The following is a 49,176-nucleotide window of genomic DNA, read 5'->3' on the forward strand; positions in this document are numbered from 1 at the left end:
CTCCGGGGAACTGGCCTTCGAGCTGGCCGTGCCGGCAGGCTATGGCGAGGCGGTCGCGGACCAGATCATGGAGGCCGGTCGCCCGCATGATATCTGCGCCTATGGCGTCGAGGCGCTGAATGTCCTGCGGCTCGAAAAGGGGCTGCTGACGCATGCCGAATTCGACGGACGCGTGACGCCCGATGATGCCGGCCTCGGCCGCATGCTCTCGATGCAGAAGACCGACTTCATCGGCAAGCGCCTGTCGACTCGCTACGGCCTGACGGCCGCCGACCGTATGCAGCTCGTCGGGTTGAAACCGGTCGATGCCGACAAGGACATGCGCGCCGGCGCCCATCTCCTGAAGGAGGGAACGAAGCCCTCGACACTGAACGATCAGGGCTGGGTGAGTTCGGCCGGCTTCTCGCCGGTCCTTGGGCATGCGATCGCGCTCGCCTTCCTGAGATCCGGGCGCGAGCGATACGGCGAGAAAGTCATCGTCTTCGATAAGCTGCGCGATCAGGAGATCGTCGCGGAAGTCTGCGACCCGGTTTTCGTCGATCCGCAAAATGCAAAGCTGAAGGCCTGAGGAGGCGGTGATGGTTCGAGACTACAACAACCGCCATGCGCTGGAACAGAAACTGCGCTCGGCACCGACGCCCTCAGCCGCCGATCATCTGATGGTCGGTCATTGGCGCACGATGGCGACGGTGCTTGCCCGAACCGGGCAGGCGGAGGCGGTGCGACAGGCGATTGCCTCGGTGCCTGAGCTCTCGCTGCGTTTCTCCGGTCCCGGAGAATGGCTCGTCGTCTCCGAGGTGGAGGCGCCGAGCGGGCTCGTGCGTCGCCTCGGAGAGCTCTGCGACGGGCGTGCCCATGTCGTCGACCAGAGCGACGGGCGCGTCGTCTTCCGCTTGGCCGGCCCGAACGTGCGCAGCATCCTCGCCAAGGGCATTGGCCTCGATCTTCATCCCGCTGCCTTCACGATTGGCGGCAGTGCCAATGCGCTCTGCGGCCACATCCCGGTCAATCTCGCCCGGACGGACGAGGACACGTTTGAGCTGATCGTGCCGCGCAGCTACGCCGAATCGCTCTTCGATGACCTGACGAAGATGGGGCGTGCCTTCGATCTCACCGCCGCCTTCTCGGACTGAAACAGCCCTTTCGAAGGGCCGAAATCAAATGCGGCATGAAATGCCGCAAACGGGTCGCCCGTTCGCCAGCAAACGGCGGAAATGGACAAGCGTCCTTCGCAGCCGTGGCTTTATCGGCGCCGTCTTTCTGACTAGGCTTTGATCATTCGCCACTTGCGCTTCTGCCCGGAAGGCAAGCGGTTGCCGTGCCTGGATCTCTTCCTGACAATTTGGCCATGCCTCCGGCAGGAGCATGGAAAGACGGAGTGTACGCATGAAAAGCCATGCCAAGGTCGTCGTCATCGGCGGTGGTGTCGTCGGTTGTTCGGTGCTTTATCACCTGACGAAATTCGGCTGGACCGATGCCGTGCTGCTCGAACGATCGGAACTCACTTCCGGCTCCACCTGGCACGCGGCCGGCGGCATGCACACGATCAACGGTGACCCGAACGTCGCCAAGCTGCAGAAATATACGGTCGAGCTCTACAAGGAGATCGAGGCGTATTCCGGCCAGGATGTCGGCCTGCACATGACCTCCGGCATGATGCTCGCCGCCACCAAGGAACGTTTCGACTGGATGAAGTCGATCCTTGCCAAGGGCCGCTATATGGGGCTCGAAGCCGAGCTTTTGACGCCCATGGAAGCGCACGACCTGATGCCGCTGCTCGATCCCGACCAATTCGTCGGCGCGGTGTTCGATCCGGTCGAGGGGCATCTCGATCCCTATGGCACGACGCATGCCTATGCCAAATCGGCGAAGAAGAACGGTGCCGAGATCTATCTGCACACCAAGGTCGAGGATCTGGTGCAGCGGGAAGACGGTTCCTGGCGAGTGATCACCAACCGGGGAGAGATCGTTGCCGAGCATGTGGTCAATGCCGCTGGTCTTTGGGCGCGGGAGGTGGGGCGAATGGTGGGCCTCGAGCTGCCTGTGCTCGCCATGGAGCACATGTACCTCATCACCGAGGACATGCCCGAGGTCATCGAATTTAATCGGACGCGCGGCAAGGAACTGATGCACTGCGTCGATTTCGACGGAGAGATTTATCTTCGCCAGGAGCGCAACGGCATGCTGATGGGCACCTACGAGAAGGCCTGCCGCCCGTGGTCGCCGATCTCCACGCCCTGGGACTTCGGCCATGAACTGCTGGCCGAAGACATCGACCGCATCTCGCCGGAACTCGAGGTTGGCTTCCGGCATTTCCCGGCCTTCAACAAGGCCGGGATCAAGAAGATCATCAACGGCCCCTTCACCTTCTCGCCGGACGGCAACCCGCTGGTCGGCCCGGTGCGGGGCCTCAGGAACTTCTGGTCGGCCTGTGCGGTCATGGCCGGCTTCAGCCAGGGCGGCGGTGTCGGCCTGGCGCTTGCCAACTGGATGATTTACGGCGACCCCGGCTTCGACGTCTTTGCCATGGACGTTTCCCGCTACGGCGATTTCGCCACACTTGCCTATACCAATGCCAAGGTGCGCGAAAACTATTCGCGCCGCTTCTCGATCCGCTATCCGAACGAGGAATTGCCGGGCGCGCGGCCGCTGCTGACGACGCCGATCTACGACCGGCTGAAGGCTGCGGGCGCCTTCTTCGGCGCGTCCTACGGGCTCGAAGCGCCGCTGTGGTTTGCACCCGAAGGCGTCAAGGACGCCTTCTCCTGGCGGCGTTCGACCGATTTCGAGACGGTGGGCGCCGAGGCGCGGGCGGTGCGCGAGGGCGTCGGCCTGATGGAGACATCGGGCTTTGCCAAATATGCGATCACCGGCAAGGGCGCCGAAGCCTGGCTCGACCGGCTGCTTGCCTGCCGCATCCCGCAGGCAGGGCGCATGACGCTGGCGCCGATGCTGAAGGATGACGGCAAGCTGATCGGCGACTTCACGCTGGCAAAGCTCGGGGAAGGGGATTTCCTGCTGATCGGCTCGGGCATCGCCGAGGACTACCACATGCGCTGGTTCGAGGCGCATCTGCCCGCGGACGGCTCGGTGACGCTGAAGGCGTTGAAGCTGGAGCTGGCCGGCCTGTCGATCGCCGGGCCGAAGGCGCGCGATGTGCTCGCGAGCCTCACCCATCTCGACGTCTCCGACGCCGTCTTCCCCTTCATGGACATCCGCCGCATGGATCTCGGCATGGCGCCGGCCATCGTCGGCCGCGTCAGCTATACCGGCGATCTCGGCTACGAGATCTGGATGAAGCCCGAGTATCAGCGCTATCTCTTCGAACTCCTGATGGAGAAGGGGGCGGCGTCCGGGATTCGTCTGTTCGGTCTCCGGGCGCTGAACGCGCTGCGCGTCGAGAAATCCTTCGGCAGCTGGGCGCGCGAGTATCGTCCGCTCTATGGCCCGGTCGAGGCCGGGCTTGGCCGTTTCGTTGCGACCGGCAAGAACGCGGATTTCATCGGCAAGGCGGCAGCCGTGAAAGAGAAGGCGGACGGCGGCGCGTTGCGTCTCAGGACCTTCCTGCTCGAGGCCAGGGACGCGGATGTCATCGGCGACGAACCGATCTATCTCGATGGCGTCGTGCGCGGCTGGGTGACATCGGGCGGCTATGCGCATGCAAGCGGCGTTTCGGTTGCCATGGGTTATGTGCCGAAGGAGATTGCCGACCGCAGCGATGGCTGGTCGATCGAACTCTTGGGCGAGATCCTGCCGGCACGTCTTCAGCCGCATCCGCTGTTCGATTCGAACGGTCAGCGCATGCGCGCCTGAGCGTTCGGGCAGGCATGCGGACGAGGGCGGGGCAGGAAGCCTGAGAATACCGAAGGCTTTTACGACTAAAGTTGATGATTTCACGGGCGAAAGCTGCGAAAAATTTGATTCTTCTGGCTGTAAAAGCGTCAAATCGATTTTATCGAGGAAGTTTTTGACGAAGTCGCGTTTTTTAGCTTTCCTTTTCGTTTGAAAGAGGTATGGAATCGAGCAAACACAGCGCTCAACAATGAGCTCAAAAAACAAGAGACCGGACCGTTATGGATCTGGTCCAGGGGAAGATTGATGGAGTATTTCGTCCAGCAGCTCGTCAACGGGCTGACTCTTGGGTCTATTTATGGTATGATCGCAATTGGTTATACCATGGTCTACGGCATCATTGGCATGATCAACTTCGCCCACGGCGATATCTTCATGCTCGGCGGCTTTGCTGCTTTGATTGTCTTTCTGCTTCTCACAACATTCATCGGTGGCGTCCCGGTTGTACTCGCTCTTCTGCTGATGATGGTCGTCGGCATGCTGACGGCGGGGCTCTGGAACTGGACGATCGAGAAGGTGGCCTACCGGCCGCTGCGCGGTTCGTTCCGGCTTGCGCCGCTGATCACGGCGATCGGCATGTCGATCGCGCTGTCGAACTTCATCCAGGTGACGCAGGGTCCGCGCAACAAGCCGATCCCGCCGCTCGTCTCCTCGGTCTATGAGGTCTTCGGCATCACCATTTCGCTGAAGCAGATCATCATCATCGTCATCACGGCGATCCTGCTTTCGATCTTCTGGTATATCGTCAACAAGACGCCGCTCGGCCGCGCCCAGCGTGCGACCGAACAGGACCGCAAGATGGCAGCCCTGCTTGGCGTCGACGTCGACCGCACCATCTCGGTGACCTTCATCATGGGTGCGGCACTCGCTGCCGTCGCCGGCACGATGTACCTGATGTATTACGGCGTCGTCGTCTTCACCGACGGTTTTGTCCCTGGCGTAAAGGCGTTCACCGCGGCCGTTCTCGGCGGCATCGGATCGCTGCCAGGCGCCGTTCTCGGCGGACTGCTGATCGGACTCATCGAGTCCCTCTGGTCGGCCTATTTCACCATCGACTACAAGGACGTCGCGACCTTCTCCATTCTCGCCATCGTCCTGATCTTCAAGCCGTCTGGCATTCTCGGACGACCGGAAGTCGAGAAGGTATAATTCCATGGCAAATATTGCTTCTACGACTGCAAGCGCCGGCACTGACGTGACGGCGCGGGCCCTGCGCGAGGCTGTCTTCGCGGGCCTGATTTCCCTCGGTCTCTTCGTGCTGTTCGTCGGTCTCAAGTCCGACCAGAACATCCGCAACGAACTGATCCTCAATCAACGCTGGGGGCTGCTGGCGATCTTCGTGATCGTTGCCGCTGTCGGTCGGTTCCTGATGGTTGCCTATGTCCAGCCGGCGCTTGCCCGGCGCAAGGCCGCCAAGGCGGAAGCCGAGGACGTGGCGAAGGAGGAGGGCTTCGTCAGCCGCAACTTCTCGAAGCTGGCAATTGCGTTCCTGCTCGTTTATCCGCCGATCATCGTCGCGGTCTTCGGCGTGCAGGGCTCGCTGAAGTGGGTCGACAATTTCGGTATCCAGATCCTGATCTACGTGATGCTGGCATGGGGGCTGAACATCGTCGTCGGTCTTGCGGGCCTGCTGGACCTCGGCTACGTCGCCTTCTATGCGGTCGGCGCCTACTCCTACGCTCTGCTGTCGACCTATTTCGGCCTGTCGTTCTGGATTCTGCTGCCGGTTGCCGGCATCCTTGCCGCCTTCTGGGGCATGATCCTCGGTTTCCCGGTGCTCAGACTGCGCGGTGACTATCTGGCGATCGTGACGCTCGCCTTCGGCGAAATCATACGCCTCGTGCTGATCAACTGGACCGAAGTGACCAAGGGGACGTTCGGTGTTTCCGGCATCGCCAAGGCAACGCTGTTCGGCATCAAGTTCGATGCCTCGAAGGATGGTTTCGCAGCGCTGATGGGCCTGCCGATGTCGTCGGCCTACTACAAGATCTTCCTGTTCTACCTGATCCTGGCTCTCTGCCTGCTGACCGCCTACGTGACCATCCGGCTTCGCCGCATGCCGATCGGCCGCGCTTGGGAAGCGCTGCGCGAAGACGAGATCGCCTGCCGCTCGCTCGGCATCAACACGGTCACCACCAAGCTCACTGCCTTCGCGACAGGCGCGATGTTCGGCGGTATCGCCGGCTCGTTCTTCGCGGTGCGCCAGGGCTTTGTGTCGCCTGAATCCTTCGTCTTCCTGGAATCGGCGGTCATTCTGGCCATCGTCGTTCTCGGTGGCATGGGCTCGCTCACCGGTATCGCAGTCGCCGCGGTGGTGATGATCGGCGGTACCGAAATCCTGCGTGAGCTTTCCTTCCTGAAGATGGTGTTCGGACCGGACTTCACCCCTGAACTCTACCGCATGCTGATCTTTGGCCTGGCCATGGTCGTCGTCATGGTCTGGAAGCCGCGCGGCTTCGTCGGATCACGAGAACCGACCGCCTTCCTGCACGAACGCAAGGCCGTCTCCGGCAGCTTCACCAAGGAAGGGCACGGCTGATGGCCCGCGAGACAACGACAATGACAAAAGACCCCATTCTCAAGGTTGAGCACCTGTCGATGCGCTTCGGCGGTCTCATGGCCATCAACGACTTCTCCTTCGAAGCCTATCGCGGCGACATCACCGCGCTGATCGGCCCGAACGGAGCGGGCAAGACCACGGTGTTCAACTGCATCACCGGCTTCTACAAGCCGACGATGGGCATGATCACGATGAAGCAGAAGGCCGGCAAGGAATACCTGCTGGAGCGTCTGCCGGACTTCGAGATCACCAAACATGCCAAGGTGGCGCGCACATTCCAGAACATCCGGATGTTCTCCGGCCTGACGGTGCTCGAAAACCTGCTCGTTGCGCAGCACAACAAGCTGATGCAGGCGTCGGGTTACACCTTCCTCGGCCTTCTCGGCTTCCCGGCCTACCGCCAGGCGTCGCGCGAGGCGATCGACCTTGCCAAGCATTGGCTTGAAAAGGCGTCGCTGATCGACCGTGCGGACGATCCGGCCGGTGATCTCTCCTACGGCGCGCAGCGTCGTCTCGAGATTGCGCGTGCCATGTGCACGGGCCCTGAGCTTCTTTGCCTGGACGAGCCGGCCGCCGGTCTCAACCCGCGTGAATCGCTGGCGCTCAACGAATTGCTGCGGGGTATCCGCGTCGATACCGGCACGTCGATCCTTTTGATCGAACACGACATGTCCGTGGTCATGGAGATCTCCGATCACGTGGTCGTCCTGGAATATGGACAGAAGATTTCCGACGGCACACCGGATTTCGTGAAGAACGATCCGAAGGTCATTGCGGCCTATCTGGGTGTCGAGGACGAAGAGGTTGAAGCGGTGATCGAACAAATCGAGGAAATCGAAGGCGGGCAGGGGGGCACCAACTGATGACGGCGCCGCTTCTCCAAGTCAAAGCCGTCGAAACCTATTACGGCAATATCCGCGCACTGAGCGGGGTCGATGTCGAAGTTCACCGCGGTGAGATCGTCTGCCTGATCGGCGCCAACGGCGCGGGCAAGTCGACGCTGATGATGACCATCTGCGGCAGCCCGCAGGCGCGCACCGGTTCGGTCTACTTCGAGGGCCAGGACATCACGCGCATGCCGACGCATGAGATCGCACGACTGCGTATCGCCCAGTCGCCTGAGGGACGGCGCATCTTCCCGCGCATGACGGTGTTCGAGAACCTGCAGATGGGCGCGAGCCTCGACAACCTGAAGCACTTCGACCAGGACGTGGAAAAGGTGTTCACCCTTTTCCCGCGCCTGAAGGAGCGCCAGGCGCAGCGCGGCGGCACGCTTTCGGGCGGCGAGCAGCAGATGCTGTCGATCGGCCGTGCGCTGATGGCCCGGCCGAAGCTTCTGCTTCTCGACGAGCCGTCGCTCGGTCTCGCGCCGCTGATCGTCAAGGGCATCTTCGAGGCGATCAAGAAACTCAACAAGGAGGAGGGCCTGACTGTCTTCCTCGTCGAGCAGAACGCCTTCGGCGCGCTCAAGCTTTCGGACCGCGGCTATGTGATGGTCAACGGACGGGTGACGATGAGCGGCAGCGGCAGGGATCTGCTCGCCAATCCGGAAGTGCGCGCGGCCTATCTCGAAGGCGGCCGTCATTGATCGGCCGCACCTGGAGCAAGTGACATGCAGGGAATTCTCTACGAAGAAGCGTCGATCTGGCAGTTTCTTTTCATAAGCTGCGTGCTTGGCGGCTGGACCGCCTGGCGCACGGGCAAGAGCGTGGCCGAAAGCTGGGAAGGCATGCCACGCCTGTTGCTCTATGTGGCGTTGCTGGGACTGGGCATCCGTTTCGTGCACCACGCCCTCTTCGAAGGCACCATGTTCAGCCTGCAATACTATATCGTGGACACGATCGTGCTTTTGTTGTTTGCTACCGCAGGTTTCCGGTACTACCGGACCAAGCAAATGACCAATATCTACTATTGGCTCTATGAGAAGGCTTCGCCTTTCTCCTGGAAAGCCAAATAAAGGGAACAGCGCGCGCCGGTCCGCCGCGGCCGGTGCGAAAGAAACACCGGCGCAACTATGGTGGGCATTGCGCAGGTTGGTAACGAGACCCGCTCGGATAATTGGGAGTAACAAGATGAAAAAGTCTCTTCTGTCGGCGGTCGCGCTGACGGCTATGGTTGCCTTCAGCGGCAGCGCCTGGGCTGATATTCTCGTTGGTGTCGCCGGCCCGCTGACTGGCCCGAACGCCGCCTTCGGCGCACAGCTCCAGAAAGGTGCAGAGCAGGCCGCTGCCGACATCAACGCGGCTGGCGGTATCAATGGGGAACAGATCAAAGTTGTGCTCGGCGACGACGTTTCGGACGCCAAGCAGGGCGTTTCGGTCGCCAACAAGTTCGTCGCTGATGGCGTGAAGTTCGTTGTCGGTCACTTCAACTCGGGCGTGTCCATCCCGGCTTCGGAAGTCTATGCCGAAAACGGCATCCTGCAGATCACGCCGGCCTCCACCAACCCGCAGTTCACCGAGCGCGGTCTCTGGAACACCTTCCGCACCTGCGGCCGTGACGACCAGCAGGGCGCAGTTGCCGGCGCCTTCCTCGCCGCCAACCACAAGGACGCGAAGATCGCCGTCATTCACGACAAGACCCCTTATGGTCAGGGCCTTGCCGACGAAACCAAGAAGTCGATGAACGAAGCCGGCCTCAATGAAGCCCTCTATGAAGGCATCAACACCGGCGACAAGGACTTCTCGGCTCTCATCGCCAAGATGAAGGAAGCCGGCGTCTCGATCGTCTACTACGGCGGTCTGCACACCGAAGCTGGCCTGATCATGCGCCAGATGAAGGACCAGGGCCTCAAGGCAACCCTGATGTCGGGCGACGGTATCGTTTCGAACGAACTGGCCTCGATCGCCGGCGACGCCGTTGACGGCACGCTGATGACCTTTGCTCCGGATCCGCGCAAGAACCCGGCTGCCAAGGAACTCGTCGAGAAGTTCCGTGCCGCCGGCTTCGAACCGGAAGCCTACACGCTCTACGCTTACGCCGCTCTCCAGGTCATCGCTGAAGCCGCGAAGGCTTCCGGCGGCAACGACCCGCAGGCAGTTGCTGAAGCCGTCAAGGCAAAGGGTCCGTTCAAGACCGCGATCGGCGACCTCGGTTATGACGAAAAGGGCGACATCACCCGCCCGGACTACGTCATGTACACCTGGAAGAAGGGCGAAGACGGCAAGTACAGCTACTTCCAGAACGAGTAGTTCTGATTTCGGACCTTGGGTCCGATCTGTTGGGCCCGGCGAGCGATCGCCGGGCTTTTCTTTTGCGGGGCGTTTGCGCGCTGCCTACAGCGCCGCGCGTCTTATCAGACGCGCAAAGGTCGCTGTAACACTTTGATCTGCTACATGTCTTTTCCTTAAATCGAGGACCATTTAAGGAGACATGCAGTCGCTATTTCAGCAAGGTGTCCCTGAGCGACGAGACTTCGGCGCGCAGTCGCTCGATATCGTCGGGGCCGAGCTTTGTCGCTTCGCCAAGGCTGCGGGGCACATCGATCGCCTTCTGGCGCAGCGCCTTTCCCATCTCCGTCAATTGCACCCGTACCTGCCGCTCGTCCGTCTTGTCGCGCACGCGGGCGATGTAGCCGGCCGCTTCCAGGCGCTTCAGCATCGGCGTGAGCGTGCTCGATTCCAGGAAGAGCCGCTCGCCGAGGCTGCCGACCGTCTGGTCGTCCTTCTCCCAGAGAAGCACCATCACCAGATATTGCGGGTAGGTGAGGTCGAGTTCCTCCAGCAACGGCTTGTAGATGCGCGTGAGGGCGTGGTTTGCCGAATAGACCGCGAAGCAGAGGAAACTGTCGAGCCTCAGCATCGCATCGTCGTCGTTGGGATTGGTGTCCGTCATCGCCTTCTCCTGTCACGCCCTAAAATAAATCGTTCGCGATATAATCGCAAGGCATTGACACTTGTGCAGCCGCGGTTTAAATGTTTGTGCACGATCTAATCGCTAACGATACAAATCATATAAATCGCGCACGATTTAATCGCTAGATATTTAAAAGCAACGCGGCATCGCCGCAGGGAAGAAGGAGCGTTTCCATGAGCAAGGCAATCAGCAAGACCGAGGCCCACAGCATCTCTCGCCGCGACGTCCTCTCGGTCGCCCTTGGCGCGGCGGCAACGGCGGCTGCCGTCTCTGCCGTCCATACGCCGGCCAAGGCCGCCGACACATCCGCAGCAAGTAACAACGCGACAAGCGCAGGTTCGCAAGGCGCTGGTATCTCCGGCAGCCGCATCATCACCCGCGATGGCGTCGAGATCTATTACAAGGACTGGGGGCCGAAGGATGGCCCGGTCGTCGTGCTCAGCCACGGCTGGCCGCTGTCGTCGGACAGCTGGGAAGCGCAGGCCTTCCATCTCGCCAATAACGGCTTCCGCGTCGTCACCCATGACCGCCGCGGCCATGGCCGCTCGTCGCAGCCCTGGGACGGCAACGACATGGACCACTATGCCGACGATCTCGCCGATCTGATCAACGCGCTCGATCTGAGGGACATCTTCCTGGCCGGCTTTTCGACCGGCGGCGGCGAGATCAGCCGCTATATCGGTCGCCACGGCACCAGCCGGATCGCCAAGGCCGGTTTGATCTCGGCCGTGCCGCCGCTGATGGTCAAGACCGACAAGAACCCCGGCGGACTGCCGAAGGAGGTGTTCGACGGCCTGCAGGCGGCCAGCCTCAAGGATCGCTCGAAACTCTACCGCGACATCGCGTCCGGCCCGTTCTTCGGCTTCAACCGCCCGGGTGCGGTCGCGTCTCAAGGCATGATCGACAGCTTCTGGCTGCAGGGCATGATGGGCGGTCACAAGAACACCTATGACTCGATCGTCGCCTTCTCGCAGACCGACTTTACCGAGGACCTGAAGAAGTTCGACGTGCCGACCTTGATCATCCATGGCGACGACGACCAGATCGTGCCGATCGATGCGGCGGCGAGAGCCTCGAAGACGCTGGTGCCGCATGCGGAGCTCAAGGTCTATGCCGGTGCGCCGCACGGCATCACCGACACCCACAAGGATCAGCTCAACGCCGACCTGCTCGCCTTCGCCAAGGCGTGACGCGTCTGACGTCATGACAAAAGGAGGCGCCCGCACCGACGCCTCTTTTTTGCTTTTGTGATAGCTGTTTCGCCTGCCGGGATGGCTGTCGCGCCGCGCCGTTTCGTGCACTATCCTTCGGCGATTCTGATCCGGAGGCAGGCATGAACTCGAAACCCCGCATACTCGTCACCCGTCGTTGGCCGGCGGCGGTGGAGCAGGTGCTTGCCGAGCGCTTCGACGTCACCTTGAACGAGCGCGACGTGCCGATGACGGCTGAAGCGCTGGCCGATGCGCTGCGGACCTACGACGCCGTTCTCCCGACCGTTTCCGACCGGCTTCCGGCCGAACTCTTCGCGGGGGGCGGTATCCGGGCGAAGATCCTCGGCAATTACGGCGTCGGCTACAATCACATCGACGTCGCGGCCGCCAGGGCCGGAAACATCGTCGTCACCAATACGCCGGGTGTTTTGACCGACTGCACCGCTGATATCGCCATGACGCTGCTGCTTGCGATCGCGCGTCGGGCAGGCGAGGGCGAGCGGCAGGTGCGCGCCGGTGTATGGAGTGGATGGCGTCCGACCCACATGATCGGCGGCAAGGTCACCGGCAAGACGCTCGGTATCATCGGCTTCGGCCGTATCGGCAAGGCGATGGCCAGGCGCTGTCACTTCGGCTTCGACATGGAGGTCGTCTTCTACAACCGGTCACGCATCGACCCGGCGGAAGCGAGCCGTTACGGCGCCCGCCAGCTCGACACCGTCGAGGATGTGCTGGAGGTCGCGGACTTCGTGTCGCTGCATTGCCCGGGTGGCGGCGAGAACCGGAACCTGATCAACGCCGAGCGCCTGGCCCTGATGAAGAAAGGCGCCTATCTCGTCAACACGGCGCGGGGTGACGTCATCGATGAGCCGGCGCTGATTGACGCGCTCGAAAGCGGCGTCATTCGCGGCGCCGGCCTTGACGTCTTCGAGGCGGAGCCTGACGTGCCGGAACGTCTGCGCACGCTCGAAAACGTCGTGTTGCTCCCGCATTTGGGCAGCGCCACCGAGGAGACGCGCGTCGCCATGGGCATGAAGGTGGTCGACAATGTCACCGCCTTCTTCGATGGTCGCGAACCGCCGGATCGCGTCGCGTAGGAGACTGCCTGTTTTCTGCCCAGCGCCTGCATGGAAATGCAGCAGATTGACGATTTTCTTTGCAAAACAATAACTTGACTTGTCGTGCCGCGATGCGGACGATAGCGCGAAGACAAGGCGGCGGGCCCGGCGGGCGCTGCGCCGGGGATTGAGGGACACCGCGCGGCGGTCGGGTATGAACAAGGCAGCAAGGATCGCCCCGCAGAGGGCCTGGGGGAAGGGACGGCTGGTCGCCAAGGCGGCGCTCGGCCAGAGCCGCATTGCCGAGCTCTATCAGGAAGGTTGTGCCAAGATCAGGCTGCCGAAGACCTTCGACGCGTCCATGGAGGCGGTGCTCATCAATTCCTCCGGTGGCCTCACCGGCGGCGACCGCATGGTCTGGGAAGTGGCGGCAGGGGCCGGAACCGATGTGACCGTGACGACGCAGGCCTGCGAGAAGATCTACAAGGCGAGCGCCGATACGGTCGAAGTGGCGACCCATATCGAGGTTGCCTCCGGCGCGCGCGTCGACTGGCTGCCGCAGGAGACGATCCTGTTCGACCGGGCCGCGCTGTCGCGCTCGCTGGAGGTGGAACTTGCCACCGACGCGACGTTTCTCGCGGTGGAGGCCGTTCTGCTCGGTCGCAAGGCGATGGGCGAGGCGGTGCAAACCGGGCTCTTCCGCGATCGCTGGCGGATCCGTGTCGATGGCAGGCTGCTGCATGCGGAGAGCCTGGCGCTATCAGGAGAAGTCGCCAGCCTTGGCCAGCGCAGAGCGGTGCTTGATGGCGCGGCTGCCTTTGCCACGCTGCTCTACGTCGGTCCGGACTGCGAACTTCATCTGCCACGTCTTCGATCGCTCGTTGAGGGCGAGGCCGGCGTCGGCATCAGCCATTTTCAGGTCGATGGTCGCGACAAGCTGGTGGCCCGTTTCGTCGCGCCGGATGGGTTCGCGCTCAGAAAAATCCTCATCCCCATTATTTCGCACTTGCGCAAGCAGAAGACAGTGCCGAAAGTCTGGGTTCTCTAGGCCATTTCATATTTTTATTGAAACTGTGAAATGATCTAACACATTGAAACTATGTAAATCCTGACGGAAAACCGCTTCGCAGATTTCCAGGGAATTTGCTTCTCGAACAACCGGTGGCGACGCATGAACCTTACCCCGCGCGAAAAGGACAAACTGCTGATTTCCATGGCGGCGATGGTTGCCCGCCGGCGCCTGGAGCGCGGCGTGAAACTCAACCATCCCGAGGCGATCGCGCTGATCACCGACTTCGTCGTGGAAGGTGCGCGCGACGGACGCTCGGTTGCCGAACTGATGGAGGCGGGTGCGCAGGTGCTGACGCGCGATCAGGTGATGGAGGGCATCCCCGAGATGATCCACGACATCCAGGTCGAGGCGACGTTTCCTGACGGCACCAAGCTTGTCACCGTGCACGAGCCGATCCGCTAGGCGGCGAGACGACGATGTGGCTTGCGGGCGTGGCCCCGGGCTTTAACCAAGGAAGCAAGCGTGCGGGCCTCCCAGGCGGCTTGAGGAGAGGATCATGATCCCAGGAGAAATCATCGCGGCTGCCGGAGAGATCGAGCTCAACGCCGGCCTCGAAACGACGACGATCGAGGTTGCCAATACCGGCGATCGCCCGATCCAGGTCGGCAGCCACTACCATTTCGCCGAAACCAATGCGGGACTGCAGTTCGACCGCAACGCCGCCTATGGTCGGAGACTCGACGTTCCGGCCGGCACCGCCGTGCGTTTCGAGCCGGGGCAGACGCGTCAGGTGACGCTGATCCCGCTTTCCGGCAAGCGCGAGGTCTATGGCTTCCGCCAGCAGGTGATGGGCAAGCTATGAGGGGGCTGCCGGGTCTCGGGCTGCTTCTTGTTCTTGCTGCGCCAGCCTTCGCCGAGGATGCGCCGGCTGTTGATTGCGCAAGCGCGACGGCGCAACCGGACCTGAACGCCTGCGCCTATCGCGAATATGAAGCGGCGGACGTGGAATTGAATGCCGTCTACAAGCGGGCGATGACGGCGGCGCAGAATGTCGACAAGGAGCTCGAGGGCGCCGAGATCGGTGCGGTCGAGGCGCTGAAGAAGGCGCAGCGCGGCTGGGTCGCCTATCGCGACGGACAGTGCGAGCTGGCCGGCTTCCAGGCCCGAGGAGGCCAGGCGGAATCGATGCTGGTTTCGGGCTGCCTTGCCGAGCTGACGCAGAAGCGCACGGCCGAGCTTAACGAATTTCTCGAAAATCGAGGGAACTGACCAGTGCAGGGTCGCCGCACCATCATGATCGTGGGCAATGGCGAAGTGCCCGAAGGTTTTGGCGCGACGATCGATGCCGCCGATCTCGTCGTGCGCTTCAACGATTGCCGCTCCGTCGGTTCCGGGGGGCAAAGGACCGATATCGTCGCCGTCTGCAATACCGGGCGCCCGGGGCTTGCCATGCTTGGCGGCGGCCGCTGGAAGACCAATGCCGCCGTGCGCCAGGCGCGGGAGATCTGGTGCGTTCGCTCCGGCGCGAAGTTTGCCGCGATGCGCGCTCGGCTTGCGGAAACGCATCCGGACCTCGACGATTTCTGCGACGATTACACTGTCGGGTTCGAGAGCTTCGCCCGTTCGACCAAGCGCGGCTTTCGCGTCGTTCCCGTCGATGTGCACGACCAGGTGGAGCAGGATCTCGCTGGCTTCTCGCCGGACCCTTACGTCGTTCCGTCGAGCGGGATGATCGTGATTGCCGATATTCTCGCACATCTGGCGACACCCGAGGATGACGTCGTTCTTGCCGGCTTCGGCCACATCGGCTGGCAGTGGCATCCCTTTGCCGCCGAGCGCCGCCATGTCGATGCGCTGGTGGCGAGCGGCCGCCTTCGCCGCCTCCATCCCATTTCTTTTTCGTCCCAAGGAGCCTGAACCATGCCCTACAAGATGTCGCGCGCGGCCTATGCCAACATGTTCGGCCCGACGGTCGGCGACAAGGTGCGGCTTGCGGACACCGAGCTTTTCATCGAGGTGGAGAAGGACTTCACCACCTATGGAGAGGAGGTGAAGTTCGGCGGCGGCAAGGTCATTCGCGACGGCATGGGGCAAAGCCAGCTGACGCGCGCCGAGGGTGCCGTCGACACCGTCATCACCAATGCGCTGATCGTCGATCACTGGGGCATCGTGAAAGCGGATATCGGCCTCAAGGACGGGCGCATCGCCGGCATCGGCAAGGCCGGCAATCCGGACATGCAGCCGGGCGTGACCGTCATCGTCGGTCCCGGTACCGAGGTGATCGCGGGTGAGGGCAAGATCATCACCGCCGGTGGCATGGATAGCCACATCCATTACATCTGCCCACAGCAGATCGAGGAGGCCCTCGTCAGCGGGATCACCTGCATGCTGGGGGGCGGCGCCGGGCCCGGGCATGGCACGCTTGCCACCACCTGTACCTCGGGCCCCTGGCATCTTGCCCGCATGATCGAGGCGGCTGATGGACTGCCAATGAATATCGCCTTTGCCGGCAAGGGCAACGCTTCGCGCCCGGCCGCGCTGGTCGAGATGGTACTGGCTGGTGCCACCTCGCTAAAGCTGCACGAGGACTGGGGCTCGACGCCGGCGGCGATCGATTGCTGCCTTGGCGTTGCCGACGAATACGACGTGCAGGTGATGATCCACACCGACACGCTGAACGAGAGCGGTTTTGTCGAAGATACGATGGCGGCGATCAAGGGCCGCACGATCCATGCCTTTCACACGGAAGGCGCCGGCGGCGGCCACGCACCCGATATCATCGAGATCTGCGGCCAGCCGAATGTCATTCCGTCCTCGACCAACCCGACGCGTCCCTACACGAAGAATACGCTGGCCGAGCATCTCGACATGCTGATGGTCTGCCATCACCTGTCGCCGTCGATCCCCGAGGACATCGCCTTTGCCGAAAGCCGTATCCGCAAGGAGACGATTGCGGCCGAGGATATCCTTCACGACATCGGCGCCTTCTCGATCATCTCGTCTGACAGCCAGGCGATGGGCCGCGTCGGCGAGGTGGCGATCCGCACCTGGCAGACCGCCGACAAGATGAAGCGCCAGCGCGGGTCGCTGCCGCAGGAAACCGGTGACAACGACAATTTCCGGGTGAAGCGCTACATCGCCAAATACACGATCAACCCGGCGATCGCCCACGGTCTCAGCCATGAGATCGGCTCCATCGAGGTCGGCAAGCGCGCCGATCTCGTCATCTGGAATCCGGCCTTCTTCGGCGTGAAGCCGGATTTCGTGCTGCTCGGAGGCTCTATCGCGATTGCACCGATGGGCGACCCGAACGCCTCCATCCCGACGCCGCAGCCGGTGCATTACCGACCGATGTTTGCAGCCTATGGCAAGAACCGCACGAACTCCTCGGTCACCTTCGTGTCGCAGGCTTCGCTCGATGCAGGCCTTGCGGCCAAGCTCGGCGTTGCCAAGCAACTGGTCGCTGTCCGGAACACCCGCGGCGGCATCGGCAAGGCCTCGATGATCCACAACAGCCTGATGCCGCATATCGAGGTCGATCCGGAGACCTATGAAGTGCGCGCTGACGGCGAGCTTCTGACCTGCGAGCCGGCGACGATCGTGCCGATGGCGCAGCGCTACTTCCTGTTCTAAAGCAGAGGCAGAGGATGAAGCGTGGCCTGAAATGGGCTTTCTTCGGCTTGCTGGCGGCCGTGCTTGCCGTCGTTCTCGGAACCCTGCTGCCGCGGCCGCTGCTGCCGGCTTCGGCCTCTGCCGCGGGAGCAGGGGGCACGCGCATCCTTTTGCTTTCCGGCCCGATCCACACGGACATCGCCGTACCCTTGACCGACGAGACGCGAACGCGATTCGGCTTTGTCGAAGCGGCCGGCGTGCCGCTTGCGCATCCGCAAGCAGAATGGCTGATCTTCGGCTGGGGCGGGCGGTCCTTCTATCTGGAAACGCCAACCTGGTCTGAGTTGAAGCCTGGACCCGTCTTCAAGGCGCTGACCCTCGACAGTTCGGTGATGCATGTGGATATCGCCGGGCGCATCGTTGAGCCGCAAGCCTCCGTCGCCGGCTTCGAACTGGATGCCGTCGGCTACGAGCGGCTGCTCGGCTTCATTGCCGAGAGTTTTTCCCGAGAGGCCGGAGCCGTCGTTCCGATCGAGGGTTTTTCCTACAACGGCAACGACCGCTTCTTCGAGGCCAGAGGCAGCTTCAACGCGCTCTTCGGCTGCAACACATGGACGGCGCGGGCGCTGCGCGAAGCGGGCTTGCGGACAGGACTGTGGAACCCCTTGCCGCCGAGCCTTAGTCTATCCCTGCGCATCCACAATTGAGGCTTTTGATTGCCAATCGGCAGCCATGCGAACACCGCATGGCTGCCATGCTCGCATGTGAATCGAGCCCTTTCGTGCTGCGTTGCAACGTAATATCCGATAGAAGGCGACTGATCTTTTTCTCGGTCGCTGGCAAAGCCTCCCATCGCCTTCTGACCGAGAGCCGCACTGAAGGAGATGACGATGCTTGGCAGAAAAGTACCCGCTGTAACGTTCCGCACCCGCGTTCGCGATGAGGCCGTTGGCGGCTCGAACCCGTTCCGCTGGGAGGACGTGTCCTCCGACGCTTACTTCGCCGGCAAGCGCGTCGTGCTGTTTTCGCTGCCGGGCGCTTTCACGCCGACCTGCTCGACCTTCCAACTGCCCGACTTCGAAAAGCTGACGGCCGATTTCCGCGCCGAAGGCATTGACGAGATCTACTGCATCTCGGTCAACGATGCGTTCGTCATGAACGCCTGGGGCAAGTCCCAGAGCCTCGAAAACGTCAAGCTGATCCCGGATGGTTCGGGCGAGTTCACCCGCAAGATGGGCATGCTCGTCGCCAAGGACAATCTCGGCTTCGGCATGCGCTCCTGGCGCTACGCCGCCGTCGTCAACAACGGCGTCGTCGAGCAGTGGTTCGAGGAAGAAGGCTATTCCGACAACTGCGACAGCGATCCCTATGGCGTTTCCTCGCCGCAGAACATTCTGGAGACGCTGAAGTCCCAGAAGCTCGCCGCCTGATGGCAAGGACATATCGTTCCTGATTGGAGAGAGCCCGAAGATCGGATCCGGTCTTCGGGCTTTTTCTTGCGCGGCGCGGCCGCAGCGAGCGCCTGAAAAGCCGTGCTATCGACTGGCGCCAAGGCTTTTTCTTGCTAAAGTAGCCGACAGAAAAGATATCGAGGGTTCAATGGTTTACATTATCGCCTACCTGACCGCGCATAAGGGCAAGGGGGATGAAGTGGTGTCGCTCGCAGCACCTCTGATCGAGGCCACCCGGCGCGAGGCTGGCTGCATCACCTATGACCTCTACCGCAAGCCGGCCGAACCCGATGCGCTGGTGTTTGTCGAGACCTGGAAGGACAAGGCGGCCGTCGACGCGCATTTCGAGGAACCGCATCTGAAGGCCTTCCAGGCGGCCATGGCTGACCTGCTCGTCGAGGCGCGCATCGAGCTCGTGACGCCGGAAAAGGTCGAGGTTCTCTGACGATGCCCTATCGTTCGACAGAGGTTCTCTCGCCGGGACCGGCCGACATGGCGCCGCTTCACAGCGTGGCTTTGACGCACGATGCGCGGCATCTGCGCCGCAAGCTGCTGCATCTCGAAAACGACGATGTGGTGATGCTGGATCTCAAGGAAGCGGTGATGCTCGCCGATGGCGACCTGCTGGTGCTGGAAGGCGGCGGCCATATCCGGATCGTCGCAGCACCGGAGGCGCTCTACGAGATCCGTCCGCGCGACCGCCTGCATCTCATCGAACTTGCCTGGCATCTCGGCAATCGTCACCTGCCGGCGCAGATCGAAGAGAACCGCATCCTGATTACCCGCGATCCCGTCATCCGCCAGATGCTCGAAGGCCTTCGGGCGGGCGTGACTGAGGTAACCGAGCCTTTCCACCCGTTGCGCGGCGCCTACCATTCGGGCGGTCACAACCATGACCACAGCCATCACCACCATGGCTGAGCGGGTCGACACGCAGGCGCTGCTTCGCCTCGTGACATGGATGTCGCCGGCCTTTCCGGTCGGCGCGTTTTCCTATTCCAGTGGGCTCGAACAGGCCGTCCACGACCGCCTGGTCACGGATGCCGGCGAACTCCGCGACTGGCTGGAAACGGTTATCTGTCTGGGATCCGGCTGGAACGATGCCTTGCTTCTTGCCGAGAGCTATCGCGCCGTGAACGATCCTGTTCGGCTGGCGGCAGCCGCAGAGCTTGCCGAAGCCTTGGCGGGAAGCCGCGAGCGGCATATGGAGACGATGCTGCAGGGCCAGGCGTTTCTCGCAGCTGCGCGGTCCTGGCCGCATCCGGTTCTTGTTGGGCTGCCGGAGAGTGTTGTCTATCCGGTCGCCGTTGGCGCCGTCGCAGGCGCCCATGAAACGGGCCTGGAGCCGGCGCTCGCCGCCTATCTGAACGCCTCCGTCTCGAACGCCGTTTCGGTGGCGATCCGCTGCGGCGTCACCGGTCAGCGCGACGGCGTCGGCATTCTCGCGGCGCTCGAGCCGATCATCGCGGCGACGGCCGGCGAGGCCGCCAACGCCTCGCTCGACGATCTCGGCTCGGCCACAATCATCGCGGATGTTTCGGCGCTGAGGCACGAAACCCTCAATTCGCGGCTTTTCCGCTCGTAATCATGGAACTGCGCAGGTCCGGGCGGAAAGCTGCTTCACACTTTCCCTGGAATTGTTTCCACCTTGAAAGGATATCCAGATGGCATCGAAGAACGGTCCCCTTCGCATCGGCATCGGCGGGCCGGTGGGCTCGGGCAAGACGGCGCTGACCGACAAGCTCTGCAAGGCGATGCGGGAGAAATACTCCGTCGCCGTCGTCACGAACGACATCTACACCAAGGAAGATGCCGAGGCGCTGGTGCGCATGCAGGCGCTTCCGTCCGACCGCATCGTCGGGGTGGAGACCGGTGGCTGCCCGCATACGGCGATCCGCGAGGACGCCACGATCAATCTGCAGGCGATTGCCGACCTTAACCGGCGCATTCCCGATCTCGACGTCGTCTTCATCGAATCCGGCGGCGACAATCTCGCGGCGACCTTTTCGCCTGACCTCGCTGACCTGACAATCTATGTCATCTCGGTCTGCCAGGGGGAGGAGATTCCGCGCAAGGGCGGGCCGGGGATCACGAAGTCCGATCTTCTGGTCATCAACAAGAAGGATCTCGCCCCTTACGTCGGGGCCGATCTCGACGTCATGCAGCGGGACGCAACGCGCATGCGCGCGGAAAAGCCTTTCGTCTTCACCGACATGAAGCGCGGCGACGGCATCAACCGGATCGTCGATTTCCTGACGTTGCACGGCGGGCTCTGAGGCAGGCCTCGCCTCGCTTCTGACGCCTGAACTTCGGTCAGAAGCGCTCCAGCGCCTGCCGATCATGGATCTCGATAATGCGCCCCTTGACGGTGACGCCGGAGCGGCGAAGGGCCGAGAAGGCGCGCGACAAAGCCTCCGGCGCGAGGCCGAGCTTGCCCGCCAGCACATTCTTCTGGAAGGGCAAGCGGAAGGAAAAGTTGGTGATCCCGTCTGGGCAATTGCCGAGAATGTAGCTCGCGACCCGTTGCGGTGCGGTGAGCAACCGGTCTTCGGCCAGGCAATCCTCCGCCATCTGTGCGTGCCGGCACAAAAGCTGCATCAGCGCGTCGGCGATCTCGGGCGTCTGCTCGGCAAGCTTGCGCAGCTTGCGGCTGTCGATCCGGGCAAGCATCGTCGTTTCGATTGCTTGCGCATTGGCGGTGGCGCGGTTGCCGAGGAACATGGCACTTTCGCGGAAAAGTTCACTCTTCGGGAAGACGGCGATATCCGCCTCGCGCCCATCCTTGCCCAGCCGGTAAAGACGCACCAGACCGGAGAGGACGAAGAAGACATGGTCCAGCGCTTCGCCTTGGGCAAAGAGCACGTCGTGCTCCTCGTGAGTCGAAACCACGACGTCATCGAGAATGGCGCTCGACGCCGCCGCGGGCAGCTGTTCGAAGAAGCCGGAGCCAAGCAGCACTGCCCTGTCGTTCGAGTTCAATCGCAACGTCTTCATCGTACCCGTCCTGAGTAAATTCTGCGTCAGGGTAGTGAGGCTTTGCGGATCGTGGTTTGACCTCGATCAAATAAGAACAACAAAAAGCCCGCGCTTGCGGGGCGCGGGCTCGCTTTAGAATTGTGGCAGCTCCGGGCGGAGAACCGCTACGGCGACTGGCCTATTCGGCGGCGAGCGCCGGGTGGTTGATGACCTTGCCGCCGGATCGCCCCTTGGTCTGGTCGGTCTCCAGCGTCTTGAGCCGGTCTTCCAGGTCTTCGATCGTCTTGCCCTGTTCTTGCACGAGACCCGTCAGGGCTTCGCGGTCGAGCGGCAGGTTTTCCTCGTCCTTCTGGCCGACGAAGCGTCCGAAGACCCAGGCGAGCAGTCGCGACAGGTCGTCCATGATCAGGAAGAAGGATGGCACGACAACGAGACTGAGCACCGTCGAGACGATGATGCCGCCGATCACGGCGATCGCCATCGGTGCACGGAACGAGCCGCCTTCGCCGACGCCGAGCGCCGACGGCAGCATGCCCGCGGACATGGCGATCGACGTCATGATGATCGGTCGGGCGCGCTTGCGGCCCGCTTCGATCATCGCCAGCGTCCGGTCCATCCCGTGATGCATCATCTCGATACCGAAATCGACCAGCAGAATGGCGTTCTTGGTGACGATGCCCATCAGCATCAGAATGCCGATCAGCACCGGCATCGACAGGGAGTTCTGCGTCAGGATCAGGCCCGCAGCAACGCCGCCCATTGCGAGCGGCAGCGAGAACAGGATGGTGAAGGGCTGGATCACGTCCTTGAAGAGCAGGATCAGCACCACGAGCACCAGCATCAGGCCGAGCAGCATCGCATTGACGAAGCTCTCCTGCATCTCCTCCTCAACCTCGGCGTCGCCGCTCTTGAGGAGCTGAACCGTGGACGGCATCTTGGCCTCGTCCGCAATCTGCAGGAAGCGTGCGGAGGCCGTGTTCAGCGCCACGCCGATCGGCAGGTCGGCACCGAGCGCAACGACGCGGTTGCGGTCGTAACGTTTGATCGAGCTTGGGCCTTCGGAATAGTTGATGTCAGCCACGCTGGAGAGCGGCACCGTCATGCCCGAGGAGGTCTGGATCTTCAGATTGCGGATCGCCGCGATGTCCGTGCGGAAGTCACGGTTGATCTGGACGCGGATCGGGATCAGCCGGCCATCGAGCGCGATCTTGGTCAATGCCGCATCGATATCACCGATGGTGGCGACGCGGATGACCTCCGAAATCTGCGCTGTCGTGATGCCGAGGCGCGACATCTGCTCGTCACGCGGACGGATCTGCAGCTCGGGGCGGGGAAGTGCGCCATCCGGGCTGACATTGGCCAGCAACGGATCGCTGCGCAGTTTTCCTTCCAGAATGCCGACGGCCTTGTCGAGATCGGCCTCGTTGTTGGAGAGCAGATTGAACGACAGTTCCCGCTCGCCACGGTCGTTGAGCTTGATCACCCGGACATCCGGCAGATCGCGCACGCGGGCAAAGATCTCCTTCTCGATCTGCGACTGCGGAATGATGCGGCCCGATGGCGGCAATTTCGGCAAATATTGGCCGACGATCGGCAATCTGCCGAAGACGTCGTTGACGACCTTGTTGAGAAGCGAATGGTCGCGCTTTTCGAGCAGCACCGTCACGGTGGCTCGGCGCAGTTCCAGGTCGCCCTTCGGTGAGGCACCGCCAAGCACGAACACGCTTTCGACGCCGTCCAGGTCCTTGACCCTTTCGTAGATCTGAGCGGTCGTCCGGTCGGTGTCTTCCAGCATCGCGTCTGGCGCCAGCTCTACGGACAGGCTGACACGCGACGCGTCGTCCGGAGGCAGGAACCCGCCAGGCACGAACATGAACAGAGCGACCATGGAGGCCACGGTCACGCCGATCGCGATGAGCACCGTCAGGTAGCGCATGTACCAGCGTTTCGTGGTCGCATGAACCAGACGCGTGTACTTGCGCATCAGGTAGCCGTCTTCGGCATGATGGCCATCGGCCTTCGAAGGCCGCATCAGATAAGCGGCCATGACAGGCGTTATCAGGCGTGCAACGAGCAGCGAGAAGAAGACGGATACTGCGACGGTCAAGCCAAACTGGATGAAGTACTGGCCGACAATCCCCGGCATGAACGACACCGGGATGAAGACCGCGATGATCGTGAAGGTGGTTGCGATAACCGCGAGGCCGATTTCATCGGCCGCTTCGATCGAGGCGCGATAGGGCGATTTGCCCATATGAATATGCCGCTCGATATTCTCGATCTCGACGATTGCATCGTCGACGAGAATGCCGGTTGCGAGCGTCAGTGCGAGGAAGCTGACGAGATTGAGCGAAAAGCCGAGCAGTTCCATGACCCAGAAGGTCGGGATCGCCGACAAGGGCAGGGCGACGGCGCAAATCAGCGTGGCGCGCCAATTGCGCAGGAACAGCATGACGACGATGACGGCAAGCAGCGCGCCTTCCATCAGCGTGTGCAGCGCTGCCTCGTAATTGCCGTAGGTGAAGTAGACGGAATCGTCCACCATCTCGATGGTGACGTCGGGGTTGGAAGCGCGGATCTTTTCGAGCGACTTGGCGACAGTCTCGGCGACGCTGACTTCCGAGGCGCCCTTGGCGCGGAAGACCGCGAAGGTTACGCCGGGGGTGCCATTGAAGCGTGAGAAGGAGCGCGGCTCCTCATAGGTGTCGGTGACGGTGCCGAGTTCGGAAAGGCGAACGAAACGGCCGCTCGGCACCGAGATCATCGTATTGGCGAGCTGATCGACGTTTCGGGCATCGCCGAGGGTGCGGATCGCCTGCTCGCTGCCGCCGACCTGGCCGCGGCCGGAGCCGAGGTCCATGTTCATGCGGCGAAGCTGGCCATTGACGTCGGCGGCGGTGATGCCGAGCGAATTCAGCTTGTCTTCGTTGAGTTCCACGCGGACTTCGCGATCGGCGCCGCCGTAGCGGTCGACGCGCCCGATCCCGCTCTTGCCCTGGATTTCTCGCTTGATGACGTCGTCGACGAACCAGGAAAGCTCTTCCAGCGACATGCCGGGCGCCGAGACCGAGAAGGTCTGGATCGCCTGGCCTTCGACATCGACCTTGGAGACGATAGGTTCTTCGATCGAGGTCGGCAGGTCGCTGCGGATGCGGTCGATCGCGTCCTTGACGTCCTGCACCGCCTGGGTCGTCGGCACTTCCATGCGGAAGATCACGGCCGTGGTCGAGGTACCGTCATTGATCGTCGACTGGATATGATCGACGCCGGTGACGCTGGCGACGGCGTCCTCGATTTCCTTCGTGACCTGCGTTTCAAGCTCTGCCGGCGAGGCGCCGCTTTGCGTCACGTTGATCGAGACGATCGGCACGTCGATGTTGGGGAAACGGGTGATCGGCAACGACACGAAGGACTGGTAGCCCAGCACCATCAGGACGAAGAAGCCGAGGATCGGCGCGATCGGATTGCGTATGGACCAGGCTGAGAAGTTCATGGTCACGGTTCCTGTCAGTTGGTCGCTGGTTCAGCGGACTTGACGGGGTTGATGCGGTCGCCGTCGCGGACATAGGCGCCGGCCCTCGCCACCACGTCCTCGCCGGCCTTCACGCCTTCGAGGACTTCGATGAACTTGCCGTCGGAGATCCCGGTCCTTACCGGCAGGATGCGGATGACGCCGTTCTCGACCTTGCGGACGATCGTGCGGCCGTTCTCATTGGTAACGGCCGTTTGCGGCAGCACCACCGTCTGCTTCTGTTCGGCGGTGATGAGCGCGCTTGCATACATGCCGGCCCGTGCCTTCTCGGTATCGTCGAGGCTGATGAAGACGGTGCCGAGGCGGCTGACGGGGTCGACCGTCGGCGCGATCAGGCGGATCTTGCCCTCGACCTTGGTGTTGCCGCCGGCGAGCGTCACGATGGCCGGCTGGCCGACTGCGAGCTTGATGATATCGGCTTCGGCGACGTCGGCCTTCATCTCGATCGCGCCATCGCGGATCATGGCGAAGAGCGGCTCGCTGTTGCCGGTGGCGATCGCGCCGACCTTGGCGTTCTTGGCGGAGATCACGCCGGCGACCGGCGCCTTGACCTCGGTACGGGCGAGGCGAAGGTCGATGTCGTCGATCTGCGCTTCGGCGACCTTGATGTCGGCCCTGGCGACGGCGACTGCCTGCTCCGCGGAGAGGACACGGGCCTGCATCGCGATCGCGAGTGCCCGGACACGATCGGCCTCGGCCGTCGAAACGGTGCCGTTCTTGGAGAGTTCGGCGGCACGGTCGCTGACGCGCTTGGCCTCGTCCGCGTTCGCCCTGGTTTCGCTGAGCTGTGCGTTCAATTGCGCCAGCCCGGCCTCCGCCTTGGCAAGCGAGGCTTCGAGCTCGCTCTTTTGCAGGCGAAGCGCGTCGTCGTTGAGGACCACGAGCACGCTGCCGGCTTCGACCTTGTCGCCGACATCGACATTGAGCGTGCGGATGGAGAGGCCGTCGACCATGGGGGCGACATAGACCTGCTCGACGGCCTGGATGGTGCCGGTCGCAACCACCCGGTCGCTGATCGACTGGTCGACCGCCGTGGTCACGATGATGGAGGGCAGGCTTGGCGCCGGCGTCGGTTGCGCCGCTTCCTCCGCCCGGGCGAAGGAAAGCGAACCAAGGGCCACCGCAGCGCACACGCTGAGAACAGGCAATACTTTTTGAGCCATCGGCTTCACAGTCCCGGCAATGGAAACAATATCGAGCGGATCACCGCTCCACGCAGGATCCACGGGCAATCAGGCGATTTTATCGCGCCGACATCGCGCCCCGGCGATTGCACGGGGACAGAAGACTGCGCTTCTCCTCACTTCGCGCTCCGCGTGCACGGTATCAGACCGTAGACGCGGGCGGAACTGGGACCGGTTACCGCAGGCAGTGCGCTGGAAAAAGGGCGTCCTCCACCATGCCTGCCTCCAACAAACATCGTCGCCTATGTAATCTCGGCCTTGGACGCTTACAAGAGCGCACGAAGCAATGGTGCCTCAATATTCAGTTCGTTCTGTGGTTATGGTTGCGATCTTGACACGATCTTGACAATGGCAAGCAAAGGTAGCGCCGTTGTTCGCCGGATTACCACCCCCACGCCCGGTACCCGGCAGCAGCTTGGCGGATGCGAACGACCGCTAAGAGAACGGAAGAGGGCCGCACGAACTGAGCCGTGCGACCCTCTTTTTTTGCTTTGTGGGACGCGGCTCCTACTTCAGAGCGGCGTCGGTGATCTCATGTGTAAAGGCGCCGGACGGCTCCTTGGAAATCACGGGATCGGAACCGCCCGAAAGCAGCGACTGCACCGTGCGCTTGTAGTCGGCCTCGTCGAGCGAACCATTGGAACCGGCAGTGAGCTTGGCCACTTCGCCCATCATGCGCTTCTGGTGCTTCTCCGTCTGGGCGCCGGTGGAGTCGTTTTCAAGCACGATGTCGGCTGCTTCGTCCGGATTGGCCTCGGCGTATTTCCACCCCTTCATCGAGGCGCGCACGAACTTGACCATCTTCTCCTTGAAGGCCGCATCCTTGAGCTTGTCCTCAAGCACATAGAGGCCGTCTTCCAGCGTCGCCACGCCCTGGTCCTCATACTTGAAGGTCACCAGGTCGTCCGGCTTGATGCCGGCGTCGATCACCTGCCAGTACTCGTTGTAGGTCATGGTGGAAATGCAGGCGGCCTGCTTCTGGATCAGCGGATCGACGTTGAAGCCCTGCTTGAGAACCGTCACGCCGTTCGGCCCGCCGTCGGTCGGGATCTTCAGGTGCGACATCCAGGAGAGGAACGGATATTCGTTGCCGAAGAACCAGACGCCGAGGGTCTGGCCCTTGAACTTGTCAGGGCTGGTGACACCGGTTTCCTTCAGGCAGGTCAGCATCATGCCGGATTTCTTGAAGGGCTGTGCGATGTTGACCAGGGCGACACCCTTTTCGCGGGTGGCGAGGGCAGAGGGCATCCAGTCGACGATGACATCGGCGCCGCCGCCGGCGATCACCTGCGCCGGCGCAATATCCGGGCCGCCGGGCTTGATGTCGACGTCAAGGCCTTCCTCCTCGTAGAAGCCCTTGTCCTTGGCGACGTAGTAGCCGGCAAACTGCGCCTGCGTGACCCATTTCAGCTGCAGCGTCACCTTTTCGGCCGCTTCAGCCTGGAACGCTGCGAGCGAAAAGACGCCTGCGGCGAGAAGCGATGCAAGTCTTTTGTTCATGTCAGTTCCCTCTTGTTTTTACTTCATTTTATTTAAGTTCTTCAAGCAGGCTCAGGCGCGCCCTCCGCGAATGGAAGGATGCCAGAAGGTGACGGCGCGCTCGATGAGCGCCACCACCCCGTAGAAGGCGGAGCCTGCAACCGCCGCGACGGCGATCTCGGCCCAGACCATGTCGACATTCATGCGTCCCACTTCCGTGGAGATCCGGAACCCCATGCCGACGATGGGGGTCCCGAAGAATTCGGCCACGATGGCGCCGATCAGCGCCAGCGTCGAATTGATCTTCAGCGCAGTGAAGATGAACGGCCAGGCGGCCGGCAGCCGCAGCTTGACCAGCGTCTGCCACCAGGAGGCCGCATAGGTGCGCATCAGGTCGCGCTCCATGTGGCTGGCGGCGGCAAGGCCGGCAACCGTGTTCACCAGCATCGGGAAGAAGGTCATGATGACGACGACGGCGACCTTCGACTGCCAGTCGAAGCCGAACCACATGACCATGATTGGGGCTACGCCGATGACGGGGAGAGCCGAGACGAAGTTGCCGAGCGGCAGCAGGCCCCTCTGCAGGAAGGGCGAGCGGTCGATCAGGATCGCGACGGCGAAGCCGAGGCCGCAGCCGAGCGCATAGCCGGTCAACACCGCCTTCAGGAAGGTCTGGCGGAAATCGGCGCCAAGCGTCGGCAGCGAGTTGATCAGCTTTTGCCAGATCATCGACGGTGCCGGCAGCAGCACGGAGGGGACCTGGAAGCCGCGAACGATGCCTTCCCAGAGAACCAGGATGGTGATGCCGAAGATCACCGGTACGGCGAAGCGCGCGGCGCTGCTTGCGGCCGCGCTCCGGAAGTTCTGGCGCACCAGCCATTCGTTGAAGGCCCAGGCGGCGAGCCAGAAGATGATCGCGGCGGCAAGGACGGGCAGGTTCATGGCTTGGCTCCCATGCGCTTCAGGACGGCAGTGTGGGCAAAGCCGACGATCATGACGAGGACGGCGGCAAGGGCCGCCGCCATGAACAGGGCCGCCCAGATCTGCACCGTCTGGCCGTAGTAGGAGCCGGCGAGCAGCCGGGCCCCGAGTCCGGCGACCGCACCGGTCGGCAGTTCGCCGACGATGGCACCGACCAGCGAGATGGCGACGGCAACCTTCAGCGAAGTGAAGAGATAGGGCATCGACGACGGCCAGCGCAGTTTCCAGAAGGTCTGCGATGGAGAGGCGTTGTAAGTGTGCATCAGGTCGAGCTGGATCGTTTCCGGGCTGCGCAGCCCCTTCACCATGCCGACGACGACCGGGAAGAAGGAGAGATAGGTCGAGATCAGCGCTTTCGGCAAAAGGCCGGAGATGCCGATCGCGTTCAAGACGACAATGATCATCGGCGCAATCGCGAGGATCGGGATCGTCTGGCTGGCGATGACCCAAGGCATCAGCGAGCGGTCCATGGCGCGGTTGTGCACGATACCGACCGCCAGGAGGATGCCGAGTGCCGCGCCGATGCCGAAGCCGAGCAGGGTTGCCGAGAGCGTGATCCAGGCGTGGTAGACGAGGCTGCGCTTGGAGGTGATTGCCTTGTTGAAGGTGGTGTCCCAGATCTCGGCGATCACCTGGTGCGGTGCCGGCAGTACGGGACGTTCCTGCGCCATGGTGTTGCGCACGATCTCATTGAAGCTGATCTCGGTGCCGGCGCGCGCCGCCGTATCGCGCTCGAAGGGCGCATTCAGGAAGACAACCGCGGCATACCATATGGCGATCAGCAAGAGGACGATGGTGCCGACCGGCAGCAGCTTTTCCCTGAAGAAGCTTGGTTCCTGCATCGTCACGCCTTTCCGCTTGCGGGGAACAACATCAGGCCCATGGCGACGATGCCGAGAAGGACACCGGCGGCCTGTGTCAGGCTCATCCGCTCGCCGAAGACCGCAAAGGCAATGACGTTGACGAGCACGAGCTGCACGATCGCCGAAAGCGAGATCGCCAGGCCGAGGCCGCCCTCGCGCATCAGCTTCACCATGATGATATTGCCGATCACGTAGAGCCCGAGGGCAAGGAAAAGCATGCCGAGGTGATTGTTCGAGACATAGGCGCGCGACGCGGTCGCGCCGCCAAGGAAGATCGTTGTTGCCAAGAGCATCCAGAGGCCAAAGGCGAGGTTCATGCCCGCATCTCCCTGGCTTGCCAGCGATAGAGGATATCCGGCAGTTGCTCTTCATTGTCGCCGTCGGTCCGTCGCACCGCCTCGAAACCCTGGTGCTCGTAGAAGCGCCGGGCATCGCGGTTGTGCTCGAACGTCCAGAGACTCAATTCGTCCGGTGAAATCGTCTTGGCGATATCGATCAGCCGGGCGCCAATGCCGGCGCCACGATGTCGTTCGTCGATGTAGAGCGCGGTGACGTAGTTGTCGTTCGAGAGCGAAAGGAAGCCTGCGATATCGCCATCCTCCTCTGCCAGGAGCACGGTGCGTTCGGCAAAGACGGTTTCGGTATAGTAACGCTCGACGTCGTCATGGTCGTGCACCCGGGGCATCCATGGTGTCGCGTCGATCCAGCGGTTGAGGATGCCGGCGCAGGCAGCCATGTCGGTCCGTTCGGCCCGGCGGATCGCGACGCTATTCGTCATAGCTGTGCCCCGCGCGAAGACCCTCGCGGACGCGATGGGCGATTTCCAGGAATTCCGGCGTTTCGCGAATGCCGAGCGGGCGCTCGCGCGGCAGCGGCGATTCGATAACGTCGGTCACCCGGCCTGGGCGCGGGCTCATCACGACGATCTTGGTGGAGAGGTAGACAGCCTCCGGGATCGAATGGGTGACGAAACAGATCGTCTTGTTGGTGCGGGCCCAGAGCTTCAGGAGCTGTTCGTTCAGGTGGTCGCGGACGATCTCGTCGAGTGCGCCGAAGGGCTCGTCCATCAAAAGCAGGTCGGCATCGAAGGCGAGCGCCCGGGCGATCGAGGCGCGCTGCTGCATGCCGCCCGAAAGCTGCCAGGGATACTTCTTGCCGAAGCCGGTGAGGTTGACGAGGTCGAGGGTGCGCTCGATGCGCGCCTTCTTCTCTTCCTTCGAATAGCCCATGATCTCCAGCGGCAGGGCGATGTTGTTCTCGATCGTGCGCCAGGGATAGAGCGCCGGCGCCTGGAAGACATAACCATAGGCGCGCTCTCTGCGTGCCTCCTCCGGCGTCATGCCGTTGACATTGATCTTGCCGGAGGTCGCCTTTTCGAGATCGGCGATCACCCTCAGAAATGTCGTCTTGCCGCAGCCGGACGGGCCGATGAAGGAAACGAAGTCACCCTTGGCGACATCAAGATTGACACCGGTCAGGGCATGGACCGGCCCATCGGCGGTTTCGAAGGTCAGGCAGAGGTCCCGGGCCGAAACCACGGATGCGGTATTGGACGTCATCGGCAAATACTCATTCTGGCTGGTCTGTGTCAGACTGCTATCCGGACCGGCAACATGCAATCGCGGATTTGCGTGCGGCGCCGCTTTTTGCTGGTTTTTCAAGGAATTCTGGAGAACGTTCATGTCTCGATCATCCAATCCGGGCTGTCGCGTGGTTCGTCCCGCCGGCGTCATGTCCGGCCAGCAGGGGCTCAACTATTTCGAGGGCATTGCGGCCGAGACCGTCGGGGCGACGGGGCTCTGTATGCATATCGTCACGATCCCGCCCGGTGCGCGCGCCAAGGCGCATCTGCACGAGAGCCACGAGACGGCGATCTACGTGCTTTCGGGCGAAGCCTGGACCTGGTTTGGGGAGAAGCTTCAGGAGCACGTCGTCGCGCGCGTCGGCGACATGGTCTACATTCCCGCGGGCATGCCGCACCTCCCGGAAAACCGGTCGAGCGAGCCCTGTTCGGCCGTCATCGCCCGCACGGATCCGAAGCAGCGGGAAAGCGTCGTGCTTCTGCCCGAGCTCGATGCGCTCGTGCCCGACTGACGGCTCCCAAGCCGAAGCGCCCCGCCGATGCGGCAGGGCATGTCCGGTGGGACAGAGCGGCGCGAAGAAGTGCAAGCCGCGAAGCATGAGGCCTCAGACGCCCGTGGCTGGAATGCCGCTGCGCTGGACGGCGCGGGGGGCGGTGACTTCCTTCCAGGTCGAAAGCGCCGAGCTGACCGCCGGGAAGGGATCGCGGCGAACGAATTCGCCGTGGCCTTCGCGGGTCTTGATCGTGCTTTCCTCGATAGCGACGACGCCACGGGTCAGCGTAAAGCGTGGCAGGCCTTTCACTTCCTTGCCCTCGAAGACGTTGTAATCGATGGCCGACTGCTGGCTCTTGGCGGAAATCGTCTTGGTGCGCTTCGGATCCCAGACGACGAGGTCGGCATCGGCGCCGACGAGGATCGCGCCCTTCTTCGGGTAGATGTTGAGGATCTTGGCGATGTTGGTCGAGGTCACCGCCACGAACTCGTTCATGGTGATGCGGCCGGTGTTGACGCCATGGGTCCAGAGCATCGGCATGCGGTCTTCGAGGCCACCGGTGCCGTTCGGGATCTTGGTGAAGTCGCCGACGCCGAAGCGCTTCTGCTCGCTCGTAAAGGCGCAATGGTCGGTCGCTACCACCTGCAGCGAACCCGAGGCGAGGCCGGCCCAGAGTGAATCTTGATGCAGCTTGTCGCGGAAGGGCGGCGACATCACGCGGCGGGCTGCATGGTCCCAGTCCTTGTTGAAATATTCGGTTTCATCCAGCGTAAGGTGCTGGATCAGCGGCTCGCCGAAGACGCGCATGCCCTTGGAGCGGGCGCGGCGGATCGCTTCGTGCGCCTGCTCACAGGAGGTGTGCACGATGTAGACCGGGCATCCGGCCATGTCGGCGATCATGATCGCGCGGTTGGTCGCTTCGCCCTCGACTTCGGCCGGACGCGAATAGGCGTGCGCCTCCGGCCCATTGTTGCCATCGGCGAGCAGCTTTGCCTGCAGCTGGGCGACGACGTCGCCGTTTTCGGCGTGCACCAAGGGCAGCGCACCTAGTGCTGCGCAGCGCTGGAAGGACGAGAACATCTCGTCGTCATCCACCATCAGGGCGCCCTTATAGGCCATGAAGTGCTTGAAGGTGTTGATGCCCTTGTCCTTGACGATGGTCTCCATCTCGTTGAAGACCTGCTCGCTCCACCAGGTGATCGCCATGTGGAAGGAATAGTCGCAGTTGGCGCGGGTGGACTTGTTGTCCCACATCGTGAGCGCTTCGAGCAGCGACTGGTTGGGCGAGGGCAGTGCAAAGTCGACCACCATGGTCGTGCCGCCGGCAAGGGCTGCCCGCGTGCCGCTTTCGAAGTCGTCCGAGGAATAGGTGCCCATGAAGGGCATTTCGAGATGGGTATGCGGGTCGATGCCGCCGGGCATGATGTAACAGCCGCTCGCATCGAGCGTTTCGTCGCCCGACAGGTTCGGGCCGATCTCGACGATCTTTCCGCCCTCGATCTTGACGTCCGCCTTGTAGGTCAGGTCGGCCGTGACGATGGTTCCACCCTTGATGACAGTGCTCATGATTGTTCCTCGCGATTGCGCTTCCGGCGGCCAGGCAACCGCCACGAAAAAGGGCGGAACTTTCGTCCCGCCCGCAAACTCATTCGACGATTTCGGCCGTTTCGACCACGGCGTGGAAGAGGACGTCGGCGCCGGCGCTGGCCCACTCCCTGGAGATGTCCTCCGCCTCGTTGTGGCTGAGGCCACCGACGCAGGGGCACATGATCATCGTCGTCGGCGCCACCTTGGCGGCCCAGCAGGCATCATGCCCGGCGCCCGAGATGAGGTTCATGTGGCTGTAGCCGAGATGCTCGGCGGCGTTACGCACGGCGCTGACGAGCTTTGGATCGAAGGTGACCGGCTCGAAATGGCCGATCGCCTCGATGGAACAGCCGACGCCAAGCGCGTCAGTGATCTTCGGTGCCTCGGCCTCGATCTTTGCCCGCATGCGGTCGAGCTTGGCCTTGTCCGGCGAGCGGATGTCGACGGTGAAGACCACCTTGCCCGGCAGCACGTTGCGGGAATTGGGCGAGAAGAACACCTGGCCGACGCCGCCGACGGCGCCCGGCTGGTTTTCCATCGCGACGCCCTGGACCATTTCCAGAATGCGGGCCATGGCAAGGCCGGCGTTAACGCGCATGTTCATCGGGGTCGAGCCCGTATGGGCTTCGCGGCCGGTCAGCGTGAACTCCAGCCACCACAGGCCCTGACAGTGGGTGACGACGCCGATGTCCTTGCCCTCGGCTTCGAGGATCGGGCCCTGCTCGATATGGTACTCGAAATAGGCGTGCATCTTGCGGGCGCCGACTTCCTCGTCGCCGACCCAGCCGATGCGTTTCAGTTCGTCGCCAAAGGTCTTTCCTTCGGGATCCTTGCGGCCATAGGCGAAATCCTGACTGTGCACGCCGGCAAAGACGCCCGATGCGAGCATGGCCGGCGCGAAGCGCGCGCCTTCCTCGTTGGTCCAGTTGGTGACCACGATCGGATGTTTGGTCTTGATGCCGAGGTCGTTCATCGAGCGTACGACCTCGAGGCCCGAGAGCACACCGAGCACGCCGTCATACTTGCCGCCGGTCGGCTGGGTATCGAGATGCGAGCCGATATAGACGGGCAGCGCATCCGGGTCGGTGCCGGGCCTTGTGAAGAACATATTGCCCATGGTGTCGACGCCCATGGTGAGGCCGGCCTTTTCGCACCAGGACTGGAACAGCCGGCGCCCTTCGGCGTCCTCGTCGGTCAGCGTCTGGCGGTTGTTGCCGCCCGCGACACCAGGGCCGATCTTGGCCATTTCCATAAGTGAATCCCACAGGCGGTCGGCATTGACGCGCATGTTCTCGCCAGGTGCAGCCACGGCGGTCTCCTCATCTTTTCAGGGCTTTGCCTTGATCGGCGCGCCCTCATGTTCCCGTGGTCAAATCCAGGCTTGGTTTTTTCTGGTGCCCTTCGATCAGCCGTTGCCTTTGGCGGTGAACTGGCTGATAATTTGACCGGTTGGTAAACATTACAACTTCCGTTGCGGCACTCAAGCCGGAAAAACAAAAAAACGAAGTTGTTGCCCAATAAGATGGCGGGGCCGGAAATTGGGCAGCCGGTTCCTGCGCGACGAGCTGCGCAGGCATGGCCAGGGGGACATATGGTATTACCGAGAGCGGCCAGGACCCAGAGGCGGACCCGCATACAAGGGGAGAAGGAAGAGCGCATTCTCGAGGCCGCGCTCGAAGTCTTCTCCGCCAACGGTTTCCGCGGCTCGACGGTCGATCAGATCGCCGAAGTGGCGGGCATGTCGAAACCCAATTTGCTCTATTATTTCCGCACCAAGGAAGCGATGCACCGGGCGCTGATCGACCGGGTGCTCGACACCTGGCTCGACCCCTTGCGAGAATTCAACGCCGAGGGGAACCCGGTCGCCGAAATCCGCAGCTATATTCGGCGCAAGCTGGAAATGGCCCGTGACTATCCGCGCGAAAGCCGGCTCTTCGCCAACGAGGTGCTGCAGGGCGCGCCGCATATCGAGGACGAGCTCAAGGGGCCCTTGAAGTCGCTGGTCGACGAGAAGGCCGAGGTAATCCGGGCCTGGGCCAAGGCCGGCAAGATCGCCAAATGCGATCCCTATCACCTGATCTTCGCGATCTGGTCCACCACCCAGCACTACGCCGACTTCGACGTGCAGGTCCGCGCCGTGCTCGGCCAGGGAAACGCCGGGGACGGGCGCTTTGAGGATGCGGCACGCTTCCTGGAACGGCTCTTCGTCGACGGACTGCAGGTGAGCGAGCAGCCGGCGGCTTGAGCCGCCTTTCAATCTGGCAGCAGCGCCATCAACAGCAGGCCGCAGGCCGTGGTCAGCGCGCCGGCAAGCACCGGCAGGCTGGTCCAGCCATGACCGAGCAGACCTTCGAGCAGGATGATGAAGCTCGGCGTCAGATAGCCGTAGCCGAGCACTTTCGATGCGGGTAGCCGCATCGAGGCGTATTGCAGGAGCAGGAAGGTGATGGCCGTGGTCACAACGGCCAGATAGAGGACGGCGAGCCAGACGACCGGTGGCAGGCTGGCGAAATCGGCGGTGACGAGACCGGCCGCGCCCGGTACCAGCAGCCAGGGCACGGTGAAGACAGCCACCCAGAAGCCGAAGGCGAATGGACTTTCCTCTCGGCCGAACTTGCGGATCAGCGGCACATAGACCGCGTGGCAGACGACGCCGACGAAGAAGATCAATTCGCCCTGGCCGACGTCGAAGGCAAGGATCGCGCCGACATCGGCGCGAAAGATCACCCAGACGGCGCCAAGGGCAGCGATGATGAGCCCGGCGAGCACGCCCGGGCGCGTATGCTGACCGAGCAACAAAAACGCGAAGCCGGCGCTCAAGAGCGGCATCAGCGTGAAGACCGCGCCTGTTGAAACAGGGCTGGTGAACTCCAGCGCCTTGAACATCGTCAGCATGTAGACGGCGATCAACCCGCCGAGGATCACGAAGCGCCACGCTTGCTTGGGAAAGCGAAAGGGAACGCGCGCATAGCCGAAGGTGAGCAGGCCAAGGACGACGACGGTCAACAGATAGCGCCAGAGCGTCAGCGGCCCGGCGCCCATATGTTGGGTGGCAAGGCCGCCGAAGGAAAAGGAGCCGGCGATCAGGACGGCGAAGGTCATCATCGCCAGATGCGCCTTCAGCTTCTCGGCGCCCTTCGCATGAACCTGGTGCGCGGTTTTCGGGGAGACGTCCTGTTTCATGCGGGCTTCCGGATTGGATCGGCGGCGAGGGCGGGAAGGATCTCCACTACTAGATCATTTCAGCGCTTCATTGAAACCGTGAAAAGATCCAAAGCCTTGAAGGTATGCAACTTCGGGCGTGGAAACTGTTTCACGCTTTCAAGGGGTTGCACTACGCGTTCGACAGTGCCGGTTGCAAGGCTTCGGAGATACCGGCTGCATCCCCGACGATCCAGGTTTCGAGCGTCGCCTGCCGGCCGCGCAGGCCGATGTCCAGCCGCTCGTGCCCTTCGATCACCAGGCCCGCGCGGTTTACGAGCTCGGCCGAGACGGCGAGCTGCACGTCGTGCTCCTTGGCGAGACCCTCCAGGCGGCTCGCCGTGTTGATGGTATCGCCGACGGCCGTCAGCGATGTCGCCTGGCCGTAGCCGATCTCACCGATGATCGCCGGGCCTGCGTGCAGCCCCATGGCGATGCGCAGGGGCTCGTCGAGTTCGCCGCGGAAGGTCTGGTTCAGCGTCTCGATCCCCTTGGATATCCTGACGGCGGCGGCGAGCGACTGCCGGCAGGCCTCGGTGTAGGTGCACTTCAGACCGAAGATCGCAAGCGCGCCGTCGCCGATGAACTTGTCGATGACGCCACCGGAATCCTCGACCGCCTCGCCCACCATTTCGAAGTAACGATTGAGCAGGAACACCGTATCGAAAGGCAACTTGTGTTCGGCAATGCTGGTGAAATCGCGCAGGTCGCAAAAGAGCACGGCGATCCGCCGTTCACGGCCTTCGCCGCCCTCACGCCCGATCTGCTTCTTGATGCCGAGGCTGTCGCTGTCGAGGATTGGCACGACGGTGACGTTGTGGACGGGTCGGAACTGGCAGGCGAGGCGGACATTGTCGGGCGCGCCGATACGGGTCAGCGTCGCAAGCTCGGCATCCTCAGGAGGCGGCTGGTCTTCCAGCCCCTGGATGATGCGCACGCGACAGGTCGAGCATCGGCCGCGGCCGCCGCAGACCGAGACATGCGCGATCCCGGCGGCGCGGCTTGCTTCCAGCACGCTGAAGCCGAGATTGACGGTGGCGACCCGGCCGTCGGGATAGCGCACGCGAATGCGTCCGCCCTTCGGCATCGCCCGCAACAGGAACGTGCCGGCGATCAGGCCGGCGAAGCCGAAATAGAGGCCGAGACGGATATCCTCGAGAAGCGTGAGATCGGCGGCCGGCTTGCTGTAGGCCCGGTCGCCGTAGCCGCCATGTTCGGCGTAACCGTCCTCGATCGAGCGGGCGCCGCTGACGAAGCCGAGCAGCGCGAAGATCGGCACGAGGATCGCGACCGTGTAGAGCAGGATTTCGTAGCGCGGGAACCAGGCGCGGCCGCGCATCCAGAACCAGGCGCCGAGGCAGCCGTGGCCCCAGACGAGCAGCAGGGCGAGCGATTGTCTCGTGGCATTTACGGAGTTCGACCAGAGCATGCGGAGCATGTCCGGATAATCCGCGTCGACCCCGGTGAGAAGTGGCTCGACCCGGGCGGCGGTCACGTGGCCAATCAGCAGGAAGGGCAGGCTGAGGCCGAAGACGATCTTCAGCGCCTCGCGCGCCGGCATTCTGAGCGTTTGCCGGCGGTAGATGCTTTCGAGCGCCATGGCGAAATGCAGCAGCAGAGCGCCGTAGAGCAACACGGTGCCGGGCAGGCTATGCCAGATGAGATTGAAGCCCTTGCGGGCGGCTTCCATCGCTTCGATGGAGATCAGGCCGAGCGAGTGGTTGAAGAAATGGGCCAGGACGAACGTACCGAGTATAGCCCCGGAAACGAGGTGGATCCGCTTGCGTCGGTTGGCCGAAATGATCGTCAAGCAAAAGGTCCAGCTCTGCCGGAGCGTCGCCCGGCTGCAGTGTCAAAACCGTCGGAGATCGCGTTTCGGTCCTGATCGAACGTGCGACGCCCTCCGTATGAGTTCTTCCTTATTATCCAGATCACGCGAGCCGACAACTTACCATTTTTACACAATCTGTTTCGTTTTCGTGTCCTGTTCGTTATCGGCGGGGAGCGCTATTGAGCGTGGTTCGGCTGCGGGCTCGATCGCGTTGTCCCGCCCTTCGAACGCCCGACCGCCGCCACTTCATTCCATCATCGCCGGCAAGCGCGCGGCAAGCGTATCGATGAGCAGGCGCAGCTTCGACGGCATGTACTGGGTTTTCGGCCAGACGACATAGGTGCCGTAGGATAGTGCCGGCACATCGGCGAGGATCCGCACCAACGAAGCCGAGGCGATGCGGTCGCCAACGAGCCAGCATGGCAGCCAGGCGATGCCGAAGCCGTCGACCGCCGCGTCGGCGATTGACGTCAGGTCGTCGAGCCGCAGCCGCGCCGGTGGCGTGACGGTCCGCACCTGTCCGGCCTTGGCCGGAAAGGACCAGGCGAGCGGCTGGCCGCTGCGGCGATAGAGGATCGCCTGATGGGACATCAGGTCGTCGATCGTTTCCGGCGTGCCGTTTGCTTCGAGATAGGCGGGCGAGGCGCAGACGATCATGCGCTGGTCGGCGATCTTGCGCGTCATCAGGTCCGGTTCGCTGCGCAGCGGACCGGTACGGATGGCAAGGTCGAAGCCGTCCTCGACGAGATCGACGTTGCGATCGCTGAAATTGAGATCGAATTCCAGGCGCGGGTGCAAGCGCAGCAGTTCCGACAAGAGCGGCATGACGCATTGGCGGCCGAAATGCACCGGCATCGAGAGGCGTAGCCTCCCCTCTATCTCCTGCTTTCCCGATTCCAGCAGGGCCTCGCCGGCGCGGATTTCGGCGAGTGCCCGCTGGCAGTTTTCGTAGAAGAGCTGGCCCTCGTCGGTCAGGCTCTGGGTGCGGGTGGTGCGATGAAAGAGGCGAACGCCCAGCCGCTGCTCCAGCTTGGCAATGGTCTTGCCCACCGCGGAGCGCGACAGGTTGAGCCTTTCGGCGGCCGCCGAAAAACCACCGGCATCAGCCGCTTCCACGAATACCGAGACACCGTTGAGATAGCTCACGCTTGTATCCTTCAGGGAACCAATGTGGCGAAATCATATCGCAACTGGAGAGATAATTTCAACGCTATGGTTTCTTCATCAGATCCAACCGATGAAAGGGAAGACCATGGCAAGGCTGATGAAGGAATGGACGATCGATCGGTTTGGCGCCGCCAACCTAAAGCTCACCGAGCGGCGCGTTCCGGAGGCCGGCCCGGGCGAGGTGCTTGTGCGCACGACCGCCCTGTCGCTCAATTTCCGCGACAAGCTGGTCTTGGAAAATGGGATGGGCATGCCGCTTTCCTTTCCCTTCGTGCCGGGTTCCGACATGGCGGGCGTGGTCGAAGCGGTCGGCCGCGGGGTGACCCGTTTTCAGCCGGGCGACCGGGTCATTTCCGTCTTCGATCCCACCTGGATCGACGGCCAGAAGCCGGGTACGGGCCGTCAACCCACGTTCTTCGCGCTCGGTGGTCTCAATCCGGGTGTCGCTTCGGAGTATGTCGCCTTTCCGGAGGACTGGTTCGTGAAGGCACCTGAGAGCCTCGACGATGGTGAGGCGAGCACGTTGCCCTGCGCCGGGGTGACGGCCTGGTTTGCGTTGGTCGAGAAGGGGCACCCGAAGCCTGGCGACCGGGTCGTCGTTCAAGGGACCGGCGGCGTTTCGCTGTTTGGGTTGCAGATCGCCAAGGCGCACGGCGCCGAAGTGATCGTGACGTCAAGCGGTCAGGACAAGCTCGAACGGGTGCGCGCCCTTGGCGCCGATCACGGTATCAACCGCCTGTCGGAAGATTGGGCGGAGCGGGTTCTCGAGATCACCGGCGATCACGGCGCCGACCACATCCTGGAACTCGCCGGCGGCGCCAATCTCGGCAAATCGCTACAGGCGGTGGCCGTGCAGGGGCGGATCTCGGTCATCGGCGTGCTCGAAGGCGGCGAGGTCTCCGCTCCGGCACCGTTCGTCCTGTTGAAGTCGCCGGTTATCCAGGGCATCGGCGTCGGCCATCGCCGGGCGCTGGAAGACCTCGTCGGCGCCATCGACCGGACCGGGATCAAGCCGGTCATCGATGCCCGTTACCGGTTCTCGGAGCTGCGTGAGGCGCTGGCGCATCTCGACCGCGGTCCGTTCGGCAAGGTGGTTGTCGAGTTCTAGGATCGAAAAACAACGCCGCCGGATTGATGGTCCGGCGGCGTTTTCATTGGTTCCGGCGATCGCGGAGCGCGCTGTGCTCCGGTCTCGCTTACTCCGCGGCCTGGCGGGCCATCGGGTTGTTCGGATGCGTCGTCCAGTTGGCATAGTTCGGATCGACCGGCTTGCCGGTGCGCTGGTCGAGCGTGCCGGCCGGCAGTTCTTCCATGGTGATGCAGTTTTCGACGGGACAGACGTTGACGCAGAGATTGCAGCCAACGCACTCGTCTTCCATCACCTCGAAGTGGCGCACGCCGTTGACGAACTGGGTGATCGCCTGGTGCGAGGTGTCCTCGCAGGCGATGTGACAGCGACCGCACTTGATGCAGGCATCCTGGTCGATCTTGGCCTTGGCGATGTAGTTGAGGTTCAGGTACTGCCAGTCGGTGACATTCGGCACCGCGCGCCCGGTGATGTCGTCGAGATTGCGGTGGCCCTTGGCGTCCATCCAGTCGGAAAGACCTGAAATCATCTCCTGGACGATCTTGAAGCCGTAGGTCATCGCCGCGGTGCAGACCTGGACGTTGCCGGCGCCAAGCGCCAGGAACTCGGCCGCGTCGCGCCAGGTGGTGATGCCGCCTATGCCGGAGATCGGCAGGCCGTAGGTTTCCGGATCGCGGGCGATCTCGGCGACCATGTTCAGCGCAATCGGTTTCACCGCCGGGCCGCAATAGCCGCCATGGGTGCCCTTGCCGCCGACTGCCGGGTTGGGGGCGAAGTTGTCGAGATCGACGGACACGATCGAGTTGATCGTGTTGATCAGCGACACGGCGTCGGTGCCGCCGGCCTTGGCGGCGCGGGCGGGCTTGCGGATGTCGGTGATATTCGGCGTCAACTTGGTGATAACGGGCATGCGCGTGTACTGCTTGCACCAGCGCACGACCATCTCGATGTATTCCGGCACCTGGCCGACTGCAGCACCCATGCCACGTTCGGACATGCCGTGCGGACAGCCGAAGTTGAGTTCGATGCCGTCGGCGCCGGTTTCCTCGACGAGCGGCAGGATCGCCTTCCACGCCTCTTCCTCGCAGGGCACCATGATCGAAGCGATCAGGGCGCGATCCGGCCAGTTCATCTTCACCTGCTTCATTTCGCGCAGGTTCACATAGAGGTCGCGGTCGGTGATGAGCTCGATATTGTTGAGACCGAGCAGCCGGCGGTCAGCACCCCAGATCGCGCCGTAACGCGGTCCGTTGACGTTGACGACCGGCGGGCCTTCCTCACCCAGCGTCTTCCAGACGACGCCGCCCCAGCCCGCCTTGAAGGCGCGCTCGACGTTGTAGGCCTTGTCCGTCGGCGGGGCGGATGCCAGCCAGAACGGGTTCGGGGATTTGATGCCGACGAAATTATTGCGAAGATCAGCCATTGGTTCCTCCTCCCGATCTTAAGCCACGGCAGTCGCGCGCGGCGCGGCCGCGGCGAAGACCCGGTTGATCGATTCAGCCGCGTCGCGGCCCATGGCGACGGCCGAGACGGTGAGGTCTTCGCCGCCGAGCACGCAGTCGCCACCGGCCCAGACGTTGTCGATCGACGTACGCCCTTCGGCGTCCGCAACGATCCGGCCGCCTTCGAGCTGCAGTGCGCCGAGGCCGGCGCCGAGGAAGCTCTGGCCGATCGCCTTGAAGATCTGGTCGGCGGCAATGATACCGGTTTCCCCGGTTGCCGTCAGCTTTCCTTCTTCGAGCGTGGTGTATTCGAGCTCGATGCCGGCGACCTTGCCGTCCTTCTCGGCAATGCGCTTCGGCTGCAGCCAGTGGCGGATGGTGACGCCCTTGGATGCGGCCAGATCCTGCTCGAACTCGGAGGCGTTCATGTGTTCCTTGCCTCGGCGATAGCAGATCGTCACCTCTTCGGCGCCGAGCAGCTTTGCCTGCACCGCCGCGTCGATTGCCGTCATGCCGCCGCCGAGAACGACGACGCGACGACCGACCGGGATATCGGCCTTAGTTTTCGACTGGCGAAGGGCTGCGATGAAGTCGACGGCGTCATCGACGCCCGCGGCATTTTCGCCTTCGAGGCGGAGCGCATTGACGCCGGCCAGGCCGAGGCCGAGGAAGACGGCGTCATATTGTTCCGAAAGGTCGGCAAGGGTGAAATCGCGGCCGAGAGCCTGGCCGTTCCTGACTTCGATGCCGCCGATCGACAGCACGTAGTCGACTTCTTTCTGGGCAAAGTCGTCGACCGACTTGTAGGCGGCGATGCCGTATTCGTTGAGGCCACCGGATTTCGGGCGGGCGTCGTAGACCACCACGTCGTGGCCCTTGACGGCCAGGCGGTGGGCGGCTGCAAGGCCGGCCGGGCCGGCGCCGACGACGGCAACCTTGCGGCCGGAAGTCTCCGCGCGGGTATAGAACTGCTTGTTCTCGCGCATCGCCACGTCGGTCGCGTAGCGCTGCAGGCGGCCGATCTCGACCGGGCGCTCCTCGGCGGTGTTGCGAACGCAGGCCTGTTCGCAGAGCGTTTCGGTGGGACAGACGCGGGCGCACATGCCGCCCAGGATGTTCTGATCGAAAATCGTCTTTGCCGATCCGATCGGGTTGCCCGTCGATATCTGCCGAATGAACAGCGGGATATCGATGGAGGTGGGACAGGCCGCCATGCACGGCGCGTCATGACAGAAGTAACAGCGGTCGGAAGCGACGAGGGCCTCGTGCTTGTCGAGCGGCGGATGCAGGTCGGCGAAGTTGCTCTCGTACTCCCCGAGCGGCAGGCGGCCGCCGAGGATCCCAGATTGTGTCGTTCCCATTTTTGGCTCCCAATGTTTTCTCAGGATGATGGAACGGTAACACGCTTTATTTTTTTATCAAACGGTAAAAGTTTTGCGTGGTGGCGACCGAAAAGCCTTGCGATCCGGGGCTTTGCAGAAGACCTGCCAAGCCCTTGTTCTTGACCGATGTTTGACAGGGCGAGGCAATAGTGGCAGCAGATCAGAGCGGGGTGAGGAAAAGTGTGCGCGGTTTTCCGTCCGCACCCCGCTCTGCTTATGAGGATCGATCACGATACTTTTGGATCGACAGGATCCAAAAGTATCGTGATCGGGGGGAATGGAGAACAGGCATGGCACGCAGGGGCGAGGCGAACAACAGGCTTGACGATGCTGCCCGGGCGGGCTGGCTATACTATGTCGCCGGCCGCACACAGGACGAAATCGCCACCGTCATGGGAATCTCGCGCCAGTCGGCGCAGCGGCTGGTTTCTCTCGCCATGTCCGAGCGGCTGATCAAGGTCCGGCTCGACCATCCGATTGCAGCGTGCCTGGAGGCCGCGGCAGGTCTTCGCGACAGATACGGGCTGAAACATGTGGAGGTGGTGCCGAGCGATCCGGGCTCGACCTCGACGACGGTCGGCATCGCCGAGGCTGGCGCCGCCGAGATCGAGCGCTGGCTAAAGTCGCCCGAGCCGCAAGTGCTGGCGATCGGCACCGGCCGCACGCTGAAGGCGGCGGTCGACCAGTTGCCGACGATGGAATGTCCGCAGCACCGTATCGTGTCGCTCACCGGAAATATCGGCCTCGACGGCTCGGCCGCCTATTACAACGTTATCTTCAGCATGGCCGATGCGGTGAAGGCCCGGCATTTTCCGATGCCGCTGCCGGTGCTTGCCGCCTCTGCCGAGGAGCGCGAGGTGCTGCACAGCCAGAGCCTGGTGCAGGTGGCGCTGAAGCTCGGTGCCGAAGCCAACGTCGCCTTCGTCGGTGTCGGCGAACTCGGGCCCGACGCGCCGCTCTGCCAGGACGGGTTCCTGGCGCAGGACGAAATGGCCGACCTGACCAGAGCCGGGGCCGCCGGTGAGATCTGCGGCTGGATGTTCGATCACGACGGCGCGCTGCTATCAGGCAGCTTCAACGAACGGGTCGCATCGGTGCCTCTTCCTTCGCGGGACAAGGCGTCGGTGATTGGTCTCGCCAAGGGGCGGCGCAAATACGAAGCGCTGAGGGCGGCGGTAAAGGGTGGTATCATCAACGGCCTCATCACCGATGAGGCGACTGCGAGCCATCTGCTCAACGCATGATCGTTATACGAAACGTTTGAAAAGGCCGGCCGATGTGCCGGCCTTTCGCACGTGCGTAAAGAAAAAATCAGCAATTAAAACAATCTTCTAATGTTCCTGTGTGCGGCGCAGCAACGATTGCGCATTGACATTTTGTCACAGGAAGTGAGTAATTGCTCATGAGCAAGGCAAATGCTCAATTTCTTCTGGGAGGAAGTCGATGAACTTGAGAACTTTCCTGCTGGGCACGTGCTCGGCAGTCGCACTGTCGGGTCTGGCCCAAGCAGAAACCCTGACGATTGCGACCGTGAACAATGGCGACATGATCCGGATGCAGAAGCTGACGGAGGACTTCACGTCCAAGAATCCGGACATTCAGCTTGAGTGGGTAACACTTGAGGAAAACGTGCTGCGCCAGCGCGTGACGACCGACATCGCCACCAAGGGCGGCCAGTACGACATCATGACGATCGGCACCTATGAAGTGCCGATCTGGGCAAAGCAGGGCTGGCTCTTGCCGCTCGACAATCTCGGCGCCGACTACGATGTCGACGACCTGCTGCCGGCGATCCGCTCCGGTCTCACCATCGACGGCAAGCTTTATGCAGCGCCCTTCTATGGCGAGAGCTCGATGGTGATGTACCGCAAGGATCTGTTCGAGAAGGCGGGGCTCACCATGCCCGACGCACCGACCTGGGACTTCATCGCCGACGCAGCGCGCAAGATCACCGACAAGAACGCCGAAATCTACGGCATATGCCTGCGCGGCAAGGCCGGTTGGGGCGAGAACATGGCCTTCCTGACGGCGACCGCGAACGCCTTTGGCGCGCGCTGGTTCGACGAGAACTGGAAGCCGCAGTTCGACCAGCCGGAATGGAAGAACGCGCTCGACTTCTACGTCAAGCTGATGAACGACGCCGGACCGCCCGGCGCATCCTCGAACGGCTTCAACGAAAACCTGTCGCTGTTCCAGACCGGCAAGTGCGGGATGTGGATCGATGCGACCGTGGCCGCTTCCTTCGTCACCAACCCGAAGGAATCGACCGTTGCCGACAAGGTCGGCTTCGCGCTGGCGCCGGACACCGGCCTTGGCAAGCGCGGCAACTGGCTCTGGGCCTGGAACCTCGCGATCCCCGCCGGCTCGCAGAAGGTCGCCTCGGCCGAGAAGTTCATCTCCTGGGCAACGGGCAAGGACTATCTGAAGCTGGTGGCCGACAAGGAAGGCTGGGCGAACGTTCCTCCGGGTACGCGCACCTCGCTCTATGCCAACCCCGAGTACCAGAAGGCAGCACCGTTTGCGAAGATGACGCTCGACTCGATCAATGCGGCCGACCCGAAGAACCCGGCGGTCAAGCCGGTTCCTTATGTCGGCGTGCAGTTCGTGGCGATCCCGGAATTCCAGGGTCTTGGCACTGCGGTCGGTCAGCAGTTCTCGGCAGCGCTCGCAGGTCAGATGAGCGTCGACGATGCGCTTGCCAGCGCCCAGCAACTCACCGAGCGTGAGATGACCAAGGCTGGCTACATCAAATGAGGCTCCCAAGGGCCCGGGGTGCTGGCCGCAAATGGCCGGCGCCCCGGTAATTCTCCTCCGGGCCGCTCTCCTGGAGGACGTTCCGCGGCGCGCGCGGTGACCCCGTGCGCGCCCGGTCCGAGCTTTCGAACACGCGTTGAATTCCATCATTTGGGGGACGCCATGGCGACCTTGCACACACGCTCCGCCGCGCGGCTGATGATCGCGCCTTCGGTGCTTCTGCTTCTGGCCTGGATGATCGTTCCCCTGGCCATGACGATCTACTTCTCGTTCCTGCGCTACAATCTTCTGATGCCGGGAATGGAAGAGTTCGCCGGTTTCTCGAACTACAGCTACTTCCTGACCGATCCCGCCTTCTTCCAGGCGATCTTCAACACGCTGGCGATCGTGCTCGGCGTGCTGTTCATCACCGTCGTCGGCGGCATCGCACTGGCGCTGCTGCTCGACCAGCCGATGTTCGGGCAGGGGATCGTGCGCATCCTTGTCATCGCACCCTTCCTGATCATGCCGACCGTGGCAGCACTCGTCTGGAAGAACATGTTCATGAACCCGGTCAACGGGCTCTTTGCCTGGATCGCCAAGCTCTTCGGGCTGCAGCCCTTCGACTTCCTCGCCAATGCGCCCCTGATGTCGGTGATCCTGATCGTCGCCTGGCAATGGCTGCCTTTTGCGACGCTGATCCTTTTGACGGCGCTGCAGTCGCTCGACGAGGAGCAGAAGGAAGCAGCCCAGATGGACGGCGCCGGCGCCTGGAGCCGCTTCATCTATCTGGTGCTGCCGCATCTTTCCCGCGCGATCACCGTCGTCATCCTTATCCAGACGATCTTCCTGCTCTCGGTCTTTGCCGAAATCCTGGTCACCACCAATGGCGGCCCGGGCACGCAGAGCACCAACCTGACCTTCCTCGTCTATGCGCAGGCTCTGCTGCAGTTCGACGTGGGCGGTGCTTCGGCCGGCGGGATCATCGCGGTCATCCTCGCCAATATCGTCGCATTCTTCCTGATGCGCATGATCGGCAAGACGCTGGAGGCTTGAGAACCATGGCACGCAACGTCTCCACCCAAAGAAAGATCGTCGTCACCGTCGTCGCCTGGACGATCGGCATTCTGATCTTCTTCCCGATCCTCTGGACGTTCCTGACGAGCTTCAAGACCGAGGCCGAGGCGATCGCTTCGCCGCCGTCCTTGTTCTTCTTCGACTGGACGACGGAGAACTATCACGAGGTGCAGAGCCGATCGAACTACTTCCTGCACTTCATGAACTCGGTCGTCGTCTCCTTCGGCTCGACGCTGATCGGGCTCATCATCGCCATCCCGTCCGCCTGGGCGATGGCGTTCTCGCCGACCAAACGCACCAAGGACGTGCTGATGTGGATGCTCTCCACCAAGATGATGCCGTCGGTCGGCGTGCTGGTGCCGATGTATCTGCTGTTCCGCAACACCGGCCTGCTCGACACCCGCACCGGCCTCGTGATCGTGCTGACGCTGATCAACCTGCCGATCATCATCTGGATGCTCTACACCTACTTCAAGGAGATCCCCGGCGAGATCCTGGAGGCGGCGCGCATGGACGGCGCCTCGCTCTCCAAGGAGATCATCTATGTGCTGACGCCGATGGCGATCCCCGGCATCGCCTCGACGCTGCTCTTGAACATCATCCTCGCCTGGAACGAGGCGTTCTGGACGCTCAACCTCAGCGCCGCAAAAGCGGCACCGCTGACGGCTTTCATCGCCTCCTATTCGAGCCCCGAAGGCCTGTTCTACGCCAAGCTCTCGGCCGCCTCGACCATGGCGATCGCCCCCATCCTCATACTCGGCTGGTTCTCGCAGAAGCAGCTCGTGCGCGGCCTCACCTTCGGCGCGGTCAAATAAGGGATACGACAATGGGAAGCATTACACTCAGCAAGGTTTCGAAGGTCTTCGGCGCCCATGCCGTCATCCCCTCGATCGACCTCGACATCAACAATGGGGAGTTCGTCGTCTTCGTCGGACCGTCCGGCTGCGGAAAGTCGACGCTGCTCCGGCTGATCGCGGGGCTTGAGGATGTCAGCGACGGCGAGATCGTCATCGACGGCAAGAACGCCACCGAACTGCCGCCGGCGCAGCGCGGCCTGTCGATGGTGTTCCAGTCCTACGCGCTCTACCCGCATATGAGCGTGCGCTCGAACATCGGCTTTCCGTTGAAGATGGCGAACGAGGACAAGGCGGTCATCGACAAGAAAGTGGCGGATGCAGCACGCGTGCTGAACCTGACCGACTATCTCGACCGCAAGCCGCGTCAGCTCTCCGGTGGCCAGCGCCAGCGCGTCGCCATCGGCCGCGCGATCGTTCGGCAGCCGAAGGCGTTCCTGTTCGACGAGCCGCTCTCCAACCTCGACGCGGCGCTGCGCGTCAACATGCGGCTGGAGATCAGCCAACTGCATCAGGACCTGAAGACGACGATGGTCTACGTCACCCACGACCAGGTGGAGGCCATGACCATGGCCGACAAGATCGTGGTGCTCAATCGCGGCCGTATCGAGCAGGTCGGCTCGCCGCTCGATCTCTATCACAAGCCGGACAATCTCTTCGTCGCCGGTTTCATCGGTTCACCGCGCATGAATTTCGTTTCCGGTGCGCCGGCCGCCGCCTACCAGGCGCACACGATGGGCATCCGTCCCGAGCATCTGGTGCTTTCGAAGGAAAACGGCACCTGGGCCGGCACGGTAGGGGTTGCCGAGCACCTTGGCTCGGACACGTTCCTGCACGTCAATGTCGACAATATCGGAACAATGACGGCGCGCGTCAGCGGTGATTTCGCTGTCACCCATGGCGACCGGGTGTTCCTGACGCCCGATCCGCAGCGCGTTCACAGGTTCGACGACAAGGGGCTGGCAGTTCGATGAAAAGGCTTGAAGGAAAGAGCGCGCTGATCACCGGGTCTGCGCGGGGGATCGGTCGTGCTTTCGCAGAAGCCTACATCCGCGAAGGCGCCACGGTCGCGATCGCCGACATCGATATCGAGCGAGCGCGCGAGACGGCATC

The 49,176-nt window shown here is 62.7% G+C and carries 49 protein-coding genes (1 of these 49 running past the window's edge); 32 read left to right on the forward strand and 17 right to left on the reverse strand.

Going from position 1 to position 49,176, the window contains the following annotated elements; genetic code table 11:
* From XB14_RS02210 to XB14_RS02250, 9 genes are all read left to right on the forward strand, one after another.
* On the forward strand, positions 1–568 hold the 3' end of the coding sequence (locus XB14_RS02210) for a sarcosine oxidase subunit alpha family protein (protein ID WP_077959995.1). It extends 2,390 nt beyond the left edge of the window; only the last 568 of its 2,958 coding nucleotides appear in the window; its start codon lies off the left edge, out of view; the stop codon is at positions 566–568.
* Positions 569–578: 10 nt separating this feature from the next.
* Positions 579–1,133 carry a sarcosine oxidase subunit gamma gene (locus XB14_RS02215; protein WP_077959996.1) on the forward strand — a complete coding sequence of 185 codons (555 nt, stop codon included), beginning with the start codon at positions 579–581 and terminating at the stop codon, positions 1,131–1,133.
* 253 nt (positions 1,134–1,386) lie between these two features.
* Complete coding sequence (locus XB14_RS02220; RefSeq protein WP_077959997.1) at positions 1,387–3,813, forward strand: GcvT family protein; 2,427 nt, start codon at positions 1,387–1,389, stop codon at positions 3,811–3,813.
* Between the two features lie 285 nt (positions 3,814–4,098).
* Positions 4,099–5,001: a branched-chain amino acid ABC transporter permease gene (locus XB14_RS02225; protein ID WP_077959998.1), complete on the forward strand. Its 903-nt coding sequence runs from the start codon at positions 4,099–4,101 to the stop codon at positions 4,999–5,001.
* A gap of 4 nt (positions 5,002–5,005) precedes the next feature.
* Positions 5,006–6,391, forward strand: coding sequence for a high-affinity branched-chain amino acid ABC transporter permease LivM (livM, locus tag XB14_RS02230; protein WP_077959999.1), 1,386 nt, complete (start codon positions 5,006–5,008; stop codon positions 6,389–6,391).
* Positions 6,391–7,275, forward strand: coding sequence for an ABC transporter ATP-binding protein (locus XB14_RS02235; protein ID WP_077960000.1), 885 nt, complete (start codon positions 6,391–6,393; stop codon positions 7,273–7,275). The genes livM and XB14_RS02235 overlap by 1 nt, the downstream gene beginning before the upstream one ends.
* A complete protein-coding gene (locus XB14_RS02240; RefSeq protein ID WP_077960001.1) occupies positions 7,275–8,000 on the forward strand; it encodes an ABC transporter ATP-binding protein in 726 nt (241 codons plus the stop codon). The genes XB14_RS02235 and XB14_RS02240 overlap by 1 nt, the downstream gene beginning before the upstream one ends.
* Before the next feature lie 24 nt (positions 8,001–8,024).
* The gene (locus XB14_RS02245) at positions 8,025–8,369 is read left to right on the forward strand and encodes a DUF6867 family protein (RefSeq protein WP_077960002.1); all 345 of its coding nucleotides are present in this window, start codon (positions 8,025–8,027) and stop codon (positions 8,367–8,369) included.
* 115 nt (positions 8,370–8,484) lie between these two features.
* Positions 8,485–9,603, forward strand: coding sequence for a branched-chain amino acid ABC transporter substrate-binding protein (locus XB14_RS02250; protein ID WP_077960003.1), 1,119 nt, complete (start codon positions 8,485–8,487; stop codon positions 9,601–9,603).
* A 190-nt stretch (positions 9,604–9,793) separates the two neighbouring features.
* On the opposite strand, the gene XB14_RS02260 is transcribed toward XB14_RS02250, so the two are convergent.
* Positions 9,794–10,246, reverse strand: coding sequence for a MarR family winged helix-turn-helix transcriptional regulator (locus XB14_RS02260; protein WP_077960004.1), 453 nt, complete (start codon positions 10,244–10,246; stop codon positions 9,794–9,796).
* A gap of 194 nt (positions 10,247–10,440) precedes the next feature.
* Between XB14_RS02260 and XB14_RS02265 the strand changes: the two genes are divergently transcribed.
* The 14 genes from XB14_RS02265 (at position 10,441) to ureG (ending at position 20,887) form a co-directional block, all read left to right on the forward strand.
* On the forward strand, positions 10,441–11,457 hold the full coding sequence (locus XB14_RS02265) for an alpha/beta fold hydrolase (RefSeq protein WP_077960005.1): 1,017 nt from the start codon (positions 10,441–10,443) through the stop codon (positions 11,455–11,457).
* Positions 11,458–11,600: 143 nt separating this feature from the next.
* Positions 11,601–12,575 (forward strand): 2-hydroxyacid dehydrogenase, encoded by a 975-nt coding sequence (locus XB14_RS02270; RefSeq protein WP_077960006.1) that lies wholly within the window; start codon positions 11,601–11,603, stop codon positions 12,573–12,575.
* A gap of 175 nt (positions 12,576–12,750) precedes the next feature.
* Positions 12,751–13,584, forward strand: a complete 834-nt coding sequence (locus XB14_RS02275; RefSeq protein WP_077960007.1) for an urease accessory protein UreD — start codon at positions 12,751–12,753, stop codon at positions 13,582–13,584.
* A gap of 123 nt (positions 13,585–13,707) precedes the next feature.
* Positions 13,708–14,010 (forward strand): urease subunit gamma, encoded by a 303-nt coding sequence (locus XB14_RS02280; protein ID WP_057249031.1) that lies wholly within the window; start codon positions 13,708–13,710, stop codon positions 14,008–14,010.
* Positions 14,011–14,104: 94 nt separating this feature from the next.
* The gene (locus XB14_RS02285) at positions 14,105–14,410 is read left to right on the forward strand and encodes an urease subunit beta (protein ID WP_077960008.1); all 306 of its coding nucleotides are present in this window, start codon (positions 14,105–14,107) and stop codon (positions 14,408–14,410) included.
* Positions 14,407–14,817: a lysozyme inhibitor LprI family protein gene (locus XB14_RS02290; RefSeq protein WP_077960009.1), complete on the forward strand. Its 411-nt coding sequence runs from the start codon at positions 14,407–14,409 to the stop codon at positions 14,815–14,817. Before XB14_RS02285 ends, XB14_RS02290 begins: the two co-directional genes overlap by 4 nt.
* 3 nt (positions 14,818–14,820) lie before the next feature.
* Positions 14,821–15,465, forward strand: a complete 645-nt coding sequence (locus XB14_RS02295; RefSeq protein ID WP_077960010.1) for a Urease operon accessory protein — start codon at positions 14,821–14,823, stop codon at positions 15,463–15,465.
* A 3-nt stretch (positions 15,466–15,468) separates the two neighbouring features.
* The gene (gene ureC, locus XB14_RS02300; RefSeq protein ID WP_077960011.1) at positions 15,469–17,181 is read left to right on the forward strand and encodes an urease subunit alpha; all 1,713 of its coding nucleotides are present in this window, start codon (positions 15,469–15,471) and stop codon (positions 17,179–17,181) included.
* Positions 17,182–17,195: 14 nt separating this feature from the next.
* On the forward strand, positions 17,196–17,867 hold the full coding sequence (locus XB14_RS02305; RefSeq protein WP_077960012.1) for a TIGR02117 family protein: 672 nt from the start codon (positions 17,196–17,198) through the stop codon (positions 17,865–17,867).
* A gap of 183 nt (positions 17,868–18,050) precedes the next feature.
* Complete coding sequence (locus XB14_RS02310; protein ID WP_077960013.1) at positions 18,051–18,590, forward strand: peroxiredoxin; 540 nt, start codon at positions 18,051–18,053, stop codon at positions 18,588–18,590.
* Positions 18,591–18,759: 169 nt separating this feature from the next.
* Positions 18,760–19,056, forward strand: a complete 297-nt coding sequence (locus tag XB14_RS02315) for a putative quinol monooxygenase (protein WP_077960014.1) — start codon at positions 18,760–18,762, stop codon at positions 19,054–19,056.
* Between the two features lie 47 nt (positions 19,057–19,103).
* Positions 19,104–19,532 carry an urease accessory protein UreE gene (gene ureE / locus XB14_RS02320; RefSeq protein WP_419178557.1) on the forward strand — a complete coding sequence of 143 codons (429 nt, stop codon included), beginning with the start codon at positions 19,104–19,106 and terminating at the stop codon, positions 19,530–19,532.
* Positions 19,525–20,196 (forward strand): urease accessory protein UreF, encoded by a 672-nt coding sequence (locus XB14_RS02325; protein ID WP_077960016.1) that lies wholly within the window; start codon positions 19,525–19,527, stop codon positions 20,194–20,196. The genes ureE and XB14_RS02325 overlap by 8 nt, the downstream gene beginning before the upstream one ends.
* Before the next feature lie 79 nt (positions 20,197–20,275).
* On the forward strand, positions 20,276–20,887 hold the full coding sequence (gene ureG, locus XB14_RS02330) for an urease accessory protein UreG (RefSeq protein ID WP_057249040.1): 612 nt from the start codon (positions 20,276–20,278) through the stop codon (positions 20,885–20,887).
* A 37-nt stretch (positions 20,888–20,924) separates the two neighbouring features.
* Here ureG and XB14_RS02335 read toward each other — a convergent pair whose 3' ends face one another.
* From XB14_RS02335 to XB14_RS02375, 9 genes are all read right to left on the reverse strand, one after another.
* Positions 20,925–21,605, reverse strand: a complete 681-nt coding sequence (locus XB14_RS02335) for a Crp/Fnr family transcriptional regulator (RefSeq protein ID WP_077960017.1) — start codon at positions 21,603–21,605, stop codon at positions 20,925–20,927.
* Between the two features lie 160 nt (positions 21,606–21,765).
* Positions 21,766–25,080: an efflux RND transporter permease subunit gene (locus XB14_RS02340; RefSeq protein ID WP_077960018.1), complete on the reverse strand. Its 3,315-nt coding sequence runs from the start codon at positions 25,078–25,080 to the stop codon at positions 21,766–21,768.
* A 14-nt stretch (positions 25,081–25,094) separates the two neighbouring features.
* Complete coding sequence (locus XB14_RS02345) at positions 25,095–26,282, reverse strand: efflux RND transporter periplasmic adaptor subunit (protein WP_077960019.1); 1,188 nt, start codon at positions 26,280–26,282, stop codon at positions 25,095–25,097.
* Between the two features lie 528 nt (positions 26,283–26,810).
* Positions 26,811–27,803, reverse strand: coding sequence for an ABC transporter substrate-binding protein (locus tag XB14_RS02350; protein ID WP_077960020.1), 993 nt, complete (start codon positions 27,801–27,803; stop codon positions 26,811–26,813).
* Positions 27,804–27,854: 51 nt separating this feature from the next.
* The gene (locus XB14_RS02355) at positions 27,855–28,724 is read right to left on the reverse strand and encodes an ABC transporter permease (protein ID WP_077960021.1); all 870 of its coding nucleotides are present in this window, start codon (positions 28,722–28,724) and stop codon (positions 27,855–27,857) included.
* Positions 28,721–29,605, reverse strand: coding sequence for an ABC transporter permease (locus XB14_RS02360; RefSeq protein ID WP_077960022.1), 885 nt, complete (start codon positions 29,603–29,605; stop codon positions 28,721–28,723). Before XB14_RS02360 ends, XB14_RS02355 begins: the two co-directional genes overlap by 4 nt.
* Before the next feature lie 2 nt (positions 29,606–29,607).
* On the reverse strand, positions 29,608–29,943 hold the full coding sequence (locus XB14_RS02365; protein WP_077960023.1) for a hypothetical protein: 336 nt from the start codon (positions 29,941–29,943) through the stop codon (positions 29,608–29,610).
* A complete protein-coding gene (locus XB14_RS02370; protein WP_077960024.1) occupies positions 29,940–30,404 on the reverse strand; it encodes a GNAT family N-acetyltransferase in 465 nt (154 codons plus the stop codon). The genes XB14_RS02365 and XB14_RS02370 overlap by 4 nt, the downstream gene beginning before the upstream one ends.
* Complete coding sequence (locus tag XB14_RS02375; protein ID WP_077960040.1) at positions 30,394–31,185, reverse strand: ABC transporter ATP-binding protein; 792 nt, start codon at positions 31,183–31,185, stop codon at positions 30,394–30,396. The genes XB14_RS02370 and XB14_RS02375 overlap by 11 nt, the downstream gene beginning before the upstream one ends.
* A 121-nt stretch (positions 31,186–31,306) precedes the next feature.
* Here XB14_RS02375 and XB14_RS02380 point away from each other — a divergent pair, with 121 nt between their 5' ends.
* Complete coding sequence (locus XB14_RS02380) at positions 31,307–31,720, forward strand: cupin domain-containing protein (RefSeq protein WP_077960025.1); 414 nt, start codon at positions 31,307–31,309, stop codon at positions 31,718–31,720.
* A 93-nt stretch (positions 31,721–31,813) separates the two neighbouring features.
* On the opposite strand, the gene hydA is transcribed toward XB14_RS02380, so the two are convergent.
* Both hydA and XB14_RS02390 read right to left on the reverse strand, forming a co-directional pair.
* Positions 31,814–33,268 carry a dihydropyrimidinase gene (gene hydA / locus XB14_RS02385; RefSeq protein ID WP_077960026.1) on the reverse strand — a complete coding sequence of 485 codons (1,455 nt, stop codon included), beginning with the start codon at positions 33,266–33,268 and terminating at the stop codon, positions 31,814–31,816.
* A gap of 79 nt (positions 33,269–33,347) precedes the next feature.
* Positions 33,348–34,598, reverse strand: a complete 1,251-nt coding sequence (locus XB14_RS02390) for a Zn-dependent hydrolase (protein WP_089045634.1) — start codon at positions 34,596–34,598, stop codon at positions 33,348–33,350.
* 282 nt (positions 34,599–34,880) lie between these two features.
* Between XB14_RS02390 and XB14_RS02395 the strand changes: the two genes are divergently transcribed.
* Complete coding sequence (locus XB14_RS02395) at positions 34,881–35,534, forward strand: TetR family transcriptional regulator C-terminal domain-containing protein (RefSeq protein WP_034794116.1); 654 nt, start codon at positions 34,881–34,883, stop codon at positions 35,532–35,534.
* Positions 35,535–35,542: 8 nt separating this feature from the next.
* Here XB14_RS02395 and XB14_RS02400 read toward each other — a convergent pair whose 3' ends face one another.
* The 3 genes from XB14_RS02400 to XB14_RS02410 all read right to left on the reverse strand — a co-directional run bounded on the left by XB14_RS02400 (position 35,543) and on the right by XB14_RS02410 (position 39,467).
* Positions 35,543–36,472, reverse strand: coding sequence for a DMT family transporter (locus XB14_RS02400; protein ID WP_077960027.1), 930 nt, complete (start codon positions 36,470–36,472; stop codon positions 35,543–35,545).
* A gap of 151 nt (positions 36,473–36,623) precedes the next feature.
* Positions 36,624–38,300, reverse strand: coding sequence for an adenylate/guanylate cyclase domain-containing protein (locus tag XB14_RS02405; protein ID WP_077960028.1), 1,677 nt, complete (start codon positions 38,298–38,300; stop codon positions 36,624–36,626).
* A 267-nt stretch (positions 38,301–38,567) separates the two neighbouring features.
* Positions 38,568–39,467, reverse strand: coding sequence for a LysR family transcriptional regulator (locus XB14_RS02410; protein WP_077960029.1), 900 nt, complete (start codon positions 39,465–39,467; stop codon positions 38,568–38,570).
* 106 nt (positions 39,468–39,573) lie between these two features.
* On the opposite strand from XB14_RS02410, the gene XB14_RS02415 reads away from it, so the two are divergent.
* Complete coding sequence (locus tag XB14_RS02415) at positions 39,574–40,596, forward strand: zinc-dependent alcohol dehydrogenase family protein (protein WP_077960030.1); 1,023 nt, start codon at positions 39,574–39,576, stop codon at positions 40,594–40,596.
* Between the two features lie 88 nt (positions 40,597–40,684).
* Here the strand turns inward: XB14_RS02415 and preA are convergent, their stop codons facing one another.
* Positions 40,685–41,998, reverse strand: a complete 1,314-nt coding sequence (preA, locus tag XB14_RS02420; RefSeq protein WP_077960031.1) for an NAD-dependent dihydropyrimidine dehydrogenase subunit PreA — start codon at positions 41,996–41,998, stop codon at positions 40,685–40,687.
* 18 nt (positions 41,999–42,016) lie between these two features.
* Positions 42,017–43,378 carry an NAD(P)-dependent oxidoreductase gene (locus XB14_RS02425; RefSeq protein WP_077960032.1) on the reverse strand — a complete coding sequence of 454 codons (1,362 nt, stop codon included), beginning with the start codon at positions 43,376–43,378 and terminating at the stop codon, positions 42,017–42,019.
* 311 nt (positions 43,379–43,689) lie between these two features.
* Here XB14_RS02425 and XB14_RS02430 point away from each other — a divergent pair, with 311 nt between their 5' ends.
* The 6 genes from XB14_RS02430 to XB14_RS02455 all read left to right on the forward strand — a co-directional run.
* On the forward strand, positions 43,690–44,643 hold the full coding sequence (locus tag XB14_RS02430) for a sugar-binding transcriptional regulator (protein WP_077960033.1): 954 nt from the start codon (positions 43,690–43,692) through the stop codon (positions 44,641–44,643).
* A gap of 199 nt (positions 44,644–44,842) precedes the next feature.
* A complete protein-coding gene (locus tag XB14_RS02435) occupies positions 44,843–46,153 on the forward strand; it encodes an ABC transporter substrate-binding protein (RefSeq protein ID WP_077960034.1) in 1,311 nt (436 codons plus the stop codon).
* A 162-nt stretch (positions 46,154–46,315) separates the two neighbouring features.
* Positions 46,316–47,188: a carbohydrate ABC transporter permease gene (locus tag XB14_RS02440; protein ID WP_065374368.1), complete on the forward strand. Its 873-nt coding sequence runs from the start codon at positions 46,316–46,318 to the stop codon at positions 47,186–47,188.
* 5 nt (positions 47,189–47,193) lie between these two features.
* The gene (locus XB14_RS02445) at positions 47,194–48,024 is read left to right on the forward strand and encodes a carbohydrate ABC transporter permease (protein WP_034794097.1); all 831 of its coding nucleotides are present in this window, start codon (positions 47,194–47,196) and stop codon (positions 48,022–48,024) included.
* Positions 48,025–48,035: 11 nt separating this feature from the next.
* The gene (locus tag XB14_RS02450) at positions 48,036–49,037 is read left to right on the forward strand and encodes an ABC transporter ATP-binding protein (protein WP_077960035.1); all 1,002 of its coding nucleotides are present in this window, start codon (positions 48,036–48,038) and stop codon (positions 49,035–49,037) included.
* Positions 49,034–49,176 (forward strand): SDR family NAD(P)-dependent oxidoreductase (locus XB14_RS02455; protein ID WP_143348193.1); only part of this gene is annotated, 143 nt, incomplete at its 3' end. The genes XB14_RS02450 and XB14_RS02455, both read left to right, overlap by 4 nt.

Origin of the sequence: Ensifer adhaerens (assembly GCF_002007205.1) — a bacterium.
In the GTDB taxonomy this organism is placed as follows: domain Bacteria; phylum Pseudomonadota; class Alphaproteobacteria; order Rhizobiales; family Rhizobiaceae; genus Ensifer; species Ensifer adhaerens_D.

What these genes read in the sequence shown, in the direction of transcription:
- XB14_RS02215 (WP_077959996.1), top strand. Translation starts at nt 579, where the DNA reads ATGGTTCGAGACTACAACAACCGCCATGCGCTGGAACAGAAACTGCGC.
- XB14_RS02220 (WP_077959997.1), top strand. Translation starts at nt 1,387, where the DNA reads ATGAAAAGCCATGCCAAGGTCGTCGTCATCGGCGGTGGTGTCGTCGGT.
- XB14_RS02225 (WP_077959998.1), top strand. Translation starts at nt 4,099, where the DNA reads ATGGAGTATTTCGTCCAGCAGCTCGTCAACGGGCTGACTCTTGGGTCT.
- livM (WP_077959999.1), top strand. Translation starts at nt 5,006, where the DNA reads ATGGCAAATATTGCTTCTACGACTGCAAGCGCCGGCACTGACGTGACG.
- XB14_RS02235 (WP_077960000.1), top strand. Translation starts at nt 6,391, where the DNA reads ATGGCCCGCGAGACAACGACAATGACAAAAGACCCCATTCTCAAGGTT.
- XB14_RS02240 (WP_077960001.1), top strand. Translation starts at nt 7,275, where the DNA reads ATGACGGCGCCGCTTCTCCAAGTCAAAGCCGTCGAAACCTATTACGGC.
- XB14_RS02245 (WP_077960002.1), top strand. Translation starts at nt 8,025, where the DNA reads ATGCAGGGAATTCTCTACGAAGAAGCGTCGATCTGGCAGTTTCTTTTC.
- XB14_RS02250 (WP_077960003.1), top strand. Translation starts at nt 8,485, where the DNA reads ATGAAAAAGTCTCTTCTGTCGGCGGTCGCGCTGACGGCTATGGTTGCC.
- XB14_RS02260 (WP_077960004.1), bottom strand. Translation starts at nt 10,246, where the DNA reads ATGACGGACACCAATCCCAACGACGACGATGCGATGCTGAGGCTCGAC.
- XB14_RS02265 (WP_077960005.1), top strand. Translation starts at nt 10,441, where the DNA reads ATGAGCAAGGCAATCAGCAAGACCGAGGCCCACAGCATCTCTCGCCGC.
- XB14_RS02270 (WP_077960006.1), top strand. Translation starts at nt 11,601, where the DNA reads ATGAACTCGAAACCCCGCATACTCGTCACCCGTCGTTGGCCGGCGGCG.
- XB14_RS02275 (WP_077960007.1), top strand. Translation starts at nt 12,751, where the DNA reads ATGAACAAGGCAGCAAGGATCGCCCCGCAGAGGGCCTGGGGGAAGGGA.
- XB14_RS02280 (WP_057249031.1), top strand. Translation starts at nt 13,708, where the DNA reads ATGAACCTTACCCCGCGCGAAAAGGACAAACTGCTGATTTCCATGGCG.
- XB14_RS02285 (WP_077960008.1), top strand. Translation starts at nt 14,105, where the DNA reads ATGATCCCAGGAGAAATCATCGCGGCTGCCGGAGAGATCGAGCTCAAC.
- XB14_RS02290 (WP_077960009.1), top strand. Translation starts at nt 14,407, where the DNA reads ATGAGGGGGCTGCCGGGTCTCGGGCTGCTTCTTGTTCTTGCTGCGCCA.
- ureC (WP_077960011.1), top strand. Translation starts at nt 15,469, where the DNA reads ATGCCCTACAAGATGTCGCGCGCGGCCTATGCCAACATGTTCGGCCCG.
- XB14_RS02305 (WP_077960012.1), top strand. Translation starts at nt 17,196, where the DNA reads ATGAAGCGTGGCCTGAAATGGGCTTTCTTCGGCTTGCTGGCGGCCGTG.
- XB14_RS02310 (WP_077960013.1), top strand. Translation starts at nt 18,051, where the DNA reads ATGCTTGGCAGAAAAGTACCCGCTGTAACGTTCCGCACCCGCGTTCGC.
- XB14_RS02315 (WP_077960014.1), top strand. Translation starts at nt 18,760, where the DNA reads ATGGTTTACATTATCGCCTACCTGACCGCGCATAAGGGCAAGGGGGAT.
- ureE (WP_419178557.1), top strand. Translation starts at nt 19,104, where the DNA reads ATGGCGCCGCTTCACAGCGTGGCTTTGACGCACGATGCGCGGCATCTG.
- XB14_RS02325 (WP_077960016.1), top strand. Translation starts at nt 19,525, where the DNA reads ATGGCTGAGCGGGTCGACACGCAGGCGCTGCTTCGCCTCGTGACATGG.
- ureG (WP_057249040.1), top strand. Translation starts at nt 20,276, where the DNA reads ATGGCATCGAAGAACGGTCCCCTTCGCATCGGCATCGGCGGGCCGGTG.
- XB14_RS02335 (WP_077960017.1), bottom strand. Translation starts at nt 21,605, where the DNA reads ATGAAGACGTTGCGATTGAACTCGAACGACAGGGCAGTGCTGCTTGGC.
- XB14_RS02340 (WP_077960018.1), bottom strand. Translation starts at nt 25,080, where the DNA reads ATGAACTTCTCAGCCTGGTCCATACGCAATCCGATCGCGCCGATCCTC.
- XB14_RS02345 (WP_077960019.1), bottom strand. Translation starts at nt 26,282, where the DNA reads ATGGCTCAAAAAGTATTGCCTGTTCTCAGCGTGTGCGCTGCGGTGGCC.
- XB14_RS02350 (WP_077960020.1), bottom strand. Translation starts at nt 27,803, where the DNA reads ATGAACAAAAGACTTGCATCGCTTCTCGCCGCAGGCGTCTTTTCGCTC.
- XB14_RS02355 (WP_077960021.1), bottom strand. Translation starts at nt 28,724, where the DNA reads ATGAACCTGCCCGTCCTTGCCGCCGCGATCATCTTCTGGCTCGCCGCC.
- XB14_RS02360 (WP_077960022.1), bottom strand. Translation starts at nt 29,605, where the DNA reads ATGCAGGAACCAAGCTTCTTCAGGGAAAAGCTGCTGCCGGTCGGCACC.
- XB14_RS02365 (WP_077960023.1), bottom strand. Translation starts at nt 29,943, where the DNA reads ATGAACCTCGCCTTTGGCCTCTGGATGCTCTTGGCAACAACGATCTTC.
- XB14_RS02370 (WP_077960024.1), bottom strand. Translation starts at nt 30,404, where the DNA reads ATGACGAATAGCGTCGCGATCCGCCGGGCCGAACGGACCGACATGGCT.
- XB14_RS02375 (WP_077960040.1), bottom strand. Translation starts at nt 31,185, where the DNA reads ATGACGTCCAATACCGCATCCGTGGTTTCGGCCCGGGACCTCTGCCTG.
- XB14_RS02380 (WP_077960025.1), top strand. Translation starts at nt 31,307, where the DNA reads ATGTCTCGATCATCCAATCCGGGCTGTCGCGTGGTTCGTCCCGCCGGC.
- hydA (WP_077960026.1), bottom strand. Translation starts at nt 33,268, where the DNA reads ATGAGCACTGTCATCAAGGGTGGAACCATCGTCACGGCCGACCTGACC.
- XB14_RS02395 (WP_034794116.1), top strand. Translation starts at nt 34,881, where the DNA reads ATGGTATTACCGAGAGCGGCCAGGACCCAGAGGCGGACCCGCATACAA.
- XB14_RS02400 (WP_077960027.1), bottom strand. Translation starts at nt 36,472, where the DNA reads ATGAAACAGGACGTCTCCCCGAAAACCGCGCACCAGGTTCATGCGAAG.
- XB14_RS02415 (WP_077960030.1), top strand. Translation starts at nt 39,574, where the DNA reads ATGGCAAGGCTGATGAAGGAATGGACGATCGATCGGTTTGGCGCCGCC.
- preA (WP_077960031.1), bottom strand. Translation starts at nt 41,998, where the DNA reads ATGGCTGATCTTCGCAATAATTTCGTCGGCATCAAATCCCCGAACCCG.
- XB14_RS02425 (WP_077960032.1), bottom strand. Translation starts at nt 43,378, where the DNA reads ATGGGAACGACACAATCTGGGATCCTCGGCGGCCGCCTGCCGCTCGGG.
- XB14_RS02430 (WP_077960033.1), top strand. Translation starts at nt 43,690, where the DNA reads ATGGCACGCAGGGGCGAGGCGAACAACAGGCTTGACGATGCTGCCCGG.
- XB14_RS02435 (WP_077960034.1), top strand. Translation starts at nt 44,843, where the DNA reads ATGAACTTGAGAACTTTCCTGCTGGGCACGTGCTCGGCAGTCGCACTG.
- XB14_RS02440 (WP_065374368.1), top strand. Translation starts at nt 46,316, where the DNA reads ATGGCGACCTTGCACACACGCTCCGCCGCGCGGCTGATGATCGCGCCT.
- XB14_RS02445 (WP_034794097.1), top strand. Translation starts at nt 47,194, where the DNA reads ATGGCACGCAACGTCTCCACCCAAAGAAAGATCGTCGTCACCGTCGTC.
- XB14_RS02450 (WP_077960035.1), top strand. Translation starts at nt 48,036, where the DNA reads ATGGGAAGCATTACACTCAGCAAGGTTTCGAAGGTCTTCGGCGCCCAT.